The sequence below is a fragment of the Methylobacterium currus genome (genome assembly GCF_003058325.1).
In the GTDB taxonomy this organism is placed as follows: Bacteria; Pseudomonadota; Alphaproteobacteria; order Rhizobiales; family Beijerinckiaceae; genus Methylobacterium; species Methylobacterium currus.
Genome location: NZ_CP028843.1, coordinates 3,092,501 through 3,135,000, shown reverse-complemented (window position 1 = coordinate 3,135,000; position 42,500 = coordinate 3,092,501). Strand labels below are relative to the sequence as shown.

Genomic DNA, 42,500 nt, shown 5'->3' with positions numbered 1-42,500 from the left:
ACCCGCGCCGCCTGCATCCAGGCCGGGTTGCCGAAGAACGCCTCGTACCAGCGCAGGGAATAACCCGGCGGCGGAAAGGTAAGGAACCGCGCGTTCGAGAACGACATCGGCACCACGATCAGGATCGGCAGCACCAGGAACAGCAGCACCAGCGCGACGACGATGCCCAGGCCCAAGCGGGCGGGGAGAGAGACCGGCATGGTCAGCGCGCCCCCATAATCCGCTCGACCGGGACCACCCGGGAGGCGAGCCAGAACAGGGCTGCCACGCAGACGAGCAGCACCACGCCGATGGCGCTCGCTGCGCCCCACTGGTTGTAGATCTCGACGTTGCGGCTCACCAGCATCGACACCATGAAGGTGCGCCCGCCGCCGAGCAGTTCCGGGGTGATGTAGAAGCCGAGCGCCAGGACGAAGACCAGGACCGTGCCGGCGACGACGCCCGGCATCGAGAGCGGCAGGAAGACCCGGAGAAAGACGTGGGCCGGGCCGCCGCCGAGGCTGGCGCCGGCCAGCATCAGGTCCCGGGGAATGCGCTGCATCGTGGCGTAGAGCGGCAGCACCATGAAGGGCACGAGGATGTGCAGGGTGGCGAGCACCGTGCCGAACTCGTTGTTGATGAGGGCGATGGGCTGATCGGTGAGCCCGAGGCCCTGGAGGGCGGCGTTCACCAGGCCGCGGCGCTGCAGCAGCACCATCCAGGCATAGGCCCGTACCAGCACGCTGGTCCAGAACGGCAGGATCACCAGGCCGAGCACCACGACGCTCCAGCGCCGCGGCAGGGTCGCGGCGGCGTAGGCGACAGGATAGCCGAGGCCTAGGGCCAGCACCGTGACGGTGAGCGCGATGCGGAAGGTGAGCAGGAAGCTGCGCCAGTAGATGTCCTCGGTGAGGAAGCGCCGGTAATGCTCGAGGCTGAACGCGCCGTCGGCGGTGATCGACTGCACGGCGAGCCAGAGGAGCGGCACCACGAGCAGCACCGTGACCACCGCAAGGGCCGGAAAGAGCAGAGCGAGGACCAGGAGGGCTTCGCGCCGCTCGTACCGCCGCAGGGCGGTGCTGGCATGGGTCATGGCGGGGTGTCCGGTGCGATGAAGCGGCGGGACGAAGGCTGAAGTGCGAGACGAGCGTCGCCTCGAACCCTCCCCCTCTGCGGGGAAGCGTTCAAGGGCGGCGGCGCGACCCTCACTTCTTCTGCACGAACTCGGCCCAGCGCTTGAGCGTGGCGTCGCCGGCCTCCGAGGTCCACCACGCGGCCGAGAGCACCGCCTGCTTCTTGGCATTGTCGGGGGCGCTCGGCAGCTTGGCGGCGAGCGAAGCCGGGATGATGCCGGTGTCGAAGGCCGCCGGGTTGCCCGGGCCGTACGGGATGTTGAGCGGCAGGTTGGCCTGGAGCTTCGGGTCGATCGCCTGATTGACGAACTTTACCGCGGTGGCGAGGTTCGGGGCGTTCTTCAGGATGCAGAGCGAGGTATTCTGCAGGACGCCCTGGTTGAACGTGTAGTCGGCATCCGCCCCGGCCTCGATCACCGCGGCGGCGCGACCGTTCCAGATCATCTCCATGTCGACCTCGCCGCCCTGGAGCAGCAGGGCCGACTGGCCGCCGGAGGTCCACCACACGCTGATATGAGGCTTGATCTCCTCGAGCTTGCGAAAGGCGCGGTCGACGTCGAGGGGATAGAGCGTGTCCGGCGTGACGCCGTCGGCCATCAGCGCCGCCTCGAGGGTCGCAAACGGGTGGTTGCGCAGGGCCCGGGCGCCGGGAAATCTCTTCACGTCCCAGAAATCGGCCCAGCTCTGCGGCGGGCTCTTGCCGTACTTGCTCTTGTTGTAGGCCAGCACGCTCGAATAGAACTCGTAGGGCACCGAGTACTCGGTCTTGTAGGCGGCCGGGATGGCGGCGGCGTTCGGGATCTTCGAGAAGTCGAGCGTCTCGATCAGCCCGGCCTTGCCGCCGCGCAGGCAATCCTGGATCGGGGTGTCGACCACGTCCCAGGTCGGCTTGCCGGTCGCGCCCTGCGTGCGGATCACCGGCCACGCATCGGGGGCGCTGTCCTGGTTGATCGTGATGCCGAGCGCCTTGGCGGCCGGATCGAGGATCGCCACCGTCTGGGCCTGCTGGTAGGCGCCGCCCTGCGACACGAAGGTGATCTGCTCGGCGGCCGAAGCCGGGGAGGCCGCCACGTGGACGGGTCCCAAGGCGAGGCAGGCCAGGACGGTGGTACGAATGAGCGACGCCATCTCGACTTCCCCTCTGTTGAAGACCGTATTCAGCGGCCGATCGCGTCCAGGAATTGGTACCAGCCGGCGACGAGCCGGATCGCCGGCTCGCGCAGGCCGTAGAATGGCACGGGCTTGAAGCCGCCGGCACCGAGCAGCGCCACGTCCGGGCTCTCGCCGAGGGCGAAGGCGGCCGCCAGGCCTCCCAGATGGGTCGACATCGCGACCCCGGCGCCGTTGTAGCCCATGGCAAAGCTCACCCGGTCGTCGAGCCGTCCGACATGCGGGAACGCATCGAGCGTCATGCCGACGAGGCCCGACCAGCGATGGTCCACCGGCGTATCGGCGAGCGCCGGGAAGGTGCGCACCATCGCCCGGCGCAACGTGGCGAAGGCGGCCTCGGAATCCTCGCGCCCGAAGGCGCCGCGGCCGCCGAATACCATCCGGTCATCGACCATGCGGAACCAGCGCATCATCCGCCGCGTCTCGACGTAGATCCGCCGGCTCGGCAGGATCGCGGCCCGCAGGTTGGCGGATAGCGGCGCCGTGGCGAGGATCGCGCTGCGGAACGGGATCAGGCGGGTGCGCAAGGGCGCGGCTGCCCCGGTGAGATCGGTGTAGCCGTTCGTCGCCACGATCACCTGGCGCGCCCGCACCGCACCGCCCGGCGTCTCGACCCGGATGCCGCCCGCCTCGCGGTGGAGGCTCAGGGCGGGGCTCGCCTCGTGGATCGCGATCCCCTTGGCATCGACCGCCCGGGCCAGGCCGCGCGCGTAGTTGAGCGGGTGCAGGCCGCCGGCCTTGGCCGAGAGCACGCCGCCGACGAAGTCCGTCGAGCCGGTCTCGGCCTCCACCGCCTCGCGGGAGAGCGCGGTGACGGAGGAATCGCCCATCTCCCGGCGCATCCATTCCATGTCGGCGACGGTCGCCGCGAGCGTGTGGAGCGTATGGGCGCATTTGAGCTGGCCGACCCGGGCGTAGCTCGCTTGCGTGATGCCGTGCTCGGCGATCAGCCGCTCCAGGGTCTCGACCGAGGCATAGGCGATGGCATGCATGCGCTTGGCCACCGCGATTCCGTGCTGCGCGGCGATGGCCTGGAACGAGGGGCGGAACTTCGCCGAGACGCCGCCGCCGTTGCGCCCGCTCGCGCCCCAGCCGATCGTGCTCGCCTCCAGCACCACGGCCCGCTCCCCGCGCTCGGCCAACGCCAGCGCCGCCGCGAGGCCCGTATAGCCGCCGCCGATGATCGCGACGTCCGCCTGGACGTCGCTCTCGAGCGGCCCGAAGCGTCCGGCCGGCACCGCGCCGGCGGCCCAGAGGGAGGCGACCGGAGGCTTCGGGAAGGCGGCCATCGTCAGGCCGCCTGCCGGGCGCCGGCCGCGAAGGCCGCGTCGACGGCGTCGGCGAGCTGTTCCAGCGTCGGGAAATGGTAGTCCGGCGTGGTCAGCCGGGCCGGCTCCGGCGTGCCGCCGAATCCCTCGAGCCCCTGGCGGCGCTCGATCCAGCACACCGAATAGCCGAGGTCCCGGGCGACGCCGATGTCGTGATACTGGCTCTGGGCGACGTGGAGCATGTCGCTCTGCTTGTAGCCGAAGGCCGATTGGCGGCCGCGGTTGAAGGCGAAGAATTGCGGGTCGGGCTTGGCGACGCCGGCCTCGTCGTAGGTGACGCTGTCGTGGAACGGGTTGCCGAGGGTGTGGGAGTAGAACGAGAAGGCCGAGCGGTCGGCATTGGTCATCGCGACGAGGCGGTAGTGCCGGCGCAGGCGCTTCAGGGCCGCCACCGAATCCCGGAAGGCCGGCCAGCGCAGCACCGAGAGCTGGAACGCGTCGGCATCGGCGTCGCCGTTCGGGAAGCCGAGCTCCTTCGCGACGTGGCGGTAGACGTCGGAAAACACCTCGCTCGAGCGCTCGTAGTTCAGCTCGCGGCCCTTGAGGTAGTGAGAGAAGATCCGGGCGTCGCTCAGCTCCTCCTGGCTGCGGCCGGAGACCGCGCGGAGGTGGTCGAGGATGCCCTTCTCGAAGTCGATCAGGGTGCCGACGACGTCGAAGGTGAGGACCTTGAAGCTGTCGAGCGAGGGAGCGGTCATGGATGGCTTCTCCGAAGGATCGGGGGACGACGGGGCTCAGGCCGGTTCCGCCGGGACGACGATCGTGTCCTGCGGGTGGATGAGGACGGTGAGGGGCGCACCGACGGGAGGGATCGCGCTGCGCCCGGCATGGTGGGCCGGCTGGCGCAAGGAGATCTCCGGCCCGCCGTCGAGGGCGAGGAAGACCTTCAGGCTCTCGCCCTGGTAGACGATGTCGGTCACGCGCCCGGTCAGCCGGTTGTAGCCGTCGGGCAGGCTCCCGCCGGCGACGACGAGCTTCTCGGTCTGGAGCGCCAGGAGGAGCGCGTCGCCCTCCGGCAGCGGCCGGGCGCTGCGCAGGATGGCGGGGCCGAGGGCGACGCCGTCGGCGCTCGAGCGGGTCACTGGCACCAGGGTCGATTCGCCGATGAAGCTCGCCACGAAGGCGCTCGCCGGCCGGTCGTGCAGGCGCTCGGGCGTGTCGACCTGGGCGAGGCGCCCGCCGCGCAGGATCGCGATGCGGTCGCTCATCGTCAGCGCCTCGCGCTGGTCGTGCGTGACGTAGACGATGGTCGCTTCGAGCTGCCGGTGCAGCCGGCGCAGCTCGATCTGCATCGACTCGCGCAGCTGCTTGTCGAGGGCCGAGAGCGGCTCGTCCATCAGGATCAGACGCGGCCGGAAGACGATGGCGCGGGCGAGCGCCACGCGCTGGCGCTGGCCGCCGGAGAGCTGCGAGATCGCCCGCGCCTCGTAGCCGCCGAGCTCCACCATCGCCAGGGCCTCGGCGACGCGCCGGCCCCAGGTGGCCTTCGGCTCGCGCCGCGCCCGCAGGGGGAAGGCGACGTTCTCGGCCACGCTGAGATGCGGGAACAGGGCGTAGTTCTGGAACACCACCCCGATGCCGCGCTTGTGCGGCGGCACGAAGGTGACGTCGACCCCGCCGAAATGCACGCTGCCGGAGGACGGCACCGTGAAGCCGCCGAGGATGCCGAGCAGCGTGGTCTTGCCGGAGCCGGAAGGTCCGAGCAGGGACAGGAACTCGCCCGGCGCCACGTCGAGCGAGACGTCGTCGAGGGCCGTGAAGGCGCCGTAGCGCCGGGTCGCGTTGCGGATCGAGACCCCGATGCTGCCGCCGGAAAGCGGCCCGCCCTTCACGCCCGAGTTCGATCCCGCTGCCGTCATCGTGGAATGCCGCCTTCGCGTCCGGTGCCACCGACAGGAGAAAGCTCACAAAAGCGGCGCTGCGGTTCAATGTCGAAAAAATCCGCAGTGCCATAACCACTGGTTATGAGGTCTCGAAGCAGGCCCGCATCAGCCCGAGCTCCGGATAGAGCCGGTCGACCCGCGCGACGTCGGCCTGCATCTCGGCGACGAGCCAGTCGCGCACGGAGGCGACGGAGCGGCGCAGGGGCCGGGAGCGCAGGTGGATGAGCTGGCACATCCGCGCCGTGCGGGTGAGGCGCTCCGCCGCCGGCACGAGGTCGCCGGTGGCGAGCCAGTGCGAGACCACGCTCATCCAGCCGAGCGCGACGCCCTGACCGAGAAGGGCGGCCTGCAGCACCACGGCATAGTCGGAGAAGTTGAGGGAGGCGCGCGAGCCGTTCCAGTCCGGCCCGGGATCGACCCCGCCGGTCCACATCGGCGAGGTGGCCGTGAGGTTGACGAAGGTGGTGCGGCTCTCCGGGTCGGCCTCCCGGCCGGCGCGATAGACCGGGCTGCAGACCGGCAGCATCACCTCGTTCATCAGGAACAGGGCCTCGTGGTCGAGGTCCGGCCCTTCGACGAAGCGCATGCCGAGATCGACGTCGTCGACCGGGCCGGCAAGCGCCCCCGGGATGAGCTGGAAGCGGAAATCGACCGAGGGAAACGCCTCCTGCAGGGTGTTGATGCGCGGCATCAGCCAGTGGGTCGTGAAGGCCGAGGACAGGGAGAGCGTGACCGTGTCGATGCCGGTGCGGCGGATGTCGATCTCGCGCAAGGCCGCCTCGATGCCGCGGAACCCGTCCGCCACCCGCCGGTACAGGATCGCCCCGTCCTCGGTCAGCGCGATTCCCTCGTTGGTGCGATCGAGCAGGCGCACGCCGAGATGCCGCTCGAGCTGCGCCATCGCCTTGCTGATCGCGGGCTGGGTCACGTTCAGCTCGGCCGCGGCCCGGGTGAAGCTGGTGTTGCGCGCCACCGCCTCGAACACGAACAGGGCGTGGTTGGAGGGCAGCATGCGGCGGAGCGGGTTCATGATCTCGGATCTCGTCGCATCTCGTCGCATCCCGAAGCGGGGCCGGCATCCCGGGGACGATCGATGCCGGTCTTCCACGTCGCCGCGGGCGGCACCATACCGGTCGAGGCCGTCCGATTTCGCTGCCAGCCCCGGTCGATCTCCGTCCGGTTGCCTGATACCGTCCCGGGAAACAGACACGTCAGGGAGGTCACGATGGCGGAGAGCGAGCAGTTCGAGAAGGGTCTCGAGGTTCGTCGGGCGGTGCTCGGGGCGGACTACGTCGACAGCAGCCTCGCCAAGGCCGACGACTTCATGATGGCGTTCCAGCGGATCACGACCGAGTGGTGCTGGGGCTATGCCTGGACGCGGGACGGGCTCGACCGCAAGACGCGCTCGATGCTCAACCTCGCGATGCTGACGGCGCTGTCGAAGCCCGCGGAACTCAAGCTGCACGTCAAGGGAGCGCTGGCCAACGGCGTCAGCGTCGAGGAGATCAAGGAGATCCTGCTCCACGCCACCGTCTATTGCGGCATCCCCTCCGGCCTCGAGGCGTTCAAGGCCGCGCACGAGGTGCTGAAGGCCGAAGGCGCCCTCTCCGACAAGACGTGACCGGCTGCGCGCCGAGGGAAGACCGATCGGATGAAGACATCATGAGCCTCGACCCGTCATTCGCGCGCATCGCCTTCCTGGGCCTCGGCAAGATGGGGCTGCCGATGGCGAGCCGCCTCGTCGCGGCGGGCTGGATGGTCGCCGGGTTCGATCCGTCCCCGGCGGCCGCCGAGGCTTTCGTGGCGGCCGGCGGCCGGGCGGCGGCCTCGGCGAGGGAGGCGGCGGATGGGGCGAGCGTCGTCGTGACGATGCTGCCGGACGGCAAGGCGGTGCGCGCCGTCCTCACCGGCCCCGACGGGGTCGCGTCGTGCCTCGCCCCGGGCGCGATCGTGATCGACATGAGCTCGTCGGCGCCGGTCGGCACCCGCGACCTCGCGCGGGAACTGGCCGGCGCAGGGGTGGTCCTCATCGACGCTCCGGTCTCGGGCGGGGTGAAGCGCGCCGTCGACGGCTCCCTCGCCATCATGGTCGGCGGGGACAAGGCCGACGCGGTGCGGCCGCTCCTGGACTGCATGGGCAGCTCCCTCTTCGAGACCGGCCCGGTCGGCTCAGGCCACGCCATGAAGGCGCTCAACAACTACGTCTCAGCCGCGGGACTCACCGCCGCCTGCGAGGCGCTCCGCATCGGCGCCAGCTTCGGCCTCGACCCGGCGCTGATGACGGACATCCTGAACGTCTCGACGGGCCGCAACAATTCCACGGACGTCAAGCTCAAGCCCTACGTGATCCCGAAGACCTACACGTCGGGGTTCTCCATGGCGCTGATGGCGAAGGACCTGCGCACCGCGGACGATCTTGCGCGCCACGAGGGCATCCCGGCGCCCCTGTCGCGGACGGTCGCGGCCCTGTGGCAGGACGCCCTCGCGGATCTCGGGGCGGAGGCGGACCACACCGCGATCGACGCGTTCCTGGCGGCGCTGCCCACGCCACCGAAAGAGTGATCGGACCATCAACGCGAGACGGGGGGAGGTCGGCGTGTCGGTCTACGAGGTCATCGCGCTGCGCTACGCGACGCATGAGCGGCCGGCATCGGCGAACCTCCTCTACGCGCCGCCCGACGGCGATCCGCACGACGCGGCCATGCCCATCGACTACTTCGTCTGGGTAATCCGCAACGACGAGCGGGTGGTCGTCGTCGATACCGGGTTCGACTGGCCGGCCTGCGAGGCCTATGGCCGGACCATGCTGCGCCACCCCGTGGAGGGATTGCGGGCGCTCGGCATCGACCCGGCGACGGTGCGCGACGTGATCGTCACGCATCTCCACTACGATCACGCCGGCAACCTGTCGGCCTTCCCGCACGCGACCTTCCATCTCCAGGATGCCGAGATGGCCTACGCGACGGGGCGCTGCATGTGCCACGCGCGGCTGCGCGGCGCCTTCTCGGTGGAGGATGTCTGCACCATGGTGCGGCGGGTCTACGAGGGGCGGGTCGCCTTCGTGGACGGCACGGGGGAGATCGCGCCGGGCATCACGGTCCATGCGGTCCCGGGGCACACGCGGGGCTTGCAATGCGTGCGGGTCGAGACGGCGCGCGGCCCGGTCGTCCTCGCCTCCGACGCCGCCCATTTCTACGCGAACCTCGCCCAGCAGAATCCCTTCCCGATCGTGGTCGACGTCGCCGCGATGATGGAGAGCTGGCGTATCCTCGCGCGGCTCGCCGGCGACCCAGAACGGATCGTGCCCGGCCACGACCCGCTCGTCATGGCCCGCTATCCGCGGCATCCTAAGACGGAGATCGAGGCCGTGCTCCTCCATCGGCCGCCGCAGGATCCGGCATAGCGCCGGCCGTCCGCACGGGCCGCGATTCTCAAATCTGATTTCGCCGCCCGCGCGAACGTCCCTATCCTGCACGGCACCTCGGATGGCCTGGGATGACGACGCCGCACCGATGCTCCGGGGATTCCCGCTCCGCCTCGCCGGTGAGGCGGCGCGACGTCCTCGCCTGGCTCGGGGGAACGGTCGCCCTCCCGCGCGCGGCGCAGGCGCAGGCGCAGGCGGATCCGGCCCTGCCCGTCATCGGCTATCTCGCCCCCGAATCGCCCGAGCCCTTCGCCAGCCGGCTCGCCGCCTTCCGCGACGGCCTCGCCGAAACGGGCCTCGTTGAGGGGCGCGACGTCGCGATCGTTTTTCGCTGGGCCGAGGGGCGCTACGAGCGGCTGCCCGGCCTCGCGCAGGAGCTGGTCGCGCGCGGGGTCGCGGTGCTGGCCGCGACCGGCGGCGCGCCCGCGGCGCTCGCCGCGAAGGCCGCCACCACGACGATCCCGGTCATCTTCGAGATGGGCGGCGACCCGGTCGCGCTCGGCGTCGTGCAGGACCTCGCGCGCCCGCACGGCAACCTCACGGGCGTGTCGAGCCTCAGCGTCGAGGTGTCGGGCAAGCGGCTGGAATTCCTGCACGAGGCCGTGCCGGGCGCCTCCACCTTCGCGGTGGCGTTCAACCCGACGAGCCCGACCACGCCCGCGCAGCTGCGCTCCCTGCACGAGGCCGCCGAGAGCTTGAGCGTGCGGCTCCAGGCCTCCCCGGTCGGAAGCGAGGCGGATTTCGAGCCGATCTTCGCGGGCGCCGCGGCGCGGCGGCCCGCGGGGCTCGTCTTCACCTCCGATCCCTACTTCGCCCTGCGCAGCCGGCTGCTGGCCGATCTCGCGCTCCGCCACGCCCTGCCGGCGGTCACGCAGACGCGGGATTTTCCGCTGGCCGGCGGCCTGATGAGCTATGGCGGCGACTTCACGCAGACCCATCGGCTGGCCGGCCTCTACACCGGCCGGATCCTCAGGGGCGAGCGGCCCGCCGACCTGCCGGTGCAGCTCGTCACGAAGGTCGAGCTGTTCGTGAACCTGCGGACCGCCGCCGCCTTCGGGCTGACCGTTCCGGCCTCGCTCCTCATCGGCGCCGACACGGTCATCGAGTGATCACGCCCCGCCGCCGACGCCGAAGACCGGCACCTCCCGCGCCCATCCCTTGAGCGGCAGCGTGCCGAGGGGCGTGACGGTGCAAGCGCCGCGCGCGGCCTCGGCCAGACCTTCGTCGATCAGGACCTGCCCGTCCGCCGCCGCGGCGCAGAGGCGCGCCGCCAGGTTCACCACCGGACCGATCGCCGTGTAGTCGGAGCGGCCCTCGCAGCCGATCCGCCCGACGGTCGCCGGTCCCATCGCGGCGCCGACGCCGAAGCCGAGGCGAAAGCCCCTCGCGTCCCACGCCGCCGCGAGCGGCCGGACCACCGCCTGCATGGCGAGTGCGAGCCGGATGGCGGTGCCGCCCGGGTCCGGGACCGGCACCGGCGCGTTGATCAGCGCCATCAGCCCGTCGCCCGTGAAGGTGACGAGCGTCGCGCCGTGCGCCGTGATCGCGCCGCCGAGCGCCGCGAAATACTCGCCCAGCACCTCGATGACCGTCTCGGGCGGCGAGGCGGCCGAGAAGGCGGTGAAGCCGCGCAGGTCGCCGAAGACCACCGCCACCTCGACGCGCCGCCCGTCGAGCACGCCGTCGTCGCCGCAGCGGTCGACCAGCTCGGCGACCTGCGGGGCGAGGAACCGCCGCAGGCGCCCGATGCGCTCCTGCCGCTCCTGCGACAAGGCGAGTTCGCCCGCCATCGCGTTGAACCGGGCGGCGAGGCGGCCGAGCTCGTCCGCCGACGTGACTGCGATCCGGTGCCCGAACTCCCCGGCGCCGATCCGCTGCGTCCCCTCCTCGAGCAGGCGGATCGGCCCGGTCATGCGCCGCGCCAGCCCGTAGGCGAGCGCGGCGGCGAACAGGAGGCCGAGGAGGATCAGCGCGCCGGTGCGCAGGAGCGCCCGCACGATCGGCCCGAACGCCTCCGCCAGTGGCTGCATCGCCACCACCGTCCAGTCGACGCCAGGGACCATCGCCGTGGCGGCGACCACGCGGCGCCCGAGGCTGTCGCGGCCCGTGGCGGTGCCGCCGGCTGCCCGCGCGTCCGCGCGCAGGGTCGTGAGGGAGCGCGCCGCCGGATCGTCGGCGCCGCGCAGCACGAGGCTGAGATCGGGATGGGCGACGAGCCGGCCCGGCCCGTCGAGCACGAAGGCCTGCCCGGTCCCGCCGATGCGGATCCTTGAGATCACCTCCCGGATCAGCTTGAGGTTGATCTCCGCCACCGCCACGCCGACCGAAGCGCGGTTTCCCGCTACCGCCACGGTCATGAACGGCTCGGATCCGCGGTGATACGTCACGGGCCCGTACCAGACCCGGGGCATCGTGGCCTGGGCTGCCTTGGCTCCCACCACCGCCGGATCGCCCGCACGGTCGGCGCCGCTTCCGGCGCGGGTCAGGCCGACCCGCGAGACCTGCAGCCGCTCGCGGCCCTCGCCGTCGACGAGGGTGAGCTGCGCGATCGCCGGCACCTGCCGCAGCAGGCGCAGGGCATCGAGCCGCTGCGTCTCCTCCCCGGCCGGCATCCAGGGCAGCTGCACCATCCAGCCGAGCTGCTCGCGGATGGTGTCGATGAAGCCCTGGATGCGGAGGGCGGCGTCGCGCGCCTCCAGGCCGAGCAGGGCGTGCAGCTGATCGCGCCGGTCGCGATAGCCGAACCACGCCTCCAGGGCGCCGTTCGCGAAGAGCGGCAGCGCCACCGCGGAGAACAGCACGACGCAGTACTTCGCGAAGAGCGAGCGGCGCGGATCGGCCGCGAGCTTGACCATGGCCGTCTCGCCCTCCCGCCTCCGCTCAGCGGCCTTCGGCGCCTTCGGGGCCGGATTCCTCGAGCAGCAGCGTGCGGATGTCGGTGACGACGAGCGCCGGCTCGAAGAAGTCGAGGCTGTAGATGTTGCGCACGCGGGCCTTGGGATCGATCAGGAAGGCGCGGAAGACGTGGTTCAGCGCGCCGTCAGGCCGCGCATCGACGCGCTGCCCGTAGGCTGCGAGGATCGGCGCGAGGGCGGCCCGGTCGGGCGCCGTCAGGAAGGCCCAGGCGGGCGCGGCCGGATCGGCGGAGCGCCACGCGGCGGCGAAGCGGCGCATCACCTCCGGCGTGTCGTGCTCGGGGTCGAAGCTCAGCGTGACCAGGCGGATCCGGCGCGCGAGCCCTGGCTCCTTCGCGGCGAGGTCCTGCAGCCGGGCCATGTCGGCGCTGGCGAGCGGGCAGACGTCGCCGCAGCGCGTGTAGATCAGCGCCAGCACGGTGATGGCATGCGCATCGTCCAGAAGATCTCTGCGGCGGCCGGTGTCGTCGAGGACGGTGCCGCCGGCCGCGGGCTTGATCGGGGGCAGGCGGTAGCTCCCCGGCGCCGGGATGGGGAAGACCGCCGCCGCCTCGGACCGCGGCTGATGGCCCTCATGCGCGGAGGCGCCGAAAGCGGCGCCGAGGAGGAAAGCCGCGAGGCCAGGGAGCGGGATCTTTCGCATCGGCGTCACGGCCCGTAGAGCGAGGCGGCGCCGAACGCCATCATGTGCGGTCGCCCGAGCCGCTCGGCCGTGAAGTCGATCGCGAAGCGCGGCGACAGTTCCTTGCCGTTCCACGTATAGGCCTTGAGGAACTGCTCGTTCTCCGCCCCTGTCTTGTCCCAGTTCGCCAGGAGCGAGCTGGTGTAGTAGATCCGTTTGCCGTCCCAGCTCTGCGAGACCATGTTGAGCTGCGCGCCGATCTTTTTCTCGTAGATCTGCCGCGGCCGGTCGGGATCGGAGACGTCGAAGACGCGGGTGGTGCCGTCCATGAAGGTGTCGACGAACAGCGTGCGGTCATCGGCCGAGAGGCTGATGTCGACGGGCACCGGCAGGCGCGCCGGGTCGCCGATCTCGGCCACCGGCTTGGCGCTCCAGGCGCCGGCTTCGTCCTCCCGCACCAGCCAGAGCTTCGAGGTCAGGGCGGTCGAGGTGAAGGCGTAGGTGTGCTGCGGTCCCCAGGCCCAGCGGATCTCCAGCGGCACCCCGGGCACGCTCAGCACGGTGCGGGGCTTGCGGGCGTGGAAGTCCCACAGCACCATCGTCTGCCCGAACCGCTTCATCGCCTCGCCGTCCTTCATCAGGTCGCCGAGGGGGCGCATATAGTTCTCGAGCCCGGTGAAGGACGAGGTGAGCATGGCGTTGCGGCGCGGCAGCACGCGGGCGTCGTAGCCGTAGCCGTCCGCCTCGGCCTCGATCCGCGCCCCGTTCGGCTCGGCATCGGTCGGCAGCCAGTGCGTCGCGAGGTAGTCGCCCTCGTTCGAGTACTCGACGAGCGCCGCCCGGCCGGTGCCGTTCCGGTTCGACAGGCTCGGGATCAGCATGCGGCCGGGCAGCGCGTAGGCGCCGTGCGGGCCGGCCGCGCCGCCGCTTCTCTCGACGAAATCGCCGATCACCTTGACGAGCCGGGGCTTGGCCGGATCGCTCGCGACGTCGAAGATGAAGATCCGGCTGTCCGACAGGCCGGCGGCCCAGAAGTGACGCCGGTCGTCGGTGAAGCCGCCGTGATGCGCCTCGTGCCGGCCGCCGACCGGAGCGGCATGGATCGGCTTGCCGAAGGTGGGGGACGATTCACGGGCATCGACCGTGACGAGCTTGTCCGAACCGTCGCCCACCCCTTCGACCCCGAGGGTCCAGACATAGACGAAGTCCTCGATGCCGGTGATCTTCGCCATGTAGGGCGATTGGCAGGTCTCGTCGGCCTGCGCCGGCGCCGCGGCCAGCAGGGATGTGGCGGCGCACAGCATGAGGGCGATCCGGCGGCGTGGGGTTGCGCGGTTTCCCGGCATGGACACCTCCTCTCGCACGCATGACCGATGTCGCCGCGGGTCTGCCGGTCGTGGCTTGACTGTTCACGACTACGCCATGCGCGGCATGGTTCCGATCATCAGACCATCCATGCTTCGCCTGTTCGGACCGCCTGTCAATCGATTGGATCAGTCCAGCGCGGCTCCCTCGACACGCCACCGTGAGAGCAGGTGCTCAAACAGGCCCTCGGGACGAGGTCGAGGGTGGGATGACGGGGCCGGGTGGTTCGAGCAGGCTCGGTCGGGGATCGGGACGACACCCCCTCACCCCCCCTTCACCGCCCCCGCCGTCAGCCCGGCGACGATCTGGCGCTGGGCGAACACCGTCAGCACCAGGACCGGCAGGGTGACGATGAGCGCCGCCGCGGCGAGCGGTCCCCAGCTCAGCTGATCGAACGAGATCATGTTGTAGACCGCGACCGGCAGGGTGCGGGTCTCGCGCCCGGCGAGCACGATGCCGAACACGAAGTTGTTCCAGGAGAAGATCACCGCCAGGATCATCGCGACCGCGATGCCGGGCTTGGCGATCGGCAGCGCGACGTAGCGAAACACCTGCCAGCGGCTCGCCCCGTCGATGACGGCGGCTTCCTCCAGCTCCATCGGCGTGGTCTCGAAATAGCCGATCATGATCCAGATCACGATCGGCACCGTGACGACGAGATGGATGATGATCTGTGGCCAGAGCGTGCCGAGGAGCCCGAGCCACTGGAACAGCAGGAAGAGTGGGATGAGGTAGGACAGGCCCGGCGTGATGCGGGCGACCAGGATCACGACCGCGGCCTTGGCGGCCTTCATCCGGGCGATGCCGTAGCCGGCGGGCACCCCGACGAGGAGCGCTAGCCCCGTGGCGGTGCCGGTCACCAGCAGGCTGTTGAGGAAGTAGGTCGAGAACCGGTTCGACTCGAGCACGTCGACGTAATTCTTCCAGGCGAAGCGCTCGGGGATGAGGATCGGCGGATAGGCGGCATTGTCGATCTCGTACTTGACCGAGAGCGACAGCATCCAGACGAAGAACAGGATCACCGGCGAGACGATCACCAGGACGGCGAAGAGCAGGGCGGCCTGCTTGAGGAGCCAGCGGAGACTCATCCGACCGCCCCTTGCGTGCGCTTGCGGACCACCAGCAGGGCGGCGGCCAGCGCGATGATGAGGAGAAAGAACACCACGGCGATCGCCGAGCCGTAGCCGACGTCGTAATACGCGAAGGCGACGCTGTAGAGGTAGATGTTGATCGTCTCCGAGGCCGTGCCGGGCCCGCCCTGGGTGATCGCGAAGATGATGTCGAAGCTCTTCACCGCGTCGATCATCCGGATCATCGCGGCGACGAACAGGAACGGCGCGACCAGCGGCAGGGTGATGTGGCGGAACACTTGCCAGAGCGAGGCGCCGTCGATCTGCGCGCTCTCATAGGGCTCGGTCGGCAGGGCCGCGAGGCCGCCGAGCACGATCAGCATCACGAGCGGCGTCCACTGCCAGGTCTCGACCAGCACCAGCGACGGGATCACCGTCGCGGGGTGGAACACCCAGAGCTGGGGCGGGATGCCGACCAGCGACAGCAGGTAGTTCAGCACCCCGAGCTGGGGGTGGAACATCATGGTCCAGACGAGCGCGATGGCGACGGGGGTCGCCATCATCGGCAGGATGAACACGCCGCGCAGGAAGCCGCGCAAGGGGAACCTGGCGTGGAACACGCAGGCCGCCAGCGTGCCGAGGATCAGGGGCAGCACCACCGAGAGCGCGGTATAGACCAGGGTCTGCCACACCGCGTCGAGGAAGCGCGGATCGGTGGGAAGCCTCGCGTAGTTCGACAGGCCGACGAAGGCCGGGTCGGCCCCGACCTTCCACTCGTGCAGGCTCATCCACAGGGTGAAGGCCCAGGGGAAGACGATCACCCCGACGACGACGACCAGGGCCGGCACCACGAAGGGCCAGTAGCCCGGCGGGCGCCAGCGGGAAGCCGGCGCCTCGGTAGGCGCCAGCGCGACGGTCGATGGCGCGAGGCCGGCCCGGGCCATCAGGCTTTCTCGCTGCGCTCGAGGATGGGCCGGTACTGCTCGGCCGCCTTCTTCAGCTCGGTCGCCGGGTCGGCTCCCGACAAGGTGGCGGTGACGGCGGAGCCGACGATGTCGCGGAACTCCGCCACCGGCACCACCACCGGCAGGCCGAGCTTGCTGATCTTCGCCGAGCCGATCACCGAATCGAGCCACTCGCGCGGCATCTTCACGCCCTGCTGCACCTCGGCGTCGCTGAGGATCGAGTCGCGGAACGGCACGCCGCCGCCGGCCTGGAGCAGGCGCGCGCCCATCAGCTTCGAGACCGCCCACTGGCAGTAGAGGTAGCCCGCCTCCTTCTTGGTGCTCGCCGCCGCGACGCCGATGCCGTCGCCGTAGGTGGCGGAGGCGTGGTCCTTCGGACCCTTCGGCACCACCGCGTACCCGACCTTGCCGACGACGCGGGAGGCGTTCGGATCCTCCAGCGGCGGCGCCCAGCCGACGCCGTCGAGCCACATCGCCGCCCTCCCCTGCGTGAAGGCCGCCATCGACTCCATCCAGTTGAATCCGACGACGCCGGGGGGCGCGGTCTTGGTCAGGAGGCGCTGATAGAGCTTCGTCGCCTCGACGGCCTCCGGGCCGTCGATCAGGAGGTTGCCCTTGTCGTCGAGGAAGCGGCCGCCATAGGCGAGGAAGAACGCGCCCCACAGCGCCATGTTGGCGTTGCGCAGGCCCCGTCCGACGAAGCCGTAGGTGCTGGCCTTCGGGTCGGTCAGGGTCTCGGCCGCCCGCATCATGTCGTCGAAGGTTTCGGGATAAGCGACGTTCTTCTTCTGGAACAGCTCCTTGTTCCAGTACAGGATGAAGTAGTCGACCGAGAGCGGCAGCGAGCGCATCTCGCCGTTCGGCGTCTTGGCGTATTGCAGGCCGGCCGCGCTGAAATCGGCCTCCTTCAGCGTCGGCTCGGTCAGATTCGGGTCCTTGAGGAACCCCGATAGGTCGGCGAGCCAGCCGGCCTTGTCGAACTGGCGCTTCTGCACGTGATAGCTCAGGTGGACCACGTCGAAGCTCGGCCGGCCGGAGGTCAGCTCGATGACGATCTTCTGGCGCTGCTGCTGCTCGGGGATCACCTCGGAGGAGACCTTGATCCCGGTGAGCGCGGTGAACTCGGCGGCATGGCGCTGGAGCAGGTCGCCCCGCGGCCCCTTGATCAGGTTGACCTCGAGGGTGGTGCCGGCATGGCGCTTCCAGTCCACGGCCGCGAAGGCCGGGCGTGCGCCCATGAGACCGAGGCCGGCCGCGGCGGCGCCGGATGCCAGGATGCGGCGGCGGGAAGGCCCACCGCGAGAGAACTCGCCCATCGTTTCCACCCTTGACGATCCGCCCGGATCTGATGCCGGGGCTTGTTCGATTCGGGGCCGGTTCTCCGACCCCGTCGCTCCGCGTCAGCGGCAGCGCTGCCGCCGGAGCCTAGTGCAAGAGGCGCGGCCGTGGGAAGCGGATCACCGGGGCGAACCCGGAAAAATCCGCGGCCGGCGGCTACGGCTCGGTGAGGGTCAGCGTCAGGGCGAAGCAGGCGCCGTTCGTCCCCGACACCGCGAGGTCGCCGCCGAGCTGGCGGGCGAGCCCGTGGATCACCCGCATGCCGAGGCTGCGGCGCGCCGCGCCGGTGTCGAACCCCTCCGGCAGGCCGATGCCGTCATCCGAGACGCTGAGGCGCACACGGCCCTCGCCCGAAGGCACCGCCTCGACCCGCACCGGGCCGTCGCCGCCCGGATAGGCGTACTTGATCGCGTTGGTGACGAGCTCGTTGACGAAGAGCCCGAGCGGGATCGCGAGATCGGCCGGGATCGGCATCGCGGGGGCCGCGCAGGTGATGGCGTGGCCGGGCGCGCTCTCGCGCAGCTTCTCGCACAGGCTGCCGAGGAAGCCCGACAGCTCCACCGCGGCGAGGTCGGGCTGGCGCCAGAGCTGGTCGTGCACCTGCGCCACCGCCTCGACCCGCGAGCGGGCATCGGTCAGGGCGTCGCGGGCCTGCTGGTTCTCGGTGGTGCGGGCCTGGAGCGAGAGCAGGCCCGCCACCGTCGCGAGGCTGTTCTTCACCCGGTGGCTCATCTCGCGGGTGAGCAGCTCCTGCCGGTCGAGGGCGGCCTGGAGCCGGGCCTCCGCGCGCTGGCGCTCGATGGCGCCGCCGAGCAGGTTGGCGAAGCCCTGCATGAAGGCGATGTCGGCCTCGTCGAACTGGCCCTCGCGGGTATCGTCGACCTCGAGCACGCCGAAATCGCCCTCGCGGTTGCGGATCAGCACGTTCAGCGCCCGGCGCACGCCGTGATCGGCCATCAGCTGCGGGGTGCGGAAGCGGCGCTCGTTCTCGAGGTGATTGGAGATCACCGGCTGCCCGGTCTTGAGGGCGTAGCCCGCCGGCGAGGCGAGGTCGGCCCCGACGAGCGCCTTGCCGACGACGTTCGGGCCCCAGCCGACGCCCGCGATGACGAGCAGGGTGTCCTGGCCCGGCTTGTATTCCAGCGCCTTGCAGAACTGCGCCGACATCCCCTCCGCGCACAATTCGGTCGCGCGTTGCAGGAGCCGGCCGAGATCGTCGGCGCGCAGGGCCTCGACGCCGAACTCGGACAGGATCTTCTGCTGCTTCAGGCGATATTCGAGATCCGGACGGCTGAGCTCGGCCATCGTGATGGGTCCTGTCCTTTCCCTGCGCGAGCTGCGGGGCCTGTCCTGTCGCGGGCCCGCAGCGTGGCCGGTACCATTTCAGAGGGCTCACGTCTTCCGGGGCGGGTCAAGCACGCCGAACGGTCGAGCCGCAATGCCGCACAGCCTGTCGGCCCTGTCGGCGCCGGTCCGCCGCCCCATATTCCGTGGTGCAGTGCATCTAGAGCAGGAGCGCGGAGCCGTGCTGCGCCTCGTCGCCCTCGGGATCATCCTGTCCGCCGCCGTGACGATCCTGGTCGGCGTGCTGCGGCCGCCGGCCCTGCGGGCGCAAGCGGAGGAGAGCTATTGCCGCCCTCCCCTCAAATTCGCCGCCGGCGCCTGCGTGGCGCAATGCCCGGCCGGCTACGAGGATCGCGGCCGGGTCTGCAGCTTCCGCAGCCTGTCGCGCTGACCGGTCAGGCCGCGTCCACGTCCTGCGCCGCCTTCGGCGCGAGCGTCGCATGCGCGTCGCCCCAGGCCTTGAGCGCCCGGATCACCGGCTCGAGGCTGCGGCCGCGCCCGGTCAGGCGGTACTCCACCCGCGGCGGCACCTCGGCATAGACCGTCCGTCGGAGGAACCCGTCCGCCTCCAGCTCGCGCAGCTGGTTGGTCAGCATGCGCTGGGTCACGTTCGGCATCCGGCGGCGCAGCGCGTTGAACCGGAGCGCGTCCTCCGGCCCCGGCGCCTCGGCCATCAGGTGGTAGAGGATCACGCCCTTCCACTTGCCGTCGATCAATTGCAGCGTCGCCTCGACGGCGCAGCCCGGGCTGCAATCCAGGCTGCGGTGCCGGGTGCGGGCCATGACGGTATCCTTTTCGACACTATGAGCGCTTCATGTGCGTTCTTGCGCGAGCCGAGGGTAGCGGTCATCTCAGGCCACGTCATCAAGGAGCCCGCTGATGCGCGCCGTCGGTTACCAGACCTCCCTGCCGATCGAGGACGAGGCCGCCCTCCAGGACATCACCCTGCCCCGCCCGGAGCCCACGGGGCGCGACCTCCTGGTCGAGGTCCGGGCGGTGTCGGTGAACCCCGTCGACACCAAGGTGCGCCGCCGCGCCGCCCCGGAAGCCGGCGGCTGGAAGGTGCTGGGCTGGGACGCCGCCGGCATCGTCGTGGCCGCCGGCCCGGAGGCGACGCGGTTCCGCCCCGGCGACGCCGTGTTCTATGCCGGCGCCCTGGAGCGCCCCGGCACCAATGCCGAGTTCCACCTCGTCGACGAGCGCATCGTCGGCCACAAGCCCGCCTCGCTCTCGTTCGCCGAGGCCGCCGCCCTGCCGCTCACCGCGATCACCGCCTGGGAGACGCTGTTCGACCGGCTGGACGTGCGCAAGGCCGTGCCGGGGGCTGCGAAGGCCGTGCTGATCGTCGGCGGGGCGGGCGGCGTCGGCTCGATCGCGACCCAGCTCGCGCGCCAGCTCACGGATCTCACCGTCATCACCACCGCATCGCGGCCCGAGACCCAAGCTTGGAGCCGCGACCTCGGCGCCCACCACGTGGTCGATCACGGGGCATCGCTCGCAGCCCAAATGGCCGATCTCGGCCTCGGCGCCCCGGGCCTCGTCTTCTCGACCACCCACACCGACACGCATCTCCCGGCTTTGGTCGAGCTGATGGCGCCGCAGGGGCGGCTCGCGCTGATCGACGATCCGGCGACGCTCGACGTGTCGCTCCTCAAGCGCAAGAGCCTGTCGCTGCACTGGGAATTCATGTTCACCCGGCCGATGTTCGGCACCGCCGACATCGCGGCGCAGGGCGGGCTGCTGGACGAGGTGGCGCGGCTGGTCGAGGCCGGGCGGCTGCGCACCACGCTGGCCGACCATTTCGGCCCGATCACCGCCGCGAACCTGCGCCGGGCGCACGCGCTCCTCGAGAGCGGGCGGGCGAAGGGGAAGATCGTGCTGGAGGGGTTTGCCTGAGCGGCATTCGCGCGCAGCCCAGCCGAGCGATGGCGGCGTGGATCGGGTAGACGATTCAAGCCCGCAGGGTCATCCCGGGGCTCGGCGCGGCCGAGAGCCCGGGATGCGAGAACCCGGAATGACGGCGAAGATTTGCCGAAGATCCCTGATGCCGGTTCTTAACGCATCACCTGCCGATGAGCCTGGTACATCTTCGCTCTGGCGTGATGCCGGTGCTTCACCCGCACCGCCCGCGCCCGCGGCGCGTAGCCGGGCCCGCCGTAAGACCTCGCCGGCGCGTAGCCGTCGCCGGGCGTTTGATACTGATAGCCGCGGACCGGGCGCATCGGGGCCTGGATCGCGTCGTAGGGCCCGTGCCCGGTCCGCGCCCGGTAGGCCGCACCGGCGAAGTCGCCCGGGGTCGGCGGCGTGCCTGGCTGCGAGAAGCTGGTCTCGGGCCGGTAGGCCGGGCCCCAGCCGATCTCGTCGTCGCCGGCCGGGTCCCGGCCCGGGAAACCGGTGACATAGCCGACGCTCTGGGCCGCGGCGGGCAGCATCGTGGCGAGGGTGGCGAGACCGGCGAGGAGGCCCGCCGCGAGGTGGCGCGCGCGCATGGACGTGTCCTTCCGAGTTCGAGGGTCAGTAGGCCCGGCTGCCGAGGACGTAATCGGCCATGCGGTGTGGGCGGTTCAGCGGGCCTTCGCTCACGCTGTCGTTGTAGTAGCCGAACCCGGTCGGCCCGAAGGCGCCGCCATTGGTGACGGCGGCGACAGGCACCGCGCGAATCGCCACGAGACCGGTCGGGCCGACCGGCAGCGGGCCGACGATCACGTCGGGAGAGACCTGCAGCACCGTAGGGCCGGGTGCGGCGGCGCGATTGTAGATGTCCGGCCCGACGACCGGCGGGCGCACCCGCACCGCGAGGGGCGACTGCGCGAGGACGGGGCCCGAGAAGCAGGCCAGGGTGGCGAGCGGCAGGAGAAGACGGGTGACCACGCGGGCATCCTCTGTGACGGATGCCGGTCAACGCGCGGGGAGCGGCGCCCGGTTCCGGGGCGCGGCGTGCTGTCCGGGGTGGGGCGCGTGCCGGCCCCGACATTCACCCCTTGGTGCGGACCACGACCTCACGCTCGCGCTGCACCCGCTCGCAATCGGCCCAGTAGCCGTTGAGGAGCGCCGGGGTGGAGGAGCAGCGATAGGCGATGTCGGGGCTCGGGGCCGGGACGGGGTCGCGGGCGATGATCGGGTTCGGCGCGCAGGCAGCCGGCAGGGCGGCCGCGGCGGCGAGAACGACGAGCTTCAGCGAGCGACGCATCGGATACCCTAGGGTGGAGCGGAACCTTGGCCGCACCCTGACCCCGCGCGGTCCCCGGATCAACCCGGAGCCGGGCCGGGGAACGACAGGGAGCGCGATTGCATCTCCCCTGTCGCCCCCCGGCCACAAGTGACGACCTCAGCCGACCTTCTGCATCGGCACAACGTTGTGCAGCGTGCGGTCGGCGTTGTCGAAGAAGCGGCGGATGTTGCGGGCCGCCTGGCGGATGCGCTGCTCGTTCTCGACGAGGGCGATGCGCACGTAATCGTCGCCGTGCTCGCCGAAGCCGATGCCCGGCGCCACCGCCACGTCGGCCTTCTCGACCAGCAGCTTCGAGAATTCGAGGCTGCCGAGACCGCGGAAGCGCTCCGGGATCGGCACCCAGGCGAACATCGAGGCGGAGGGCACCGGGATGTCCCAGCCGGTCTTCTGGAACGCGTCGACCATCGCGTCGCGGCGGCGGCGATAGGTGGCGCGCATCTCGTGGATGCAGTCCTCCGGGCCGTTCAGCGCCGCCGTGGCGGCGACCTGGATCGGCGTGAAGGCGCCGTAATCGAGGTAGGACTTCACCCGCGTCAGCGCCGCGAGCAGCCGCTCGTTGCCGACCGCGAAGCCCATCCGCCAGCCGGCCATCGAGAAGGTCTTGGACAGGGAGGTGAACTCGACCGCGACGTCGATCGCGCCCGGCACCTGCAGCACGGAGGGCGGCGGGTTGTGGTCGTCGAAATAGACCTCCGCATAGGCGAGGTCGGAGAGCAGGATCAGCTCGTGCTTCTTCGCGAAGGCGACGAGGTCGCGATAGAAGTCGAGGGAGGCGACGTAAGCCGTCGGGTTCGACGGGTAGCAGACGACGAGCGCCACGGGCTTCGGGATCGAGTGCTGCATCGCCCGCTCGGCCGCCGGGAAGAAGGCCGGGGTCGGCTCGGCCGGGACCGAGCGGATCACGCCGCCCGCCATCAGGAAGCCGAAGGCGTGGATCGGGTAGCTCGGGTTGGGCACCAGCACCACGTCGCCGGGCGCCGTGATGGCCTGCGCCATGTTGGCGAAGCCCTCCTTGGAGCCGAGCGTCGCCACGACCTGGGTGTCGGGGTTGAGCGAGACGCCGAAGCGGCGCTGGTAGTAGTTCGCCTGGGCGCGGCGCAGGCCGGCGATGCCCTTCGAGGCAGAGTAGCGGTCGGTGCGCGGCTTGCCGGCGGTCTCCACCAGCTTCTCGATCACGTGGCGGGGCGCATCGAGGTCCGGGTTGCCCATGCCGAGATCGATGATGTCGGCGCCATTGGCGCGGGCGGCGGCCTTGATCCGGTTGACCTGCTCGAAGACGTAGGGGGGCAGTCGCTTGATGCGATGAAAATCGGTCATGGCCGGGTCCTGGATCGGCGCCGCCGCTGCGACGCGCGTGTCACACACGCTGTCTAGAGGGGTTTTCGGGGAAGAGGAAGTTCGGGTGCTCGGCGCGGCGTCACTCGGCCGGCGGGACTTTGGTGGAAGGGACTTGCGGCGGAGCCGGAGGCTTGACGGCGCCGCCGACCTTCGAGGCGTCGCGGCCCTTCGCCTCGTTGCGCTGGCGGCTGGCGTCGAGCTCGGCCTCGAGCGCCTTCACCCCGGCGGCCGACTTGGCGCGGGTTTCGCGAGGCGGGGCCGAGACGCCGACCGGCAGGAAGTCGCCGCCCTCGCGGCGGGTCTCTCTCACGAAATCGGGGGCGGCGACCTCCTTGGGGCCGAACCCGGCCGACTTGGCGGCGTCGCGGATGCCGGCGCCGTCGAGGACGCAACCACCGGTCGCGAGGCAGGTGAAGAGCGTTGCGGCCCGGGCGGCCTTGAGCGAAAGAGCGGGGAACGCGGGCATGACGTTTGGGGAACCTTGCGCGAGGGCACCGTGGCGGTGAGGAAACCCGGTCCGGTCATCTGGCGGAACCGGCGGTTTGCGACGATATTTTGTCGGAAAGGCGGCTTGCTACGGCGGACCGTCGACATGAGGGAGGAGAACGCGCGTGACATCTGAGAGGAGTACGGCGCCGGTTGCGGATGTGGAGGCCCTGTCGCGCAACGCGGGCCTGATGACCGAGCAGTTCAGCCGGGCGCTCGCCGCCTACGCCAAGCCCCTCGAGGAGGGCAAGCCGAACACGGCCCTGGCCGAATCGGTGACCGAGATGGTGCGCACGCTGGGCACCGTCGCCGAGAAGTGGTTCACCGATCCCCAGAAGGCGATGGAGGCCCAGTCCCTGATCGGCGGCCAGTTCATGGCCCTGTGGGGCTCGACCCTGCAGCGGATGCAGGGCGAGACGACGGTCACCCCCGTCGCCCTGCCCGATCCCAAGGACAAGCGCTTCGCCGCGCCCGAATGGACGACGAACCCGGTCTTCGACTTCCTGAAGCAGGGCTACCTGATCACCACCCGCTGGGCGGAGATCCTGGTCGACGAGGCCGAGGGGCTCGACCCGCATACCCGCGCCAAGGCGCAGTTCTACGTCCGGCAGATCTCGGGCGCGATGTCGCCGTCGAACTTCCTCGCCACCAACCCGGAGCTGATCCGCGAGACCTTCCGGGAGAACGGTGCCAACCTCGTGCGCGGCATGAAGATGCTGGCCGAGGACGTCGAGGCCGGCGGCGGCGAGCTGCGCGTGCGCCAGACCGATCCGGGCCAGTTCCAGGTCGGCGTCAACATGGCGAATACCCCGGGCGAGGTGGTATTCCGCAACGACCTGATCGAGCTGATCCAGTACGCGCCGCAGACCGACACCGTGCTCAAGCGTCCGCTGCTGATCGTCCCGCCGTGGATCAACAAATTTTACATCCTCGATCTGAACAAGGACAAGAGCTATATCGGCTGGGCGGTGCGCCAGGGCCTGACGGTGTTCGTGATCTCCTGGGTCAACCCGGATGCGCGCCACGCCAGCAAGGACTTCGAGAGCTACATGCGCGAGGGAATCTTCGCGGCTCTGGAGGCGATCGAGCGGGCGACCGGGGAGCGCCAGGTCTCGGCGGTGGGCTATTGCGTCGGCGGCACGCTGCTCGCCGTGACCCTCGCCTACATGGCGGCGGTCGGCGACGACCGCATCGCAAGCAGCACCTTCCTGACCACCCAGGTCGACTTCACCCATGCCGGCGACCTCAAGGTCTTCGTCGACGAGGGGCAGATCCGCTCGATCGAATCCGGCATGAAGGACCGCGGCTACCTCGAAGGTGCCAAGATGGCCAACGCCTTCAACATGCTGCGGCCGAACGACCTGATCTGGCCCTACGTCGTCAACAACTACCTGAAGGGCAAGGCGCCGCTGCCCTTCGACCTCCTGTACTGGAACTCCGACGCGACCCGGATGCCTGCCGCCAACCACTCGTTCTACCTGCGCAACTGCTACCTCGACAACAAGCTGTCGCGCGGCGAGATGGTGCTCGGCAACGTGCGCCTCGACCTCGGCAAGGTGACGGTCCCGGTCTTCAACCTCGCGACCAAGGAGGACCACATCGCCCCGGCCCTCTCGGTGTTCGAAGGCTGCCGCGCCTTCGGCGGCCCGGTCGATTACGTGCTGGCGGGGTCGGGCCACATCGCCGGCGTGGTCAACCCGCCGGCCAAGCCCAAATACCAGTACTGGACCGGCGGTCCCGCCCACGGCACGCTCCAGGACTGGATCGCCGCTGCGACCGAGCATCCGGGCTCGTGGTGGCCGTACTGGTTCTCCTGGCTCGAGCAGCAGAATGGCGAGCGGGTGCCGGCGCGCCAGCCCGGTGGCGGGGTGCTGCCCTCCCTCGGCCAGGCGCCCGGGACCTACGTGCTCGAGAAGGCCTGAGATGAGACGAGGCCCCCGGGAGGTTCTCCCGGGGGCCTCGTGCTCGAGGGTGTTTCAGGCGTCTCATACATCGCGCTTTCGCATCGCCACGTCGATGCGAAAGCGTCCGGCGCATCAGCGCCGGCGCCCATTCGGGTTTAGCCAGCGCCTTCGAACGAGTCCGTTCGAAGGCGCTGCGGCATCAGTACTTGCGCACCAGCGGCACCGCCACCGGAGCCGGGGCCGGCGGGGTGTCCCAGCGGTACTTCAGGCCGACCGAGACGATGTCGGCGCTGGGGTCGCTGGTGCCCAGGAAGGCGAGCGGCGGGGTGTAGAGCGGCTCGCCCGGCACGATCGCGATCCGGTTGCGGCCACCGACGGAGAACAGGTGCTGGTAGGAGACGTCGAACTGGATCTTCTCGTTGTAGCGGTAGCTGGCGCCGACCGAGGCGAAGTACCGGTCGCCGTCAGGCAGGCGGGTCGAGCGGTTCGAGACGTCGATCGGCGATTGCTCGTAGGCGAAGCCGACGCGGCCGGTCCATTGCGGGGTGAAGTCGTACTCGGCGCCGACCGAGTAGTAGAACCCGTTCTTGTAGTTCAGCGGCAGCGACGTCACCGGCCGGCCGAGCGCCAGCGAGACGATCGCCGGCGAGCCGAGGCGCGTCCAGTTGTCCCACTCGAAGCCGAAATTCAGGCGGAAGTCCCGGGTGATCGCCTGGGTCAGGCCGACCGAGACCTTCTCCGGGGTGTTCAGCGAGGCGCGGACCTGGCCGATGCCGTAGGCCGAGCCCTCGATCTGGTGGTTGATCGAGGAGCGGTAGCCGACGCCGACCGTGGTGCCCTCCGAGAGCCGCGCCACCACGCCGGCGGTGAAGCCCCAGCCCCAGTCGTCGCCCTTGATGAAGGCCGTCTGCGCGCCCGGGGTGATGCCGGTCGCCTGGCGCAAGGTGAGCTTGAAGTATTCGAGCACCGGCCCGGCCGCGACCGACAGCCAGTCGTTCACCTTGTAGCCGATCACCGGGTTGAAGTTCAGGGTAAAGATCTTCGACGAGCGGCTGTAGGTCTGGCCGGCCCAGACGTTGTCCGGCTTGGTGATGAGGCCGAACGGCGCGGCGCCGGACAGGCCGATGAACAGCCGGTCGTTGATCTGGTAGTTCGAGTAGGTCGCCGGCAGCACCGCCGCCTGGCCGATATCGCCCGAGCTGCCGAGCCCGATCAGCGGCGGGAAGGTGCCGGTCGTCGGCGTGATCGTGGCCGAGGGCGCCACCAGGGTCGCGTTGAAATCCGAGTTCCAGCCCGGCTTCATCGTCACGACGGCCGGGTTCCAGAACATCGACGACAGGCCGCCGGAACCGGAGGCCGCTCCCGCGAAGGCGAGACCCATCGCCTGGGCGCTCTGCTCGCGTAAGCCGAACGCCCCCGCCTGCGCAGCCCCGCTCGCCCCGGCCAGCAGCATCGCCGATGCGCCGGCCAGCAGCACCGCCCTCCTCGAACCCGTCATGACGTTACCTCGGCACCCATGTTTCCGTGCCGCGCGGCTTCAACAGCGCCCGCAGCTTGGGCGCAATGATGCGGCAGCAGGCAGGCGGCAGGCAATCCCGGCCTCGCGGCCTCAGTCTAACAACAATTTTTGTCGATAAATGCATCAAATACGCGGAATACTGTGCTTTCTCAGTCGATTTACGGAATTTTATCCGCTGATCAGGTCTGGTCTTGTACAAACGAAGACGTGCCCGACCGTCCTAGACCGCAGCGCCGACACCGTTTCGCCCCAGATGTGACGAAACTGCAACGGGCACAGCATCGCCGGGGCAGGCCCGCCGGGTTGCGGCGGCCCGGCGCCGGCGCCAATGTCCCGGCCCGCGTGGATCTGTTTCGGAGAGAACCAATGAAGCTTGTGCGCTGGGGCGAGAGCGGGGCGGAGAAACCAGGCCTCATCGACCAGGGCGGCGCGATCCGCGACCTGTCGGGCGTGATCCGCGACATCGCCAGCCCGACCCTCGCCGCCGACCTGATCGGGAACCTGCGCGGCATCGACCCCGCGACCCTGCCCGAGGTGCCGGCCGGCACGCGGCTCGGGCCGTGCGTCGGCCAGGTGCGCAACTTCATCGCCATCGGCCTGAACTACGCCGACCATGCCGCCGAGACCGGTTCGCCGATCCCGGCCGAGCCGATCATCTTCAACAAGGCGCCGTCCTGCATCGTCGGCCCGAACGACGACGTGATCCTGCCCAAGGGCTCGGCCAAGACCGACTGGGAGGTCGAACTCGCCATCGTGATCGGCAAGCGCGCGTCCTATGTCCATGCCAACGAGGCGCTGGACTACGTCGCGGGCTACTGCGTCTGCCACGACGTGTCCGAGCGCGAGTTCCAGCTCGAGCGCGGCGGCACCTGGACCAAGGGCAAGGGCTGCCCGACCTTCGGCCCCCTCGGCCCCTGGCTCGTCACCCCGGACGAGGTCGCCGACGTGCAGGATCTCGGGATGTGGCTCGACGTGAACGGCGAGCGGATGCAGACCGGCTCGACCCGTACGATGATCTTCGACTGCCGGCAGATCGTCTCCTACCTGTCGCATTTCATGCTGCTGGAGCCCGGCGACGTCATCACCACCGGCACGCCGCCCGGGGTCGGCATGGGCATGAAGCCGGCCCGCTTCCTGAAGGCCGGCGACGTCGTCACCCTCGGCATCGAAGGCCTGGGCGAGCAGCGCCAGACCATCGTCGCGTTCGACGACTGGACCGCCAAGGTGTCGGCCGGCCAGCCGACCAACTGACGCGAGCGGGCCCGCGACCCGATCGCGGGCCCCTTTGGGGAAGGCGACTTGCGAGGGGCGAGATGATGGACGTGCTCGTCGTCGACGACCACCCGATCGTGCTGCAGGGCTGCCGACGGGTGCTGGAGGATGCCGGGGTCGGGACCGTGCACGAGGCGACCGGCATCGCCGCGGGTTACCGCCGCTTCCGCCGCCACCGCCCCGATCTCGTGGTGGCGGATCTGACATTCCAGGGCGCGTCGCTGAGCGGCCTCGCGCTGATCCGTCGGATCCGCGCGGTCGCCCCGGGCACCCGCATCCTGGTCTTCAGCATGCACGACGACCCGGAGATCGCCGCCCGGGCGCTGGAGAGCGGGGCGGCGGGCTACGTGCTGAAGGACACCGCCTCGTCGGAGCTGCACCTGGCCTTCGAGCGGGTGCGGGACGGCGGCACCTACGTCGCGCCCTCGCTCGCCGCCGAGGTCGACCGCCTGCGGCGCGAGGCCCCTGCCGCGCCTCCCCTCACCCCGCGCGAGCGGCAGATCCTGGCGCGCCTCGGCGCCGGACGCCCGCACGGGGCGATCGCCGAGGAACTGGGCCTGAGCTACAAGACCATCGCCAATGCCTGCACGCAGCTGCGCCGCAAGCTCGGCGCCCGCACCCTCGCCGACCTGATCCGCATCGCCCTGCGGGACTCGGCGCGCAACGCCTGACCCGGCCGGGCCTGCCGAACCTTGGCCGCACCGCGGCGCGGGCGCCCCGCCGCCCGATCCGGGCCTTCCTTGCGAAAACAGTTAACCAATGTAAACCGCCGCAAACCACGCAATAAATATTGACGAGTATACGCGAGATTATCTTTATTTACACTGTTCCATAATGTCGCCTTCTTCAGTTCTATGTTGCGCCGCGTCAAGCAACAAAACGGGAATGCGAAATGGTTTCGAAGGCAAAGCTGGCGATCCTCGGTCTCGCAGCAGCGGGCGCCGTGGGAGTGACGTTACAAGCCAGCACGCCCGCCGAAGCCCAATCCGGTGCCGCCTCTTGGTACGGCCCCGGATTTCAGGGCCGGCGCACTGCGAATGGCGAGCGCTTCAACACGCACGCCCTCACGGCGGCTCATCGCCGCCTCCCCTTCGGCACCCGGGTTCGGGTCACCAACACGTCGAACGGCCGTTCGGTGGTGGTGCGCATCAACGATCGCGGCCCCTATGTCGGCGGCCGGGTGATCGACCTGTCCCAGGCCTCGGCCCGGGCGATCGGCCTGTCCGGCGTCGCCCGCGTGCGCCTCAGCCGCCTCTGAGCGGCGCCGCGGCGGTCGCCCGGCGGCTTGCGCGTCCCCGACGAGGATGCCGGCTTCGTTCACGCCTCCGCCGCCAGCCGGTGCGAGCCTGCACCCGGAAGCAATCTTCTGGACATCATTGTCGACCAAGAAGACACCTGATCCGCCCAGTCTCGATGCCGCCTCGTCTTGGAGGCGGTCCGATTCCGGGCGGATCGGTCCGTTCGGGCGATAGTCGAGGACCGCCGTTCCGGCGCCGGTCGCGGCTTTCGCCCAGTCTCAAGTCTCGGGTTTTCCGCAGCGGAAGCTTGTTCGCGGCCCCTCGGCTGCTACATGCACGCGCACGGCCGAGGCCACCCGTTGCGGCCGGGATCGCCGGGCGGGCTGTCGCCTCCCCGGTCCAAACCCGCCCTCCCATCTGTTCTCCCGGAGAGACGTCGTGCTCCTGCGCTCCACCTTCCTCCTCGCCCTGACGACCAGTGCCGCTCTCGCCCAGCCGGTCCTGGCCGACCGCGCGGTGCTCAAGCAGCACTGCACCGGCGACTACCTGACCTATTGCGGCAACCTCTCGCCGGACGGGCCCGAGGTGCAGGCCTGCTTCCGCCAGAACAGGTCCAAGCTGTCCCCGGATTGTCAGGCCGCGATCACCAGCTACATGAAGGCGCAGCGCAAGGGATGAGGACACGGTCCGGCCCCTCTCCGACAATACGGCAACCGAACACGCGGGCAGGCGAGTTGGACGCCATAGTATTGCGTCCCAGTCTTTCTCGCCTTTCGCGGCTCACGACGGCGCGGAGCGGGCGTCCAGGCCACCGCCGCCAATCGCGGCCGAGCCTTCAGGACGCGCGCTCCAGGCTCTCTTGCCGGGCGATGCTGCCGCTCTATTTCATGTCGCACAGCGCCAGGGCGTCAGGCTGGCCCGCGCTGGGCGCAATGGCCCGTGCCAATAGTCTGATCACTTCCTGACAGTTGAAGCCATCTTCTACTTGTTCCCAGCGCGGTTGCGGTCGCGAAATAGGCCTTTTGTCATAGCTCGAGCGGGTTCAAGAAAAGTTTTTCTTCACTCTTCAATAATCATTCGGGCGCACCGTCTCCGGCACGTGCTGCGAGAGACCGCCCTTCGTGTCCTTCTTTCCATCGAGCCACGCCGCGCTTCTCGCGGCCGTCGACCGGTCGCAAGGCCGGATCGAGTTCGATCCGTCCGGGACGATCCTGGACGCGAATTCCTGCTTCCTCGCCCTGACCGGCTACACCCTGGCCGAACTCCAAGGCCGGCATCACAGCCTGCTGGTTCCCCCGGCCGAGCGGGAGAGCCCGGACTACGCGGCATTCTGGCAGGGCCTGCGGGCGGGACGGTTCGAGACCCGGGAATTCCGCCGGATCGCCAAGGACGGCCGGTCGATCTGGATCCAGGCCTCCTACAATCCGGTGCTCGACCGGCGCGGCCACGTCGTGCGTGTCGTGAAGCTCGCCTCCGACATCACCGCCCGCAAGGAGCACGACGCTTACCTGGCCGGCCAGATCGCCGCCCTCGACCGCTCGCAGGCGGTGATCCACTTCACCCCGGAGGGGATCATCACCGAGGCCAACGCCGTCTTCCTCGGGCTGATGGGCTACACCAGCGACGAGGTGGTGGGGCGCCATCACGGCCTGTTCGTCTCGGAGGCCGAGCGGGCGAGCCCGGGCTACGCCGCGTTCTGGCAGGCCCTGGCCGCCGGCCGCCACCAGGCCGGCGAGTTCCACCGCGTCGGCAAAGGCGACCGCGAGGTGTGGATCTTCGGCGCCTACAACCCGGTGCTCGACCTCGACGGCAAGCCCTGCGCGGTGGTGAAGTTCGCCACCGACATCACCCAGCAGGTGCTCGACCGCGAGCGCCGGATCACCGGCCAGCGGGCGATCGAGGCGGATATCGCGGCGATCACGGTCGCGGTCTCGGAGGTCTCGGAGCAGGCCCGCGCCACCTCCGAGCAGACGGTCCAGACCTCCGGCAACGTCGAGGCGGTGGCCGCCGGCACCGAGGAATTCGCCGCCTCGATCGCCGAGCTCGGCCGCCACGCCGCGGATGCCCGCACCGCCTCCGACGCGGCGGTGCGCAAGGCCCAGGATGCCGGCGGCATCGTGGCGAGCTTGACGCAGGCCGCCGACCGGATCGGCGAGGCGGTGTCGCTGATCCGCTCCATCGCCGACCAGACCAACCTGCTTGCCCTCAACGCCACGATCGAGGCGGCCCGCGCCGGGGCGGCGGGCCGCGGCTTCGCGGTGGTGGCCACCGAGGTCAAGGCGCTCGCCGGCCAGTCGGCCCGGGCGACCCAGGAGATCGGCACCCAGATCGACGCCGTGCAGGGCGCCACCTCCGAGGCGGTCGCGGCGATCGAGGCGATCGTCGCGGCGATCGGCTATGTCAGCGAGATCTCGGTCGGCGTGTCGAGCGCCATCACCCAGCAGGCCGCGGTGACCCGCGACATGTCGGCCAACATGCAGAATGCCGCCCGCAGCGTCGCCTCGGTGCGCCGGAACATGGAGCGGATCACCGGCTCGGCCGACGACGTCGACACCTCGATCCGCAAGGTCGCCCAGGCGGCGCGGGCGTTGCTCTGATTCAGGCGCGAAGACCGAGCTCAGGCACTGAGCCCGAGGAGCACCACCAGGGCGATCCCGAGAGCGAGGCACGAGGCTGCGGCGAACAGGACGGGCATCGGGTGGCCTCCAGAGGAGCGGCGACGGCGGCCGTGCTAGCGCCGGAGTGAGGCCGCTCCGTGACGATGGGTCAATAAGCGTGGCTGTGACGCCGCCGGCGGGTCGGGTCTGACCCGACTCGCCGCGGGAGGCATGTTCCTGTAGAATGGCTTCCTGAGCAAACAAGGAGAGCCATGCACCTCGTCGTCACGGCCCATACCCCGGACGGGCACCTTTCGTACCAGCGCTCCTCGCCGGAGGCGGCCCTGGAGAAGGCGGACGAGCTCGCGGCAGACGGCCACGAGTGGATCGTGATCACCGACATCACCGGCCGTCACTACGAGCCGGGCGAGTTCGACACCCTGTTCGTGAATCCGGGCAGCTGAGGGTACGGGGCGGGGCCGAATCGCCCCCGCCCGTCCCGCACCGACGACGGATCCCGGCCGTCCCGCTCGGGCCCGGCCGATCCGGAGCCTGACACGACCGTTCGGCGTAAGCCTCCGCCCCCGAAATGCGGTCCCGTTCCCCCGACTCGACAAGGTTGCTCCACCCCCGACCCGTGCTCTGATCGCGTTCGAGCGTGCAGGGCCGCAAGACCCGGTTCTCTGCGCCGGCTGACCTCCCGCGACATGCGCGCAGCCGGGACATGCGACCGAAACCTGCGACCGAAACTTGCACTCGAGGCCGAGGGGCGGACATGCCGAGCGTCGACGTCATCATTCCCTGCTATCGCTACGCGGATTTCCTCGCCGAGAGCGTCGGCAGCGTCCTGGCGACCGAGAATTGCGACGTCCGCGTCCTGATCCTCGACGACGCCTCGCCCGACCACACGCCGGAGGTGGCCGACGCCCTGTGCCGGGCCGATTCCCGCGTGGAATACGTCCGGCACGCGACCAACCGCGGCCACATCGCCACCTATAACGAGGGCCTGGCCTGGGCGCGGGCTGAGTGCCTGCTCCTCCTCTCGGCGGACGATTTCGTCACGCCCGGCGCCCTGGCGCGGGCCGCCCACCTGATGCAGGCGCGGCCGGAGCTGAGCCTGGTCTACGGCCCGTATCTCAGCGTCGAGGAGGGCAAGCCCCGACCGGAAATGCCGCCGGCCGATCTGGACGCCGCTCACACGATCTACGACACGCGGCAGTTCTTCGCGCTCAACCGCTTCATCAACCCGATCCACACCTCGACCGCCGTGGTGCGCACCGCGATCCAGCACCGCGTCGGCGGCTACCGGGCGGAGCTGACGCATTCCGGCGATCAGGAGATGTGGCTGCGGCTCGCCCTGCACGGATCCGTCGCCCGGATCGACCGGCCGCAGGGCGTCTGGCGCCAGCACGGCAGCAACATGTCGTCCTACTACTACGAGCAGATGCGGCGCGACATCGACCAGCGCAGGCTGATGTTCGACACGGTCTTCGGCTATCCCGAGGCCGCGCCGGTCGCCGACATGGCGGCGCCGATGCGGCTCGGGCTCGCCATGGCGGCGGTGCGCCACGCCAGCCAGCCCTTCGACCGCGGCGACGTGGCGGGCGCCCGCGACATGATGAAGCACGCCGCCGGAATCAGCCCGGCCGTGCGCCGCACGCGCCTGTGGTGGCTCCAGCGCGCCAAGCTGGCGATGGGCCCCCGCGCCTGGCAGGCCGTGCGCCCGATCGTCACCAAGCGGCTCGGCCTGTCGCTCGGCCGCTTCGTCGCCCCGATCGAGCGCCCGGACGCGGTGCAGGACGCGCGCTGAACCCCGGGCGGGCGCGGCGCGCCCTGAGCCCCACCGGCCTCACCGCTCCTCGATCGTCAGCTTCTGGAACCCCTTGGCGGCGAGCTTCGGCCGCTTGGCGCTGAGGATGCGGGAATTCACCCCCGTCCAGCCGATCTCGCCCGAGAGGCGGCCATACTCGATCTTCGGGCAGCGGTTCATCACCACGGTGACGCCCCGCGCCTCGGCCCGGGCCGCGCCTTCGTCGTTGCGCACCCCGAGCTGCATCCAGATCACCTGGGGCAGCGGGTCGAGGGCGAGCGCCTCGTCGACGAGGGGGCCGGCGGCCTCGGAGTTCCGAAAGATCTCCACCATGTCGACGGGTTGAGCGAGGTCGGCGAGCCGCGCCGCCACGGGCCGGCCCAGGATCTCGGACCCGGCAAGGCCCGGATTGACCGGGATCACCTGGTAGCCGCGCTCCAGCAGGTACTTGGTGACGATCCAGCTCGGCCGGGCCGGGTTGGCGGAGGCACCGACCAGCGCGATGCTGCGTACCTGCCGCAGGATCTTGCGGATCGCCTCGTCGTCGTAGCGGTCGTGGTTCATCGGGCCGCCTTCCGGTCGAGGAAGGCCGCGATGCCGTCTTCCGCCGCGCGGGCCAGCATGTTCTCGGTCATCACCCGGCCGGCATGGGCGTAGGCCTCCGAGAGCGGCATCTCCAGCTGCTCGTAGAAGGCGCGCTTGCCGACCCGCACCGTGTAGGCACTGCGGGCCGCGATGCCGGCGGCGAGATCCTGCGCGGCGGCGAGCGCCATGCCGGCCGGCACCACCCGGTTGACGAGGCCGAGGTCCTTGGCCTCCCGGGCCTCCGCCATCTCGGCGGTGAGCAGCATCGCCATCGCGGCCTTGCGCGACAGGTTGCGCGAGAGCGCCACCATCGGGGTCGAGCAGAACAGGCCGATCTGCACGCCCGGGGTGGCGAAGCGGGCCTCCTCGCCGGCCACCGCGAGGTCGCAGGAGGCGACGAGCTGGCAGCCGGCCGCGGTCGCGATCCCCTCGACGGCGGCGACCACCGGCTGCGGCAGGGCGGGAATCGCCATCATCACCGACGAGCAGAGATCGAACAGCTCCTTGAACCGGGCCGCGCCGCGGTCGCCTTCCGCCCGGTAGGCGGTCATCTCCTTCAGGTCGTGACCGGCGCAGAAGGCCGGCCCCTCCGCGGCCAGCACCACGGCGCGCACGCTCTCATCCGCGGAGAGCCGCGCGAATTCTTGCGACAGCGCCGTCAGCATCGCGTGCGACAGGGCATTGCGGGCCCGCGGCCGGTTGAGGATCAGGGTCGCGACGCCGTCGCGGTCGTCGCGGAGGAGCAGGGTCTCGGACATGCGGTCTCGGTTGCGGGCGGAACGGATGGCCTATTGTCCGGTGCCGGGCGCCGTGCTGCAAGATCGTGCAGACCGACAACCGGACCCGCCCCACGCATGCCTGATGTTCCTGTGCCCTTCGCGCTGAAGATGGACCGCGACGCGGTCTCGGCCTTCCTCGACGAGGTCTTCCCGCAGATCCATCACGGCGGCCCGGGCCCGGTGATCGAGAGCGTCGGCCCCATGACCGCAACGATGCGCCTGCCCTACCATGACCGTCATTTGCGGCCGGGCGGCACGATGTCCGGGCCCGCCATGATGGGGCTCGCCGACGTGGCGCTCTACGTCGCGATCCTGGCCCAGATCGGTCCGGTGGCGCTCGCCGTCACCACCAACCTGTCGTTCAACTTCATGCGCAAGCCGGCGCAAGCCGACCTCCTGGCGGAGGCGCGCCTGCTCAAGCTCGGGCGCTCGCTGGCCGTCGGCGAGGTGCTGGTTCGCAGCCAGGGGCGCGACGATCTCGTCTGCCACGCCACCGGCACCTACGCGCTGCCGCCGCGCTGAGCCGCACCACGATTTAGCGGTATCATGATACCGCATCATGGAAGCTGCTCGAAAAACTCGCTTTTTTGGCTCGGCGAGAGATCCGCGTCGCTTGACGGCGGCGCGGTCCTCGATTACTGAACCGGCCATCGCCGCCGCGCGCTCAGTCCTGACCGCGGCGGCGTCCTGTTTTTTTCGTCAAGACTTCCGGGACTTATCCGCGATGAAGACCTTTTCGCTGAAGCCCGCCGACGTCGACAAGAAGTGGGTGATCATCGACGCGGAGGGCCTCGTGGTCGGCCGCCTGGCGTCGATCATCGCGATGCGTCTGCGGGGCAAGCACAAGCCCCAGTACACGCCCCACGTCGATTGCGGCGATAACGTCATCGTCATCAATGCGGAGAAGGTGAAGTTCACCGGCCGCAAGTATAACCAGAAGGTGTACTACCACCACACTGGTTACCCGGGTGGCATCAAGGAGCGCTCGGCCAAGTTCATCCTCGAAGGCCGCTTCCCCGAGCGGGTCGTCGAGAAGGCCGTGGAGCGCATGCTGCCGCGCGGCCCGCTGTTCCGGCAGATCCTGGGCAACCTCCGGGTCTACAAGGGCAACGAGCACCCCCACACCGCCCAGCAGCCGGAGACGCTCGACGTCGCCGCTCTCAACCGCAAGAACGTGAGCGCGTAAGATGGCGACCCTTCAGTCTCTCGCCGACCTCGGCCAGGCCAGCAAGGCCCAGAATCTCTCGCAGGGCGAGAACGAGGCCCCGGTCCACGTCCAGAAGCTGGACTCCCTCGGCCGCGCCTACGCCACCGGCAAGCGCAAGGACGCGATCGCTCGCGTCTGGATCAAGCCCGGCGCCGGCAAGATCACGGTGAACGACCGTCCGGTCGACACCTACTTCGCCCGTCCGGTGCTGCGCATGATCCTGCAGCAGCCGCTCCAGGTCGTGGACCGCGTCGACCAGTACGACATCGTCGTGACGGTGGCCGGCGGCGGCCTCTCCGGCCAGGCCGGCGCGGTGCGCCACGGCCTGTCCAAGGCCCTGACCTATTACGAGCCTGAGCTGCGCAGCCCGCTGAAGCGCGAAGGCTTCCTGACCCGCGACCCGCGCGTGGTCGAGCGCAAGAAGTACGGCCGCAAGAAGGCTCGCCGCAGCTTCCAGTTCTCGAAGCGCTGAGCGACCCTTTCGGTCACGACACGATGCAAAGGGCGGGCCCGCGAGGGCCCGCCCTTTCTTCGTTGCGCTCGGCCGCGCTCAGGCGTTCAGCGCCCGCTCCAGCTCGCCCTTCGACATGGTGGAGCGGCCCGGGATGTTCTTCGCCCGCGCCTTCCGCATCAGCTCGGCCTTGGTCGGCCCGCCATCCCGGCCTCCGGTCCTGTGCGAGGCCTTGCGCGAAGCGGCCGCCTTCTTCGCCACGTCCTTCGGCTGCTTCGAGTGCTGCTTGCCCTTGGCGCTGTCGGCGCGCTTCTTGGCCGTGGAGCGCTTGTACTCGTCGTCGGAGAGCTGCTCGCGCGCCTTCTTCGGCAGGTAGCGCTCGCCGGTCTCGCCGCTCTTCTGGCCCGACTTGGTGCCCCACTCCTCGTCGGTCCATTGCTTGAGGTGGTTGTCGGACGATTTCTTGCCCTCGTAGCCGCCGCCCTCCTCCTTGTATTCCTGGACGGCCATCTGGGCCTTGCGGGCCGACCACTGGCCGGGCTTGCCGCCCTTCGAGGAGCGGGTGACGTCCTTCTTGATCTTCTCCCAGAGCTTCGGGTCGGTCTTCTTGGCGGTGCCGGCCATGACGGGATCCTCACGTCGTCTGCTTCGATCTGGCAGCACAACCGGAGCGCGCGGGCAGGGTTCCTCTGGGGCTCGGTCCCCCTGTGGATGGCCGGGCGACACGAGACCGTCGCAACAGCCGTGGCACGTTCACCACCCCGCGGACCGTCATTGCCGATTGACTTGATGGCCCCCCGACCCCAATCAACGCGCGCGTCGCCCGGCATCGGCCGATCCGCGCCACGGAGCTTCCGCCCATGACCCGCAAGCACAGCCCGAGCGTCTTCATCGACGGCGAGGCCGGCACGACCGGTCTCGGCATCCGCGAGCGCCTGGACGCCTTCACCGACATCACCGTCCGGTCGATCCCGCACGAGAGCCGCAAGGACCCGGAGGCGAAGCGCACCCTCCTGTCCGAGGTCGACCTCGTCATTCTCTGCCTGCCCGACGACGCCTCGCGCGAGACGGCGGCGCTCGCCGATTCGCTGCCCGGCGGCGGCCCGCGGCTGCTCGATGCCAGCACCGCCTACCGGGTCGACCCGGCCTGGACCTACGGCTTCGCCGAGCTGGCGCCGGAGCAGGAAGGCGCCATCCGGGCCTCGCGCCGCGTCTCCAATCCGGGCTGCTATCCGACCGGCGGCATCGCGCTCCTGCGGCCGCTGATCGATGCCGGGCTGATCCCGACCGATTTCCCCATCAGCATCAACGCAGTCTCAGGGTATAGCGGCGGCGGCCGCAAGATGATCGAATCTTACGAGGCCGGCGAGGCCCCGGCCTTCCAGCTCTACGGCCTCGGCTTCGGCCACAAGCACCTGCCCGAGACCCAGAAGTACAGCGGCCTGACCCGCCGCCCGATCTTCGTACCGTCGGTGGGCAACTTCCGGCAGGGGATGCTGGTGTCGATCCCGCTGCATCTCGACCTCCTGCCCGGCAAGCCGACCCCTGGCGACCTCGAAGCCGCCCTCGTCGCCCGCTACGCTGGCGCGACGCTCGTCAAGGTCGTGACCGGCGCCGAGGAAGGCGCGCATCGCGAGCGCATCGAGCCCGAGGCGCTGAACGGCACCGACCGGCTCGAGCTCCGGGTGTTCGGCTCCGACAGCCATCGCCACGCGGTACTGGTCGCGCGCCTCGACAATCTCGGCAAGGGCGCCTCCGGCGCCGCGGTGCAGAACCTGCGCCTGATGCTCGACCTCGACTGAAAACCCGCTCGCCGGAGGGCTCGAACGCCCTCCGGCGGCCTTGAGACTACTCCCGCGCCGGGATCTCCAGCCCCCGTTGCACCGCGGGCCGGGAGAGGCCCCGCTCCAGCCAGGCCGGGACGTGCGTGAGCGCGTCGTATTCCACCAGCTCCCGCGCCTCGTAGAAGCCGATCAGGTTGCGCACCCAGCCGAGCATCGCGATGTCGGCGATGGTGTAATCCGCGCCCATGATCCAGTCGCGGCCCGTCAGCCGCGTCTCCAGCACCCCGAGCAGCCGCTTCGACTCGTCGCGGTAGCGGTTCAGCGGCCGCTTGTCCTCGATCTCGCGCCCGGCGAACTTGTGGAAGTAGCCGAGCTGGCCGAACATCGGCCCGAGCGCCGCCATCTGGAAGAACAGCCACTGCGCGGTCTCGTAGCGCCCGGCCGGATCGGCGGGGATCAGCCGTCCGGTCTTCTCGGCGAGGTACATCAGGATCGCCCCGGACTCGAACAGGGCGAACGGCTTGCCCCCCGGCCCAGCCGGATCGAGGATCGCCGGGATCTTGCCGTTCGGGTTGAGCGACAGGAATTCCGGGTTCCAGGTCTCGTTCTTGCCGATATTGACGGCGTGCGGCTCGTAAGGAAGCCCCAGCTCCTCGAGCGCGATCGACACCTTCACGCCGTTCGGCGTCGGCCAGGAATAGAGCTGGATCCGGTCCGGGTGCCGGGCCGGCCAGCGCGCGGTGATCGGGAAGGCGGAGAGGTCGGGCATCGCAACAGGCTCCCTCGTGCGGGGGCCGCGACGATACCCGCCCTCTCCCGCCGGACAAGGCCGGCCGTCAGGTCCTCGCCGCGAAGTGCCTGGCGAGCAGCGGCAGGTGGTCGGCCCCGTGCCCGGCCTCGACGAGAGCATCGAGATCGGCCAGCACCCCGTCGGCGACGGCGCGCTCGGCCCCCAGCGTCTCGGCCATCGCCACGTAGTAGCCCAGGTCCTTATGGGCATTGGCGATCGAGAACCGCATCGGTGAGGAATCGCCGGCGAGGAGGAAGGGCGACAGCCGGTCGAGGGCCGCGCCGTAGCCGCCGCCCTTGCGCAGCACCTCGACCAGCACGTCGGGTGCGATCCCGGCCTTCCCGGCGCAGGAAGCGGCCTCGGCGATCAGCGTGACCGTGCCGAGCGACACGTAATTGTGCAGGAGCTTCAGGGTGTGGCCCGCCCCGGCCTCGGGGCCGGCATGGAAGATATTTTCGGCGAAGGCCGAGAGCAGCGGCCGCATCGCCGCGAACAGCTCGGGCTCGGCCCCGACCAGGAGGTTGAGCCGCCCTTCCGCCGCCTCCTTCGGCGTACGGGTCATCGGCGCATCGATGAAGCGCCCGCCTGCTTCGCCCACCGCCGCCGCGACCCGCTTCGTCGAGGCCGGGATGGCGGTCGAGCAATCGACCACCACGGTGCCCTTGCGTAAGGTGGCGAGGAGCCCGCCCTCCCCGAGCAGCACGTCCTCGACCTGCGGCGTGCCGGTGACGCACAGGATGATCACCTCACTCGCCCGCGCGAGCGAGGTCCGGTCGGCATGGCGCGTCGCGCCCAAGGCGTCGAGGTCGTCCGTCGGCTGGTTGCCCGGATGGTCGAGATAGCCGAGAGGCCAGCCCTTGCGCGCGAGGTTGAGGGCGATCCCGTGCCCCATCAGCCCGACGCCGACGAGACCCACGCTCTGCTTGCTCATGATGCTCATGTCTCCCAACGATGAATGAATCACGCGAGGGCCCGGCGCACCGCGTCGGCGACCTCGGTGCAGGTCGCGCTGCCGCCGAGATCGCGCGGCACCGCCCGCCCCTCGGCGAGCACCGTGCCGAGAGCCGCCTCGATCCGGTCCGCAGCCTCTGTGAGGCCCGCGTCGGCTTTCCGGTCGGCGAGCCAGCGCAGCATCATCACCCCTGACAGGATGGTGGCGACCGGGCTCGCGACGTTCTGCCCGGCGATGTCCGGCGCCGAGCCGTGGGCGCCCTGGAACAGGGCGTGGCTGTCGCCGATCTCGCCCGAGGGCGAGATGCCCATGCCGCCGACGGTGGCGGCGCCGAGATCCGAGATGATGTCGCCGAACATGTTCTCGGCGACGATCACGTCGTAGAAGTCGGGCCGCTTGAGCATGTGCACGGTGATCGCGTCGGCATAGGCGTAGTCGATGGCGATGCCCGGATAGTCACCGTGCACCTCGTCGCAGATCCGGCGGAAGAAGGCGTAAGCCCGCAGGATGTTGGCCTTGTCGCAGACCGTGACCCGGCGCTGCCCGTCCCGCTTCGCGCCGCTGCGCTTGCCTGCGAGGTCGAAGGCGAAGCGCGCCACCCGCTCGGTGCCCTTGCGGGTCACGACCAGGCTGTCCGTCGCGACCTCGTCGCGCAACACCACCCCGGCGCCGCGGCTGGCATAGAGCCCCTCGGTGTTCTCGCGCACGATGACGTAGTCGATGCCGCCGCCCTCGAAGGCGCGCAACGGAGAGAGCACGCCGGGCAGGAGCTTGATCGGCCGGACATTGGCGTAGAGGTCGAGGCGGAAGCGCAGGCGCAGGTGCAGGTCGTTGCCGACTTCCGTTCCGTCCGGATAGACCACGCCCGGCAGGCCGGCCGCCCCGTGCAGGATCGCGTCGGCGTCGCGGCAGACCGCGAAAGTGTCGTCCGGCAGGACCTCGCCGCTCTTCTGGTAATGCCCGGCGCCGCCCTCCAGCATCGCGAAGGCGAGGGTGCCGGTGCCGCAGGCCTCCGCCAGCACCGCCATCGCCGCCTTCGTCACCTCGGGGCCAATGCCGTCGCCCTCGATGGTGGCGATGCGATACTGCGCCATTTCTCCGCTCCTCCCCTTGAGATCCGCAGGCAGCGCGGAACCTTTGCGGGGGCGCGTAGCATAGCGCCGCGGGCCGCGACATCCGGTCCGACGCATGCAAGGGATACACGGCAAGGAGGAGCCGCCGATGACGGGAGAGCCGTTCACCTACCACGTTCCGGATGCCGCGATCGCCGACCTGCGCGAGCGCCTCGCCCGCACCCGCCTGCCCGACCAGGCACCCGAAGCCCCGTGGACCTACGGCACGGACGTCACCTACCTCGCTGACCTCGTCGCCTACTGGCGCGACAGCTTCGACTGGCGCGCGCAGGAAGCTGCGCTCAATGCCTTCCCGCAGGCCAAGCTGCGGGTGGGAGAGATCGACCTCCATTATCTGCACGTTCCGGGCCGGGGGCCGAATCCCCGTCCGCTCCTCCTCTGCCACGGCTGGCCCGGCTCGGTGTTCGAGTTCCTCGACCTGATCCCGCGCCTGATCGATCCGGCCCGGTTCGGAGGCAGGCCCGAGGACGCCTTCACGGTGGTGGCGCCGTCGCTCCCCGGCTACGGCCTGTCCTTCCGTCCCGGTCAGCCCCGACTTGGCGTCGAGGAGATCGCCGATCACTTTGCGGAGCTGATGACCCGCCTCGGCTACGACCGCTTCATGACCCAAGGCGGCGATTGGGGTGCCTTCATCACCACGCGGCTCGCCTGGCGCCACCCGCAGCGGGTCGAGGGCTTGCACCTCAACATGCTGCCGGTGCGCCGCGATCTCTCCGGCCGCGACGCGACGCCCGAGGAAGCGGCGCATTACGCGCGCGTCGGCGCCTGGCTCAAGGAAGAGACGGGCTACCAGTGGATCCAGGGCACCAAGCCCCAGACGCTGGCTTTCGCGCTCACCGACTCGCCCTCCGGCCTCGCCGCCTGGATCGCGGAAAAATTCCGGTCCT

At 70.2% G+C, this 42,500-nt stretch carries 46 protein-coding genes (2 of these 46 running past the window's edge); 19 read left to right on the top strand and 27 right to left on the bottom strand.

Translation table 11 applies throughout. The features are described 5' to 3' along the window. The 7 genes from DA075_RS14705 to DA075_RS14675 form a co-directional block, all read right to left on the bottom strand. Positions 1–200: the beginning of an ABC transporter permease gene (locus tag DA075_RS14705; protein ID WP_099953864.1), read on the bottom strand. 589 nt of this gene lie to the left of the window's left edge; the window shows 200 of its 789 coding nt (coding positions 1–200); it begins with the start codon at positions 198–200; the stop codon falls past the left edge of the window. 2 nt (positions 201–202) lie between these two features. Then, entirely contained in the window at positions 203–1,072 is an 870-nt protein-coding gene (locus DA075_RS14700; protein WP_099953863.1) for an ABC transporter permease, read from the bottom strand. Positions 1,073–1,184: 112 nt separating this feature from the next. Continuing rightward, on the bottom strand, positions 1,185–2,240 hold the full coding sequence (locus DA075_RS14695; protein ID WP_099953862.1) for an ABC transporter substrate-binding protein: 1,056 nt from the start codon (positions 2,238–2,240) through the stop codon (positions 1,185–1,187). Between the two features lie 29 nt (positions 2,241–2,269). Beyond that, positions 2,270–3,571 carry an NAD(P)/FAD-dependent oxidoreductase gene (locus tag DA075_RS14690; RefSeq protein ID WP_099953861.1) on the bottom strand — a complete coding sequence of 434 codons (1,302 nt, stop codon included), beginning with the start codon at positions 3,569–3,571 and terminating at the stop codon, positions 2,270–2,272. Between the two features lie 2 nt (positions 3,572–3,573). After that, on the bottom strand, positions 3,574–4,308 hold the full coding sequence (locus DA075_RS14685; protein WP_099953860.1) for an HAD-IA family hydrolase: 735 nt from the start codon (positions 4,306–4,308) through the stop codon (positions 3,574–3,576). A 36-nt stretch (positions 4,309–4,344) separates the two neighbouring features. Continuing rightward, positions 4,345–5,469, bottom strand: coding sequence for an ABC transporter ATP-binding protein (locus tag DA075_RS14680; protein WP_099953859.1), 1,125 nt, complete (start codon positions 5,467–5,469; stop codon positions 4,345–4,347). Between the two features lie 103 nt (positions 5,470–5,572). Continuing rightward, on the bottom strand, positions 5,573–6,523 hold the full coding sequence (locus tag DA075_RS14675) for a LysR family transcriptional regulator (RefSeq protein WP_099953858.1): 951 nt from the start codon (positions 6,521–6,523) through the stop codon (positions 5,573–5,575). A gap of 195 nt (positions 6,524–6,718) precedes the next feature. On the opposite strand from DA075_RS14675, the gene DA075_RS14670 reads away from it, so the two are divergent. From DA075_RS14670 to DA075_RS14655, 4 genes are all read left to right on the top strand, one after another. Further along, positions 6,719–7,114: a carboxymuconolactone decarboxylase family protein gene (locus DA075_RS14670; RefSeq protein WP_099953857.1), complete on the top strand. Its 396-nt coding sequence runs from the start codon at positions 6,719–6,721 to the stop codon at positions 7,112–7,114. 41 nt (positions 7,115–7,155) lie between these two features. Beyond that, positions 7,156–8,055 (top strand): NAD(P)-dependent oxidoreductase, encoded by a 900-nt coding sequence (locus tag DA075_RS14665; RefSeq protein ID WP_099953856.1) that lies wholly within the window; start codon positions 7,156–7,158, stop codon positions 8,053–8,055. Positions 8,056–8,089: 34 nt separating this feature from the next. Continuing rightward, entirely contained in the window at positions 8,090–8,896 is an 807-nt protein-coding gene (locus DA075_RS14660) for an N-acyl homoserine lactonase family protein (protein WP_099953855.1), read from the top strand. A 140-nt stretch (positions 8,897–9,036) separates the two neighbouring features. After that, positions 9,037–10,026 (top strand): ABC transporter substrate-binding protein, encoded by a 990-nt coding sequence (locus DA075_RS14655; RefSeq protein WP_099956599.1) that lies wholly within the window; start codon positions 9,037–9,039, stop codon positions 10,024–10,026. Here the strand turns inward: DA075_RS14655 and DA075_RS14650 are convergent, their stop codons facing one another. The 7 genes from DA075_RS14650 to DA075_RS14620 all read right to left on the bottom strand — a co-directional run bounded on the left by DA075_RS14650 (position 10,027) and on the right by DA075_RS14620 (position 18,497). Further along, positions 10,027–11,772: a HAMP domain-containing protein gene (locus DA075_RS14650; protein ID WP_099953854.1), complete on the bottom strand. Its 1,746-nt coding sequence runs from the start codon at positions 11,770–11,772 to the stop codon at positions 10,027–10,029. Between the two features lie 25 nt (positions 11,773–11,797). Further along, positions 11,798–12,475 (bottom strand): SCO family protein, encoded by a 678-nt coding sequence (locus tag DA075_RS14645; RefSeq protein WP_099956598.1) that lies wholly within the window; start codon positions 12,473–12,475, stop codon positions 11,798–11,800. Between the two features lie 5 nt (positions 12,476–12,480). Next, positions 12,481–13,800: a methanethiol oxidase gene (gene mtoX / locus DA075_RS14640; RefSeq protein ID WP_099953853.1), complete on the bottom strand. Its 1,320-nt coding sequence runs from the start codon at positions 13,798–13,800 to the stop codon at positions 12,481–12,483. Between the two features lie 282 nt (positions 13,801–14,082). Next, entirely contained in the window at positions 14,083–14,907 is an 825-nt protein-coding gene (locus DA075_RS14635) for a carbohydrate ABC transporter permease (RefSeq protein WP_099953852.1), read from the bottom strand. Further along, positions 14,904–15,833, bottom strand: coding sequence for a carbohydrate ABC transporter permease (locus DA075_RS14630; RefSeq protein ID WP_099953851.1), 930 nt, complete (start codon positions 15,831–15,833; stop codon positions 14,904–14,906). The genes DA075_RS14635 and DA075_RS14630 overlap by 4 nt, the downstream gene beginning before the upstream one ends. Further along, positions 15,833–17,170, bottom strand: coding sequence for an ABC transporter substrate-binding protein (locus tag DA075_RS14625; RefSeq protein ID WP_099953850.1), 1,338 nt, complete (start codon positions 17,168–17,170; stop codon positions 15,833–15,835). The genes DA075_RS14630 and DA075_RS14625 overlap by 1 nt, the downstream gene beginning before the upstream one ends. 178 nt (positions 17,171–17,348) lie before the next feature. Continuing rightward, complete coding sequence (locus DA075_RS14620) at positions 17,349–18,497, bottom strand: sensor histidine kinase (RefSeq protein ID WP_099953849.1); 1,149 nt, start codon at positions 18,495–18,497, stop codon at positions 17,349–17,351. 220 nt (positions 18,498–18,717) lie between these two features. On the opposite strand from DA075_RS14620, the gene DA075_RS14615 reads away from it, so the two are divergent. After that, on the top strand, positions 18,718–18,927 hold the full coding sequence (locus DA075_RS14615; RefSeq protein WP_099953848.1) for a hypothetical protein: 210 nt from the start codon (positions 18,718–18,720) through the stop codon (positions 18,925–18,927). Between the two features lie 4 nt (positions 18,928–18,931). Here the strand turns inward: DA075_RS14615 and DA075_RS14610 are convergent, their stop codons facing one another. Continuing rightward, a complete protein-coding gene (locus DA075_RS14610; protein WP_099953847.1) occupies positions 18,932–19,318 on the bottom strand; it encodes a winged helix-turn-helix transcriptional regulator in 387 nt (128 codons plus the stop codon). A gap of 97 nt (positions 19,319–19,415) precedes the next feature. On the opposite strand from DA075_RS14610, the gene DA075_RS14605 reads away from it, so the two are divergent. Next, entirely contained in the window at positions 19,416–20,432 is a 1,017-nt protein-coding gene (locus tag DA075_RS14605) for a zinc-binding alcohol dehydrogenase family protein (protein WP_099953846.1), read from the top strand. A 158-nt stretch (positions 20,433–20,590) separates the two neighbouring features. Here the strand turns inward: DA075_RS14605 and DA075_RS14600 are convergent, their stop codons facing one another. The 5 genes from DA075_RS14600 to DA075_RS14580 all read right to left on the bottom strand — a co-directional run bounded on the left by DA075_RS14600 (position 20,591) and on the right by DA075_RS14580 (position 23,572). Then, positions 20,591–21,025 carry a hypothetical protein gene (locus tag DA075_RS14600; protein WP_232388257.1) on the bottom strand — a complete coding sequence of 145 codons (435 nt, stop codon included), beginning with the start codon at positions 21,023–21,025 and terminating at the stop codon, positions 20,591–20,593. 25 nt (positions 21,026–21,050) lie between these two features. After that, positions 21,051–21,407 (bottom strand): hypothetical protein, encoded by a 357-nt coding sequence (locus tag DA075_RS14595; RefSeq protein ID WP_099953845.1) that lies wholly within the window; start codon positions 21,405–21,407, stop codon positions 21,051–21,053. 103 nt (positions 21,408–21,510) lie between these two features. Beyond that, complete coding sequence (locus DA075_RS14590) at positions 21,511–21,726, bottom strand: hypothetical protein (RefSeq protein WP_099953844.1); 216 nt, start codon at positions 21,724–21,726, stop codon at positions 21,511–21,513. 138 nt (positions 21,727–21,864) lie between these two features. Then, a complete protein-coding gene (locus DA075_RS14585; protein WP_099953843.1) occupies positions 21,865–23,085 on the bottom strand; it encodes an LL-diaminopimelate aminotransferase in 1,221 nt (406 codons plus the stop codon). Between the two features lie 100 nt (positions 23,086–23,185). Next, complete coding sequence (locus DA075_RS14580) at positions 23,186–23,572, bottom strand: hypothetical protein (protein WP_232388259.1); 387 nt, start codon at positions 23,570–23,572, stop codon at positions 23,186–23,188. A gap of 145 nt (positions 23,573–23,717) precedes the next feature. Here DA075_RS14580 and phaC point away from each other — a divergent pair, with 145 nt between their 5' ends. Beyond that, positions 23,718–25,514, top strand: a complete 1,797-nt coding sequence (gene phaC, locus DA075_RS14575; RefSeq protein ID WP_099953842.1) for a class I poly(R)-hydroxyalkanoic acid synthase — start codon at positions 23,718–23,720, stop codon at positions 25,512–25,514. A gap of 181 nt (positions 25,515–25,695) precedes the next feature. On the opposite strand, the gene DA075_RS14570 is transcribed toward phaC, so the two are convergent. Continuing rightward, a complete protein-coding gene (locus DA075_RS14570; RefSeq protein WP_099953841.1) occupies positions 25,696–26,994 on the bottom strand; it encodes an OmpP1/FadL family transporter in 1,299 nt (432 codons plus the stop codon). A 387-nt stretch (positions 26,995–27,381) separates the two neighbouring features. Between DA075_RS14570 and DA075_RS14565 the strand changes: the two genes are divergently transcribed. The 7 genes from DA075_RS14565 to DA075_RS14535 all read left to right on the top strand — a co-directional run bounded on the left by DA075_RS14565 (position 27,382) and on the right by DA075_RS14535 (position 33,932). Beyond that, entirely contained in the window at positions 27,382–28,266 is an 885-nt protein-coding gene (locus DA075_RS14565) for a fumarylacetoacetate hydrolase family protein (protein ID WP_099953840.1), read from the top strand. A 65-nt stretch (positions 28,267–28,331) separates the two neighbouring features. Next, positions 28,332–28,958: a response regulator gene (locus DA075_RS14560; protein ID WP_099956596.1), complete on the top strand. Its 627-nt coding sequence runs from the start codon at positions 28,332–28,334 to the stop codon at positions 28,956–28,958. 221 nt (positions 28,959–29,179) lie between these two features. Continuing rightward, positions 29,180–29,545 (top strand): septal ring lytic transglycosylase RlpA family protein, encoded by a 366-nt coding sequence (locus DA075_RS14555; protein ID WP_099953839.1) that lies wholly within the window; start codon positions 29,180–29,182, stop codon positions 29,543–29,545. 418 nt (positions 29,546–29,963) lie between these two features. Continuing rightward, positions 29,964–30,203: a hypothetical protein gene (locus DA075_RS14550; protein ID WP_099953838.1), complete on the top strand. Its 240-nt coding sequence runs from the start codon at positions 29,964–29,966 to the stop codon at positions 30,201–30,203. Between the two features lie 443 nt (positions 30,204–30,646). Next, a complete protein-coding gene (locus DA075_RS14545) occupies positions 30,647–32,122 on the top strand; it encodes a methyl-accepting chemotaxis protein (RefSeq protein WP_099953837.1) in 1,476 nt (491 codons plus the stop codon). 272 nt (positions 32,123–32,394) lie between these two features. Further along, positions 32,395–32,586 (top strand): hypothetical protein, encoded by a 192-nt coding sequence (locus DA075_RS14540; protein ID WP_099953836.1) that lies wholly within the window; start codon positions 32,395–32,397, stop codon positions 32,584–32,586. A gap of 311 nt (positions 32,587–32,897) precedes the next feature. Then, positions 32,898–33,932 carry a glycosyltransferase family 2 protein gene (locus tag DA075_RS14535; RefSeq protein ID WP_164712326.1) on the top strand — a complete coding sequence of 345 codons (1,035 nt, stop codon included), beginning with the start codon at positions 32,898–32,900 and terminating at the stop codon, positions 33,930–33,932. Positions 33,933–33,971: 39 nt separating this feature from the next. Here the strand turns inward: DA075_RS14535 and DA075_RS14530 are convergent, their stop codons facing one another. Both DA075_RS14530 and DA075_RS14525 read right to left on the bottom strand, forming a co-directional pair. Continuing rightward, the gene (locus DA075_RS14530; protein WP_099953834.1) at positions 33,972–34,496 is read right to left on the bottom strand and encodes a CoA-binding protein; all 525 of its coding nucleotides are present in this window, start codon (positions 34,494–34,496) and stop codon (positions 33,972–33,974) included. Next, a complete protein-coding gene (locus tag DA075_RS14525) occupies positions 34,493–35,275 on the bottom strand; it encodes an enoyl-CoA hydratase (RefSeq protein WP_099953833.1) in 783 nt (260 codons plus the stop codon). Before DA075_RS14525 ends, DA075_RS14530 begins: the two co-directional genes overlap by 4 nt. A 96-nt stretch (positions 35,276–35,371) precedes the next feature. Here DA075_RS14525 and DA075_RS14520 point away from each other — a divergent pair, with 96 nt between their 5' ends. The 3 genes from DA075_RS14520 to rpsI all read left to right on the top strand — a co-directional run bounded on the left by DA075_RS14520 (position 35,372) and on the right by rpsI (position 36,975). Further along, positions 35,372–35,818, top strand: a complete 447-nt coding sequence (locus DA075_RS14520; RefSeq protein ID WP_232388266.1) for a PaaI family thioesterase — start codon at positions 35,372–35,374, stop codon at positions 35,816–35,818. Between the two features lie 202 nt (positions 35,819–36,020). Continuing rightward, the gene (gene rplM / locus DA075_RS14515) at positions 36,021–36,482 is read left to right on the top strand and encodes a 50S ribosomal protein L13 (protein ID WP_048450043.1); all 462 of its coding nucleotides are present in this window, start codon (positions 36,021–36,023) and stop codon (positions 36,480–36,482) included. Position 36,483: 1 nt separating this feature from the next. Then, positions 36,484–36,975 carry a 30S ribosomal protein S9 gene (gene rpsI, locus DA075_RS14510; RefSeq protein WP_048450044.1) on the top strand — a complete coding sequence of 164 codons (492 nt, stop codon included), beginning with the start codon at positions 36,484–36,486 and terminating at the stop codon, positions 36,973–36,975. A gap of 78 nt (positions 36,976–37,053) precedes the next feature. Here the strand turns inward: rpsI and DA075_RS14505 are convergent, their stop codons facing one another. After that, positions 37,054–37,578 carry a DUF5872 domain-containing protein gene (locus tag DA075_RS14505; RefSeq protein ID WP_099953832.1) on the bottom strand — a complete coding sequence of 175 codons (525 nt, stop codon included), beginning with the start codon at positions 37,576–37,578 and terminating at the stop codon, positions 37,054–37,056. A 236-nt stretch (positions 37,579–37,814) separates the two neighbouring features. Here DA075_RS14505 and argC point away from each other — a divergent pair, with 236 nt between their 5' ends. Continuing rightward, entirely contained in the window at positions 37,815–38,756 is a 942-nt protein-coding gene (gene argC / locus DA075_RS14500) for an N-acetyl-gamma-glutamyl-phosphate reductase (RefSeq protein ID WP_099953831.1), read from the top strand. A 46-nt stretch (positions 38,757–38,802) separates the two neighbouring features. Here argC and DA075_RS14495 read toward each other — a convergent pair whose 3' ends face one another. From DA075_RS14495 to DA075_RS14485, 3 genes are all read right to left on the bottom strand, one after another. Continuing rightward, positions 38,803–39,507 carry a glutathione S-transferase N-terminal domain-containing protein gene (locus DA075_RS14495; protein WP_099953830.1) on the bottom strand — a complete coding sequence of 235 codons (705 nt, stop codon included), beginning with the start codon at positions 39,505–39,507 and terminating at the stop codon, positions 38,803–38,805. 67 nt (positions 39,508–39,574) lie between these two features. Continuing rightward, the gene (locus DA075_RS14490; RefSeq protein ID WP_099956594.1) at positions 39,575–40,459 is read right to left on the bottom strand and encodes an NAD(P)-dependent oxidoreductase; all 885 of its coding nucleotides are present in this window, start codon (positions 40,457–40,459) and stop codon (positions 39,575–39,577) included. A 29-nt stretch (positions 40,460–40,488) separates the two neighbouring features. Beyond that, a complete protein-coding gene (locus tag DA075_RS14485; RefSeq protein WP_099953829.1) occupies positions 40,489–41,574 on the bottom strand; it encodes an isocitrate/isopropylmalate dehydrogenase family protein in 1,086 nt (361 codons plus the stop codon). 127 nt (positions 41,575–41,701) lie between these two features. Between DA075_RS14485 and DA075_RS14480 the strand changes: the two genes are divergently transcribed. Beyond that, positions 41,702–42,500: the 5' portion of an epoxide hydrolase family protein gene (locus DA075_RS14480; protein ID WP_099953828.1), read on the top strand. 350 nt of this gene lie beyond the right edge of the window; the window shows 799 of its 1,149 coding nt (coding positions 1–799); it begins with the start codon at positions 41,702–41,704; its stop codon lies beyond the right edge, outside the window.

Bases quoted from the DNA above. Each gene is read 5' to 3' on its own strand.
- argC (WP_099953831.1), top strand. From the start codon at position 37,815: ATGACCCGCAAGCACAGCCCGAGCGTCTTCATCGACGGCGAGGCCGGC.
- DA075_RS14680 (WP_099953859.1), bottom strand. From the start codon at position 5,469: ATGACGGCAGCGGGATCGAACTCGGGCGTGAAGGGCGGGCCGCTTTCC.
- DA075_RS14505 (WP_099953832.1), bottom strand. From the start codon at position 37,578: ATGGCCGGCACCGCCAAGAAGACCGACCCGAAGCTCTGGGAGAAGATC.
- DA075_RS14485 (WP_099953829.1), bottom strand. From the start codon at position 41,574: ATGGCGCAGTATCGCATCGCCACCATCGAGGGCGACGGCATTGGCCCC.
- DA075_RS14585 (WP_099953843.1), bottom strand. From the start codon at position 23,085: ATGACCGATTTTCATCGCATCAAGCGACTGCCCCCCTACGTCTTCGAG.
- DA075_RS14685 (WP_099953860.1), bottom strand. From the start codon at position 4,308: ATGACCGCTCCCTCGCTCGACAGCTTCAAGGTCCTCACCTTCGACGTC.
- rpsI (WP_048450044.1), top strand. From the start codon at position 36,484: ATGGCGACCCTTCAGTCTCTCGCCGACCTCGGCCAGGCCAGCAAGGCC.
- DA075_RS14695 (WP_099953862.1), bottom strand. From the start codon at position 2,240: ATGGCGTCGCTCATTCGTACCACCGTCCTGGCCTGCCTCGCCTTGGGA.
- DA075_RS14625 (WP_099953850.1), bottom strand. From the start codon at position 17,170: ATGGGCGAGTTCTCTCGCGGTGGGCCTTCCCGCCGCCGCATCCTGGCA.
- DA075_RS14540 (WP_099953836.1), top strand. From the start codon at position 32,395: ATGCACCTCGTCGTCACGGCCCATACCCCGGACGGGCACCTTTCGTAC.
- DA075_RS14555 (WP_099953839.1), top strand. From the start codon at position 29,180: ATGGTTTCGAAGGCAAAGCTGGCGATCCTCGGTCTCGCAGCAGCGGGC.
- DA075_RS14645 (WP_099956598.1), bottom strand. From the start codon at position 12,475: ATGCGAAAGATCCCGCTCCCTGGCCTCGCGGCTTTCCTCCTCGGCGCC.
- DA075_RS14530 (WP_099953834.1), bottom strand. From the start codon at position 34,496: ATGAACCACGACCGCTACGACGACGAGGCGATCCGCAAGATCCTGCGG.
- DA075_RS14600 (WP_232388257.1), bottom strand. From the start codon at position 21,025: ATGCGCGCGCGCCACCTCGCGGCGGGCCTCCTCGCCGGTCTCGCCACC.
- DA075_RS14565 (WP_099953840.1), top strand. From the start codon at position 27,382: ATGAAGCTTGTGCGCTGGGGCGAGAGCGGGGCGGAGAAACCAGGCCTC.
- mtoX (WP_099953853.1), bottom strand. From the start codon at position 13,800: ATGCCGGGAAACCGCGCAACCCCACGCCGCCGGATCGCCCTCATGCTG.
- DA075_RS14635 (WP_099953852.1), bottom strand. From the start codon at position 14,907: ATGAGTCTCCGCTGGCTCCTCAAGCAGGCCGCCCTGCTCTTCGCCGTC.
- rplM (WP_048450043.1), top strand. From the start codon at position 36,021: ATGAAGACCTTTTCGCTGAAGCCCGCCGACGTCGACAAGAAGTGGGTG.
- DA075_RS14690 (WP_099953861.1), bottom strand. From the start codon at position 3,571: ATGGCCGCCTTCCCGAAGCCTCCGGTCGCCTCCCTCTGGGCCGCCGGC.
- DA075_RS14570 (WP_099953841.1), bottom strand. From the start codon at position 26,994: ATGACGGGTTCGAGGAGGGCGGTGCTGCTGGCCGGCGCATCGGCGATG.
- DA075_RS14490 (WP_099956594.1), bottom strand. From the start codon at position 40,459: ATGAGCAAGCAGAGCGTGGGTCTCGTCGGCGTCGGGCTGATGGGGCAC.
- DA075_RS14580 (WP_232388259.1), bottom strand. From the start codon at position 23,572: ATGCCCGCGTTCCCCGCTCTTTCGCTCAAGGCCGCCCGGGCCGCAACG.
- DA075_RS14650 (WP_099953854.1), bottom strand. From the start codon at position 11,772: ATGGTCAAGCTCGCGGCCGATCCGCGCCGCTCGCTCTTCGCGAAGTAC.
- DA075_RS14495 (WP_099953830.1), bottom strand. From the start codon at position 39,507: ATGCCCGACCTCTCCGCCTTCCCGATCACCGCGCGCTGGCCGGCCCGG.
- DA075_RS14590 (WP_099953844.1), bottom strand. From the start codon at position 21,726: ATGCGTCGCTCGCTGAAGCTCGTCGTTCTCGCCGCCGCGGCCGCCCTG.
- DA075_RS14560 (WP_099956596.1), top strand. From the start codon at position 28,332: ATGGACGTGCTCGTCGTCGACGACCACCCGATCGTGCTGCAGGGCTGC.
- DA075_RS14630 (WP_099953851.1), bottom strand. From the start codon at position 15,833: ATGGCCCGGGCCGGCCTCGCGCCATCGACCGTCGCGCTGGCGCCTACC.
- DA075_RS14525 (WP_099953833.1), bottom strand. From the start codon at position 35,275: ATGTCCGAGACCCTGCTCCTCCGCGACGACCGCGACGGCGTCGCGACC.
- DA075_RS14535 (WP_164712326.1), top strand. From the start codon at position 32,898: ATGCCGAGCGTCGACGTCATCATTCCCTGCTATCGCTACGCGGATTTC.
- DA075_RS14700 (WP_099953863.1), bottom strand. From the start codon at position 1,072: ATGACCCATGCCAGCACCGCCCTGCGGCGGTACGAGCGGCGCGAAGCC.
- DA075_RS14665 (WP_099953856.1), top strand. From the start codon at position 7,156: ATGAGCCTCGACCCGTCATTCGCGCGCATCGCCTTCCTGGGCCTCGGC.
- DA075_RS14620 (WP_099953849.1), bottom strand. From the start codon at position 18,497: ATGGCCGAGCTCAGCCGTCCGGATCTCGAATATCGCCTGAAGCAGCAG.
- DA075_RS14610 (WP_099953847.1), bottom strand. From the start codon at position 19,318: ATGGCCCGCACCCGGCACCGCAGCCTGGATTGCAGCCCGGGCTGCGCC.
- DA075_RS14605 (WP_099953846.1), top strand. From the start codon at position 19,416: ATGCGCGCCGTCGGTTACCAGACCTCCCTGCCGATCGAGGACGAGGCC.
- DA075_RS14670 (WP_099953857.1), top strand. From the start codon at position 6,719: ATGGCGGAGAGCGAGCAGTTCGAGAAGGGTCTCGAGGTTCGTCGGGCG.
- DA075_RS14520 (WP_232388266.1), top strand. From the start codon at position 35,372: ATGCCTGATGTTCCTGTGCCCTTCGCGCTGAAGATGGACCGCGACGCG.
- DA075_RS14675 (WP_099953858.1), bottom strand. From the start codon at position 6,523: ATGAACCCGCTCCGCCGCATGCTGCCCTCCAACCACGCCCTGTTCGTG.